Source organism: Streptomonospora salina (genome assembly GCF_014204715.1).
Lineage (GTDB): Bacteria > Actinomycetota > Actinomycetes > Streptosporangiales > Streptosporangiaceae > Streptomonospora > Streptomonospora salina.
The window spans coordinates 2,868,151-2,923,655 of record NZ_JACHLY010000001.1; the positions used below are offsets into that span (position 1 = coordinate 2,868,151).

Here is a 55,505-nt window from a genome sequence, read left to right on the forward strand (position 1 = left end):
CTGAGATAGCCGATGACGGCGGCCGCGCACAGCAGCAGGACCACGGGTGGCAGGTAGGCCGGCGTCTCTTCGGCGGCCAGGAGCATGGGGTGTCCCTTCGTGCGCTGCTCACGGGCCCGGTCGGGCCAGGCCAGCATAGGCGCAGACCCTGCCGGGGACGAAGGGCGGGTGCGGGAGGGCCGGCAGGGGTGGTGCCCGGCAACATCGGTTACTAGCGAGTAATATCCCGGGTATGGCAACCATGGACACAGAGACCGCCGCGTCCGTGAAATCCGGTTTCACGGCGGCGGTGCCCTTCGCCCGGACCCTGGGCGTGGAATTCCTCGACGTCGACTACGGCCGGGTCGTGATGCGGCTCCCCGACGACCAGGCCCACCACAACCACGTCGGCGGACCGCACGCCGGTGCGATGTTCACACTCGGCGAGTCGGCGTCGGGCGCGATCGTCACCGGAACATTCGGCGACCGGCTCGACCGTTGCGTCCCCTTGGCCGTGCACGCCGACATCCGCTACTACAAGCTCGCCATGGGCGACATGATCGCCGAGGCGAAGCTGGCCCGGCCGCGGCAGGAGATCGTCGCCGAACTCGACGAGGGCGGGCGCCCGGAGTTCGCGGTCGAGGTCGAGCTGCGCACCGAGGACGGTACGGCCACCGGCGCGATGACCGTCACCTGGACGCTCAAGCCCACCCGGAGCTGACCCCGCGCGCCCGCGCGGCCCGCCCGCCGCGGTTCGCGGTCCGGAGTCCGGGCCGCGTCCCCGCGGTGCGGCCGGCCGTAGTGACACCCCGCCCACGTGGGAGGAGGGGCGCGGCTGCGCGAGGCGACGGTCCGGGAGACGTTTCCGCGCGCTCGCCGGACGGAATGTCGCCCCTGACGGCTACGGTAACCGTGCCCGGAGCCGAGGCGGCTGCACCGGGAGCCGACCGGGTGCGACGGGGCCGGAGAAGGTCCGGCCGCCGGATACGTGAGGTGGGACAGCGTGAGATTGAGAGCCGACCGCGATTCGTTCGCCGACGCCGTGACGTGGACCGCTCGCGCCCTCCCGGCGCGCCCGTCCCTTCCGGTCCTGGCCGGCATGCGGCTTGAGGCCGAGCCCGGCTCCTCCGCGCTGCGCCTGTCCGGCTTCGACTACGAGGTGTCGGCGCGCGCCGAGGTCGAGGTGAGCGTCGAAGAGCCCGGCGCTCTGCTCATCTCCGGCCGACTGCTCGCCGAGATCGTGCGCAACCTCCCCGACGCCCCCGTAGACGTCCGGGCCGAGGGTTCCCGCGTCCTCATCACCTGTGGCAGCGCGCGTTTCACACTGCTCACCCTGCCCATCGAGGACTACCCGTCGCTGCCCCCGATGCCTGAGGGCAGCGGTTCGCTCAGCGCCGACTCCTTCGCCGGAGCGGTGCGCCAGGTCGCCCCGGCCGCCAGCCGCGACGACACGCTGCCCATGCTCACCGGCGTCGACATCGCCTTCTCCGGCGAAACGCTGACCCTTGCGGCCACCGACCGCTACCGCGTCGCTGTACGCAAGCTGTGGTGGAAACCGCAGGTCGCCGACCTCGAAACCTCCGCCCTGGTGCCCGCGCGCACTCTGCACGAGGTCGCCCGCTCGCTCACCGGCGGCACGAACCTCGACCTCGCGCTGTCTGCCGCCGCCGGCGACCGCACGCACGGCGAGGGGATGATCGGATTCGACAACAACGGGCGCCGTACCACCACGCGCCTGATCGACAGCGACTTCATCGCCTACGAGTCCCGGTTCCCCCGGGAGGCCGCGGGCCGCGCCACGGTCGCCACCGCCCCGCTGATCGAGGCGGTCAAGCGGGTTGCGCTGGTCGCCGACCGCAACACCCCGCTGCGCCTGTCGTTCAGCGAAGGGGAGGTCGTACTGGAGGCCGGGTCCGGCGAGGACGCCCAAGCCGCCGAGGCGCTGGCCGTCGAGTTCAGCGGCGATCCCGTCCGGGTGGCGTTCACCCCCGAGTACTTCCTCGACGGCCTCGGTGCCGTGCATTCCGAACACGTCCGCATCGACTTCACGGCACCGACCAAGCCGGTCGTCCTCACCGACGTGCCCGCCGACGAGGGGCAGGCGCCGGAATTCCGCTACCTGGTGATGCCGCTCCGGGTGGCGTAGCCGCAGCGGCCGCCGTCCCCCGTACACGGGCGCGGTCGTCAGTCGGGGCAGCCCTCCATGTTCTCGATGTCGTGGTTGAGATCCAGCGGGACGAACTCGTAGTGCCGGGTGCGGTACTTCAGCAGCTTGTGGCTCATCGGCACGGCCCAGCCCTGCAGCATGGGGTGGCGCCGGGCCAGTAGCAGCGAGGCGCGCTTGGCCTCGTCGCCCTCCAGGGGGCGTACTTCGCCGCGCACGGCGCCGCCGCGCGGCTTGCCGTTGAATGTGCAGGGGCGCAGATCGGCGTTGGCGTTGCGTGCCAGCCGCTTGGCCTTTCCCGATTCCTCCCAGGCGCGGAAGAGGACGCGCCCGTCGGCGACCGCGACGCTGACCGCCGTCCCGTGGGGGGTGAGGCCGTCGTCGCGGTAGGTCAGCAGCAGGGCGGTCTTGTAGCGCAGGAACGGTTTCAGGAGCGTGGCTGCGGTCGTCATCGGCGGTGGCTCCTCGTCGGCGTTGGGGAGTGTGCGACATCACTCTTTCCCTTGAGAGTGGCCTACGTCACTCCCGGCGTCGAGGATTCCCGCGCCCGGCTGTGGAGAACGCTTCCGCCCTCCGTCGAACGCGCACGGGGCTCCGTCCTGCGTCCGGTGCGGCCGGCGGTGCGAAGAAACGGACATGCGTTCGCGAGCGCCGCGCACGACCGCACGTGAACGGCGCACTACGGGTGGGCGCCCGCCCGTCGACGGGCGGGCGGCGGAAAGAAAACGCGGCCGCGAGGTTTATCCACAGGCGTTTTTGGCCGCTCGGCGAATCTGGACGGATTCCCCCGAGTTACCCACAGAGTTATCCACAAGGATGCGGCAATGCGGGGAGCATGTGGATGAGTGCGGCCGCGTCCGGTTACTCCTTTTCGGACAGTGCCGAAGTGCCGCTGTTGTCGACCGCAGTACCCATCCCGATCTCGGCACGGCGCCCCCGCGCGTATCCGGCCCGATACCCGGCCCGGTGGTGGGTGCGCTCCGGCTTCGTCGGTTTGAGCTCGGGAAACCGGCTCTGGAAGTCCTCGCGAACCCGGTCGATGTCGGTGCGCAGCACGACCTCGGCCCCGCGCGAGGACGCCGCCTCGTCCTGGCCGGACTCCGAATCCGACGATTCGGCCCCGTCCTCGCGTTCGTCGCGCAGCCGGGCGCGGAACTCCTTGATCCGCTCGGCCACCGCATACCCGTAGGCGCGCACGAACGACCGGTAGAACCGGCTGCGCTCGGTGGCCAGCGTCGACCGGTCGTAGTTGCGCAGTTCGCGCAGGTTGGTGACGTGCTCACGCGCGGTGAACTTGGCCGAGGCCTCCATCTGCATGCTGATCGAGGGCAGCAGTACCCGCAGCGCGTCCAGCGCGCTGGCCGTGCCGACGATGATCAGCGTCCGCTCGGCGTTGGTGGAGTTGTTGCCGCGTACCGCCGACTGGCACCCGTAGGCCCCTGCGATCCCCGCCAACGCCTTGACGCGCGCCTTGCCGTGACCGCCGACCCCCGAGACCGGGAAGTCCAGGCGCGTCACCGACTCCGGCTCCTCGCCCCGCTCGGCACGCGCCTCCGCCTCGGCGATGGCGTGCCGGGTCATCAGCTCGGCGGCCTTGGCGGTGAACGCCTGGCTCTCGGCATCGGTGACCGAGGGATCCTCCGCCATGCGGAGGAGCCCGCGGACACGCTCGATCATCTTCTGACGAGCTTCAGTCATAGAGCGCTTGGTCGTTCCCCGTTGGTGTGTACTGCCATGGACCGGTGCAACAAGGAAATCAGCCCGACTTGTTCCCCGCCACCATGCCGATCACGCCGAGGATGACCCAGATCACCGCTGCCGCGGCCAGACCCGAGAAGATCGCGCCGATGAAGGTCCCGCTCAGCAGGGACGTGACGGCGGCACCGAGCCCGGCCAGCACGGCGGGCCCGCCCGCGAAGCGCCACGGGTACTGGCCCGCCCAGCGGCGCGCCCGGCGGTCGCCCTTGCTTCCGAGAAGCGAAACGCCGCCGCCGACCAGGGCGAAGAAGAAAATCGCGGTGCCGAGCGGTCCTGCGACGGTGATGGCGGGCAGCGACGTGAGGAACGACAGGCCTCCGGCCACCACGCCGGCTCCCGTCGCGATCCCGGTGGGCCACATCATCGTCGCCGCGTGCACGGGCATGAGCGAGTTTCCGCGCTCCAGCGTCATGTCAGCTCCTTCGATTCCGGCTGGTCGAAGCCTGGTCGCCAGCCTGTCCTGTCCAGGATGCCCGTCAGGTAGCAGCGGTGCATCAGGGCGTACCCCTGACCTACCCCTGATGGAGCGCTCCGGCACCTGATCGTCCCGACACAGCGGAACGGACCGCCGAACCGAGGCTCGGCGTCACGGGGACAACGAGCGGCGCGCGGCGGACGTGCCCGCCGGCGGCGCGGCGCCGCGAGCGTGGGTCATGTCTCCGGCGCCACCGGCCCCCGCCGGGCGGCTACGGGAAGGGCGCCCGCCGCGGCCAGCCACGACGGCCCGACCGTATGCACCCCGCGGCCACCGGCCGCATCGCCGCGTCCGGTGACGAACAGGACCCCGGTGCGGACCCCGTCCGCCGGTTCCGCCTCGACCGGCGGGTCGGGCGCCCCCTCCGGGCGCGTACACACGACCTCGACGCCGGGCACCGGCTCGGGCACCTGCGCCCCGGCCGACACGAACAACCGGATCCGCGGGAACCACCGGTGCAGGCCGGCGCCGACGATTCCGTCGGGCAGGGCTCCGGCGGCGACGCCCGATGCGGCCAGTCCGGCCAGGTCGTCGCGCAACCGCTCCACCGACGCGCCGTCCTCGTCGGCCCCGGCCGGCAGCACGGTGGACGCGTCCACGTCCACGGCGAGCCGTTCGCCCAGGGCCTCGCGCAGCAGCGGCCAGGTCGTGCCGAACGCCGGCAGCAGCCGAAGGCCGGGAACGTCGCCGACGCCGACCCAGCGGACCTCGTCGCTCTCCCAGTTGGCGGCCTCCAGCCGCTCTCCCGACACGGCCCGGGCCAGCACCGTGTCGTAGCGCCACACCGTGTGCTCCTGGCGGTGCAGCCCGACCAGCTCCATGCCGCCCGGGTCGCCCGCGACCTCCTCCCCGAACTCCCGCAGCGCAGCCTGCACGGGGGTCTCGTCGCTGTTGCGCGCCCCGCCGGGAACGCCCCAGGTGCCGCCCTGGTGGCTCCACACCGCGCGGTGCTGCATCAGCACATGGCTGCCCCCCGCCTCGCGCCCCTCCGGCGCGAGCAGCAGCAGGCCGGCGCTGCCGAAGCGGCCCCAGCGGCGCGACCCGTCGGGAAGCGTCACCCAGCCGTCGCCGTCGCTCATCCCACCTCCTCTTCCTGCCCCGGACTCGGGGCGGTCCGTACTCCACCTTGCCCACTGCGGCCGACTACGGCCAGTGCGCGGAGACACCGCTCGCGGCCGAGCCGTTAGGATTCTCGCGCGATGAGCAGGACGGCGACGGCCACGGTCTCGATTGCACGGTTGCCCCTCTACTCCCTCGATTTGGCGAGGCGGTACTGGGCGCCGCTGTTGTGCGTCTATGTCATCGGCACGTTCCTGCACGACATGATGATGCGCGGGGTCGTGCGCCTGTCGGCGATCGACCAGAATCTCGCCCTGATCGGGATGACCCTGGTCGTACTGGCGCAGCTCACCGTGACCATCGTGATGTTCCACCTGCTGCGCCCGGGCCTGCCCGCCGTCGACCGCGAAATGGCCGCCCCCTCCGCACGGTCCGGAGGGGCCGCCGAGCGCGAGCGCCGCTGGGTCGACGCCGTCGCGATGGCGATCCTGCCGTTCCTGATCTTCTACAACGCCTGGGGGCGCTTCGCCGAGGAGTTCCGCCAGTACAACGTGCAACTGATCAACCAGCGCGGCCTCGACGGGTTCGTGGAGACCACCGAGATCAACGCGCTCGGGATCCCGCTGGGCATCGCGCTGGCGTCGTTCCTGCTTCGGATGCTGTGCGAACGGCTCTACCGGCGCACCGACAGCAAGCCCCTCGGGGTGTTCACGGCGCTGTTCGAGGCCAACTGGATGTTCTTCGGCCTCTTCTCGATCGTGCAGGTCTTCGGCAACATCCGGGCCTGGTTCACCGACCGCCAGGCCTTCTACGTCGTCGAGAACGGCATCCGGGAGTCCATGCGCAGCCTCGGCAGCACCCTGTCGCTGCCGGTCGAGCAGGCCTATACCGCGGCGCTGGCGGCGGTCGGCCAGGTGCTGGAGCACCTGCGCGACGGCCTGTTCGAGCCGCTGCTGTGGCTGACCATCGCCGCGGTGGTCTTCGGCGCCGAGATGGGCCGCTACCAGTCGCTGTTCCGCAAGGGCAGCCGCGCCGCCAAGATCGAGGGGGCACTGACGTCGGACGGCAACCCCTTCATGCGGGAGATCGGCCGGATCTTCCAGCGCGACGCGCAGGACCGGTGGATGCCCTTCGTCAACGCCCTGCGGTTCGTCCTGCGCGCCGGCCCGGTGTTCTACCTGGGCTTCTGCCTCTACTACGTCCTGCTCGACGCCGCGTTCGGGTGGCTGGAGCGCGGGGTGTTCGTCGCCGTGGGGCCGCACGACTTCCTCAGCTGGTGGTGGCCGTGGCTCACGCCCATCGGCTTCGCCGTCGACGCGCTGCACGAACTGCTGCGGGTGTGCTTGCTGGCGGCGGCGTTCGAGATCACCCTGCGCAGCGTGGGCGCGATCAGCGCCGGGCGCCGGACGCGGCCCGTCCAGGGCGCACACGCCTGATACGGGCGCACATGCGAGAGGACGGCGGGGTCCGGGCCGGGTCGGCTGTCACCGCTGCTCCTGGAGGAAGCGGAGCGCGTCGGGAGCGGGGTCCTGCTCCGGTCCGGCGGTGGGCACGGTGATCTCGAAGGCCAGCGAGTCCACCGCGTCTTCGGGCACGACGAAGCTGACGACGACACCGGTCTCCTCCCCGGCGGGCAGCGGTTCGCCGTCGTCACCGGAGCAGCCGTAGACGACCGAGAGCGCGTCCTCCAAGCTGGGCCGCATGGAGTACCGGGAGGTCGGCCGCCACCAGCGCCCCTCCTCGTCCACGGCGCGGACGTCGCACTGGCCGAGGCGCTCCCGCGCGCCGCCCTCGCCCGGCGTCAGCGTGAACACGGCGTCGACGAGGCGGGTGCCCTCGGGCGGCGGATCCGCGCCCTCAAGCTCGCCGACGAGGGTTCCGCGCAGCTCCCAGCGGCTGCCGACGAGTTCGGCGGGCTCCTCCGTCTCCACCGCCCGGCGCGGTTCCGGCGGCACCACGCCGCGGTCCAGCATCTCCTGGCGCTCCAGCCACCAGGGCGTGCCCAACGCGATCGGCAGCACCACTGCGAGCACGGCGATGGAGGGCAGGTGGGCGCGCTTCCACAGCGGCAGGGCGCGCCGGGGGCGCCCCCCGCCCTGCTGCGGAGCCGGCGGCGGCGCCTGAGGAGGACCCTGGGGCGGGTGCGGCCCCGGCCCCGGAGGACCGGGCGGCGGGGGAGCGAACGCCGGCCCCGCTGGGGGCGGCGGAGGCCCGGTCGGCCCTCCGCCCGGCGGAGGCGGGCCGGGCGGTCCGGGACCGCCCGGACGCGGCCCGGGGCCGTAGGGACCGGCAGACCCGCCGCCGGAAGGCGGAGGAGGCGGCGGGTGCGGGGGGCCGCCCTGCGGACCGGGGCCTGGCCCGGGAGGCGGCGCCGGGTGACCGCTCCCCGGAGGCGGTTGCTGTCCCGCGCGACGCCGCCGAGGCCCCGGCGGCGGGGGCGGGGGCTGCTGACCGGTGGGCCGGTCGCCGCGGCGCGGGTCGTCAGGGTGCATGGTCGGTGCTTCCTACGACGTCTGGGCGGGGGCGGGAACGGCGATCCGCTCTTGGGGATCGGCGAGGCGCTCGTCGAGCCGGGCGCCGTCCAGCCCCAGGTGGATGTCGGCGCGGGCACTGAGCCGGTCGTCGACCGATTCGCGGGCGCTCACGTGGAGAGCGGGGTCGTCGACCCGCTTCTCGGGAACCTCGAAGACCAGCATTCCGGTCAGGGGAATCCCCGGCGCCGGTGTGCTGCCACCGCCGTTGAGCCCGTTGCTCACCCACGTGCTGGCGGAGTAGACGTAGCCGTCCCCCATGACGAGCTCGGCGTCGACGCTGTTCAGAGGCGCCGTCGCCGCGGTGATCTCGACGGTGGCCACCACCCACACGCCGTGGGCCTCGATCGGTCCGGAAGAGCCGAGGCCGCCCTCCTCGGCGACCGTCTCGGCGAACTCCACCTTCTCGGCCGTGGCGGTGAACCGCCGGGCGTCGACGGGCTCGCCCAGCTCGCCGGAATGGGCGACGGGCTCGGTCGCCAGCGTGTCGTCGGGCACCAGGGCCTGCGCCACGACGATCAGGGCGACGAAGGTCAGACTGGAGAACGTCGAAAGCGCGCTGCGGAGGAACGGGGACACGGCCGCCTCACCCCTTCCGGAGCGGGAACGACGTCTCGGCGGCGACCTCGTCGGTGGGGCGCCAGCTTTCGGAGCGGTCGGTGAAGCCCGGGGAGAACTCGGTCTTGTTGAAGGTCAGTGTCACCGTGTCCTCCTTCTCGGCGAGCGGCGCCACGTCTTCGGTCCCCTCCAGCAGCGACTCCGCGTCGAGGGGATCGCTCGGGCCGGGGTCGCCGCCCAGGCCGGCGAGGGGGCTGTCGGAGTCCTCCTGCCGGTCCTGGCCGTCCGACTCGGCTTTCTGCAGCGACCAGGTCATCAGGACCTCCTCGCGCATGTCCGGCTGGATGTCGAAGACCAGGCCGTCGGGATGGCGGGTGTAGCTGACGCTCAGGGCGGAGGCGTCGATCTCGCCGGACGGGAAAGCGACGCCGATCGCCCGGCCGAACGCGCTGACGGGGACCGGTTCGGTGTGTTCGGAGACCAGGTCGGCGCGCACCTGCAACGCGGTCGTACCGGTGTCGTCGGTGACGAACTCCGCCTCGTGCGGAGTCATGGTGTACATCGCGGTGCGCACCGTGTCGCCCGGCTGCCGGCCGGGGTCGGTGTCGGCGCGTGCCAGACCGCCGCCGGCCCACAGAGCGAGCGTCGCGGCGCTCAGGACGGCGGTGCCCGTCAGCAGGACGGCCACACGCCAGAACGTGCTCCGAGGAAGGAGGCCCGTCGGTGCGTCGGCGGTGTCGAGAGCGTGGTGTGCCACGGGCAGGAAGTCTAGAGGGAGCGACCGCCTTCGTGCCGTTCGCGGCCTGATGAGGTCAGAATCCGAGGTGTCGGGATTGCGGAGGGCGGGAAGATGAGCGTTCCGCTCCGCGTGTTCCCGCCCGTGCCGGCGGACCGGCTTCCACCGCCCGTAAGCGAACTGAAAGCGCGGCGCAAGACGATCTGCCTAGGCTGGACCCACGTTCAGCCGGACCGGCACCCGCAGGAGGACGGCCTGCGGGCGTCGGCCGCATTCGATGCGAGCGAACGGCGGATGCGATCGGGAGCGTCGGCCGATCGGCAGAGGCCCTCTGCGGTAGCCGAAGCTCTGCTCCGCGTTCGTTCCTGTGAAGGAGTCGTTCCCGTGAGCCCGACCGTGTTCACCGACGCCCGCGATACCGACGCCGAGTTCGCGCGGATCGCCGCGAAGATGGAGCCCTTCTCGGAACCCGAGCCCGACTACGAGCCGTTCGAAGAGGACGGGGACCAGGTCGGCGACGAGGACGATCCGGTGATCGACTGGCCGTAGCGGGCCCATGCCCGCCGGCCCGTGCCCCCGAAACGTGCTGGAAACGAGGACCACCATGACCGGAACTGTTGCGCCTGCCGAATTCGTCGAGGCGGAGTTCGCGGCGATCGCCGCCCGGATCGGACCGGACGTGACGGCCAAGCTGGAGCCGTTTTCCGAGCCGGTCCCCGAGCAGGACCCCGAGCAGGACACCGAGCCGGCTCCAGACGCCGCCCCTGACGAGAAGGAGAAAGAGGCGCCGCAGAAGGAAACCGAATGACCGGGGAGTAGCGTCCCGGCTGCGGCCGCCGAGGGCGGTCTCCGCCCGCCGAGGTGCCGTGTGGTGGAGGGCCGCGCGGCGCTTTCGGCGGTTCTCGCGCCCGATGCCTCCTGAACGGCCTTGCTAGAGTGCTGTTCGTGAATTTCGGCGTGCTCGGCCCCATTTCCGCGTGGTCGCACGCGGGCGATCCGTTGCCCGTCGGCGGTCCGCGGCAGCGCTGTGTACTGGGCACGCTCCTGCTGGAACTGGGCAAAGAAGTCACGGTCGACCGGCTGATCGAGTACCTGTGGGACGACGACCCGCCCCGGACGGCCCGCTCGGTCATCCAAGTGCAGATCTCCCACCTGCGCAGGTCCTTCCCCGACGTCATCAAGACCACGGCCGGCGGCTACCTCGCTCGGGTCGATCCGGACGACGTCGACCTGCACCGGTTCCGATCCTTCGTCGCCCGCGCCAAGGCCGCCGGTGACCCCGCCGAAGAAGTCGTCCTCTGGGACGAGGCGCTGACCTGCTGGCGCGGGCAGCCGTTCTCGGGCACGGGATCGGAGTATCTCGGGAACACCGTGGTGCGCCCCCTGCTGGAGGAGCGCTGGAGCGCCTGGACCGCGTGGGCGCAATGCGCGTTCGCTCTGCACCGCTACACCGAGATCGTCTCCCGTGTGACTCCTCTGGTGCGCCAGGACCCCTTCCGGGAACAGCTCCAGTACTTCCTGATCGCCGCGCTGTACCGGAGCGGGCAGCGCGCTTCAGCACTCTCGGCGTTCCAGGAGTGCCGCGCGTACCTGGCCGAAGAGCTCGGCGTCGACCCCAGCCCCGAAGTCATGGAGCTGCACGGGCGCATCCTGCGCGAAACCGAGTCCGACGTCGGCCGGATCATCGGCGCCGCCGAGCCCTCGGAGACTCCGGAGCAGCCGGAATCGGAGGAGCAGGACCAGCGACCGCGCGACTTCGTCGCCCGCAACGACCTGCCGCGCGACATCCCCGATTTCACCGGGCGCGAGAACGACCTGGAACGCCTGCTCGACCTCGGTACGCGCGACGAGGGCCAAGCCGAGATCGCCGTGATCACCGGCCTGGGCGGAGCCGGCAAGACCACGCTCGCGGTCCACGGCGCGCACCGGCTCGCCGACCGGTTCCCCGACGGCCTGCTGTTCACCGACCTCTACGGCTACACCATCGAGCACGAGCCGGTCTCGCCCGCCTCGGCACTGGGCAGCCTCCTGCGCGCGATCGGGGTCCAGCCCGAGGCGATCCCGGAGACCGTCGAGGAACGCGCAGCACTGTGGCGCGCCAGCCTGACCGGGCGCCGCGTCCTGATCGTGCTGGACAACGTCGCCAACTTCGCGCAGATCAGCCCGTTGCTGGCGGCCGCGCCGGGATCGTTCACCATCGTCACCTCGCGCCAGGACCTGCCCGGCCTCAGCGGAGCGCAGTACATCTCCCTGGGCATGCTCGACGACGAGGCGTCTCTGCAGCTGTTCGCCGCGGTCCTGGGGCAGGAGCGCATCGAGCAGGAGCACGGGACCGCCCACGAAGTGGTGCGGATGTGCGGCGGGCTCCCGCTCGCCCTGCGCATCGTGGCGGGACGGATGCTCAGCCGGCCGCGTTGGACCTTCGAGCACGTCAAACAGCGGCTCAGCGAGCACCACCGGATGTTCCGCGAGCTGCGCATCGAAGGCCACAGCGTCGAAGCCGTCTTCGAACTCTCCTACCAGAGCCTGAACGGGGAACAGCGCCGCGCCTTCCTGACCCTCGGCGTCATGATCGGCGGCACGGTCGATCTGCACGGCGCCGCCGCCCTACTCGACTGCGACCCTCCCGAAGCCGACGACCTGCTCCAAGAACTGGTCAGCGTCTGCCTGCTGGAGGAACCCAGCGTCGATCTGTACCGGTTCCACGACCTGCTCGGGTCCTACGCCCGGGAGAAGGCGGCCACGGACCTCGCCGAAGGGGAGGCCGAGGCGGCGCGGCGCCGGCTCGGCGACCACTACCTGGCCATGGCCGACCGCGCGGCCGGGATGATGGGACCGCGCGGCCACGACGACGAATCGGGGCGGCGCGCCTCATCCCGCTACGAAGCCACGATCGCGGACCGGTCCCAGGCCACCGCGTGGTTCGAACGGCACCAGGACAACCTCGCCTCGGCGGTCGACTTCTACGCGGGCGTCGGCCTGGACGAGCAAGCGTGGCAGCTGGCGGACTCGTTGTGGCGGCATTACGCCAACCACGGCCAGACCGAGCTGATGATGTCCACCCAGGAGAAGGCGCTGGCCGCCAGCCGGGCCAACGGCAACGTGCGCGGCAGTGCGGCCACCCTCATCGGGCTGGGGATCGCACACTGCCTGGCGGGGCGGTTCTCCCATGCGCTGGAACTGCTGAACGAGGCCTGGGAGCTACTCGAAACGATCGACGACGAGCGCGGCAAAGCGCGGGTGAATTCGAGCCTGAGCCTCGTCTACGAGCGGATGGGGCGCTTCCACGACGCCCTCTCCAGCGCCTGGCGGGTCCTGGAGTACGCGCTGTCGATCGAGGACCGCAAGCTCGAAGCGCTCCAGCGTGTGAACCTCGCGATCATGTACCAGATACTCGGCGACGATGAGAAGACGATCGAGTTCTGCCAGATCGCCTTGAGTATCAAGAAGGGGCAAGGGGAGTACGAAACAGCGACGAACGTGCTGCGCACCCTGGGCGAGGTGCACGCCGCACGCCAGGAGCTGGACCAGGCGTTCGCCTACCTCGACGAAGCATTGGACCTCGCCCGCTTCATCGGCTCGCAGCGCGACGAGATCTACGTCCGCAACAGCATGGGGGTCGCCCTGCGCAGGCGCGGCGACGTCGACGCCGCGCTCGGCTCCCACCGCGCCGCGTTGGACCTGGGCGAGGAGATCGGCCAGCACAGCGCCGACGCGGAGATCCTGACGGACCTGGGTACCACTTTCACGCACGCCGGCAGGGTCGAGGAGGCCTACAAGGCGCAGGAGGAGGCGCTCTCGCTCGCACGGGACCGCGGCGAGCTCTATATCCAAGGAAGAGCGCTGATGGGCATCGGCCGACTGGCGTCGAGGCGCGAACAGGCCGTGGAATACCTCGCCGGCGCCGCGAAGATCTTCGTCGACCTGGGTGTTCCCGAGGCCCGCCAGGCCGAGGCCGAGCTGGAGAAGCTGGTCTGACCCCTCCGGTGCGAAGCGGTGTCCGTGCACTGGTGTTTCACGGGAAACCGCAGGTGAGGATTCGGGGTTGTGGAGCACACCCCGGCACCGGCACCGTATCCCGCCGGCCGGCGCTGCGGGCCCCCTCTGAGGGCGCCTTCCCCCGCACGCTGCCTGAACGGGAGGAAGGCGCCCCGGCGGTCCGGGGAACGGCCGCCGGACTAGGAACCGCCCGGAGGCGGTCGCTTGCCGACGGAGTCGACGGTGTTCCCCCGCCCGCCCGCCGCGGAGGAGCCGGGGTCGGTCGGCGCCTCGTCACGGTGCTGCGGGCACAGGTGGTCGCCGGTCGACCGCGCCCGCACACAGCGGGGCGCGGTGCATCGGTGCTCTCCGAGCCGTGAGCGGAAGGTGCGGATGTGGTTGGTGCAGTGGCGTTCGGCCGGTTCCGTCAGTTCGATGCAGTCGCCCACCGAGCACACCCGGGACCCGTTGAGCCACCGCGACAGGCGGACCCACCGCGGTATAGCGGACCGGGGATCGGGAACTGGGACAGGGTTCTCGTCTCCCATGCCTCCAAGGTGCGCACGCCGCCGTGCCCCGGCAACCCCGGCGGCCGCTCCCGGCCGATCTCTCTGGAGAGGTTTAGCCGGATCCGCTCCCCGGTATCCCGCCCCACCGCCCTCACGGGTCCCCGATTCCGCATGGCGGGCGCCCGTGCGTGTGCGAGCACTCCCGCACGTCCGCTAGACTGTCCATCGGCGCAAACGGGGTGTAGCGCAGCTTGGTAGCGCGCTTCGTTCGGGACGAAGAGGTCGTGGGTTCGAATCCCGCCACCCCGACAGAAAAACGGGTGTCCACCCAGGTGGGCACCCGTTTCGCGTGTGCGGAGGTTCAGGCCGCGCCAGCGCTGATGCACATTTCTGAACGACCTTCACGTCCGCGCCGGCCGCGATCGCCAGGGACGCCGCGGTGTTCCGCAGCTTGTGCGGCATCAGCCCCATGCCGTCGAGCCCCGCTTCAGCGCGCGCCTTGTTTGAACTCCCGCATGCGCCAGTTGCGCGGATGCGCAGCGGAGCGGAGCGCCGCGCTTGGGCACGAACGATCGGCGGTCGACGGCTCCGTGCGATGCCGCTGGTTCGGATGGTCCGATTCAGAAGGCGTGTTCACCCCTGTCCCGCCGGTGCAACCCCGGTGCGGGTGTGTGTCAGGGCTTTTTGCGCACGCTCGCTAGTGGACGGATGGCAAGGGCGATGATCGCCACGAGCGCCACAACGGCCCAGGGGTCGTGGCCGGGGAAGGCCGCTCCGTCGTCGCCTGTGTATCCCCACACGAGTCCGGCGAACGCCAGTCCGGAAACGACGCTCAGGCGGATGTACTTGCTGTCGCGGATGGCGACGAGGTAGCGCAGGTTGTCGTGAGGCTGCTGTGCTTTGGTGCGGTCGATGAGACCGCTGGCGATGTGCTCGTCGTACTCGGGGCCGAGTTCGCGGCTGGTCGCCAACGCGGCGGCGACTTCGGCATGCATGTCGGTGTCGCCCGGTGTCTGTTCGGTGTGCTGCATCATGGCTCCCGGCGCAATCGACGGACCCGTCGATTTTACGCCTTGTGCGCGATGAGGTGGATGTCCGTTCCGGTTCGCCAGTGAGGCGTTTTCGCCTTGAGGGGCCGGGACACAGGCCCGTACCGACTCCCACAACCTCCTGGGAGCAGAAGGAGGCCCTGGTAGCCGAGGAGAGCCGGTGGCGCATTCGACGCACATGCGTCGCGGCCGTCGCGCCGGAACAGGCGCGGGTGTCTCCGTGGGCGGTACTCGTCGTGCGTGCGCACGGGCTTGCGCCGGCGCTCCCTGGGGTGTGCCGCCACCGTGCGGTACCGTTGCCGATGTGCTTACAGCTTCCATGAGGCTGCGGTTCCGCGCCTGACGGCGCGGCACCGAGTCCTTCTTTCGTGTGTCCGCCGTCCCGGTTGCCATGCCGGGCGGTTCCGTAGTGCTGCCCGGCTCCACCGCGACACGTGGAGCACCTTGTGGAGGCACGTACCTCACGCGAGCGGCCGCAGAGCCGCTCGACGCACGAACTTCTCTGTGAACTCGACGCGGCCGGGCGTATCTCGGCCGGCGCGAGCGCCCACATCCGCGCTCGCGCGGTCCGGGTCGCCCTCGGCGGGCGCCCGGTCCTGTCCGATACCGACGCCACGGTCTCGTCCCGGTCGCGTGTGGCGGTCGCGGGTGAGAACGGGCGCGGGAAGACGACGCTGCTGCGCGTCCTGTCCGGCGACCTCGTACCCGACGGCGGCCGGGTGGAGCGCACCGGCACGGTGGGTGTCGTCCACCAGTCGCTCGCGTCCTGCGCCGGCGCGACCGTCGGCACCCTGGTCGAGGAGTCGGTGCGGCATTCGCGCTTGGCCCTGGACGCGCTCGACCTCGCCACGGCGGGCCTCGAAAACGGCGACGAGGGGGCGGATGCGCTGTACACGGCGGCGCTCGACGCCGCGGTGCGGCTCGACGCCTGGGATGCCCAGCGCCGCATCGACGTCGCCTTGGACGGGATCGGAGCGTGCAGCGACCGGGCCCGTGAACTCGCCACCATGTCCGTGGGCGAGCGCTACCGGGTGCGCCTGGCGTGCGTACTCAGCGGGAACCACGACATCCTGCTGCTGGACGAGCCCACCAACCACCTCGACGCCGGAGCCCAGGCGTTCTTGGCGGCGCAGTTGAAGGAGCATCCGGGCGGTCTGGCGATCGTCACCCACGATCGCGCGCTGCTGCGCGACGTCGCCGACGACTTCCTCGATCTCGACCCCGGCATGAACGGACGCCCGCGGGTGTTCTCCGGGGGATACGACGGCTGGCAGGAAGGGCGCCGACGCGAGCGGGAACGCTGGATCCAGGAGTACGACGCCCAGCAGACCGAGCACGCCAGGCTGGCGCAAGCGGTGCACGAAGCGCAGAGCCGGTTGTCGACCGGGTGGCGTCCGGACAAGGGCACCGGTAAACACCAGCGCCAGTCGCACGCCCCGGGGGTGGTGCAGAGTTTCAAGCGCAAGCGGGAAGCTCTGGAGGCCCACCGGATCACGGTTCCCCGCCCGCCGCTGGAGCTGCGGTGGCCGCACCTGCCGACCCCGCGCGGCGCTCCGATCCTCACATGCGACGGTGTCACCGTCGCGGGAAGGCTGCCCGCGCCGGTCTCCCTGGCGATCGAGGGTGGCGACCGCCTGCTGGTCACGGGGACGAACGGGGCTGGCAAGTCGACGCTGCTCGGGGTCCTGACCGGGCACGTGACAGCGACGACCGGGTCGGTGCGCAGGTCCGACGGGGCCCGGATCGCCTATTTGTCCCAGGAGGCCCCGGAGTGGGCGGAGGGTCTGCGTGCCCACGAGGTGTATCGGTCGCATACCGAGCGGCTCGTGTCGCGGGGAGAAGCGGCCGAGTCGGAGGTCGTGCCGCTGCGCGCGACGGGGCTGCTGGACGCTGAGGCGCTGCGCACCCCCGTCCGGCGGATGTCGCAGGGGCAGCGGCGCCGCCTGCACCTCGCCGTGTGCCTTGCCGAGCGGCCCCACCTGCTGATCCTCGACGAACCGACGAACCACCTGTCGTCCTTGCTGGTGGACGAGTTCACCGAGGCGCTGCGGGACACCCCCGCTGCGGTCGTCGTCGCCACCCACGACCGCCGGATGCTCGGTGATTTCGCGGATTGGCCGTCGCTGGATGCGGCCGCGGGGTCGGCAGCGGCCGGGGAGTAGCCGGTCGTCGCCCGAGGGCTCCCGGGCCCGTCGGAGGACGGGTTCGGGAGCTCGGTGCGGTCAGGTGATCTCGTGGCCGTAGGACTCGTGGAGCGGTCGCAGGTCGGGCTCGCCGTAGGTGGCGAGCAGCGACTTGAACCGCAGTTCCTTGTCCTCGCCGAACGTGCGCATCCGTCCGGCCGCGGTCTCCGGGGAGACGAGCCTCGGCGGGTGGGACTTGGAGTGGAACTTGTCGGCGAACATGACGAGTTCCTCTTCGTCCGATTCCGCCACGTAGTCGTCCGGAGGGATCGGCAGGTCCTGGGAGCGGATGTCCTCGCGGGTGATTCCCACGCCCGTGTGGCAGGAGCAGAAGCGGCCCAGCGCGTCCGGGTAGCCCTGCTCGGCGAGGAGGTCGCGGCCGAGGATGCCGTGGCGCACATAGCGCGGGTAGTCGAGCTGGCCCGACCGGTCGTAGAGGCGGTAGACCCCGATGTCGTGCAGCAGGCTCCCGGCCCGCACGAGCTCGGGGTCGAGCCCGCCGGGGGCCCGGGAGAGGAGTTCGGCGGCGATCGTGCTGATGATCCTGCAGTGCGTGTAGACGAGGTCGAACGCTTCGCGCGTGGGGGCGTGCTCCGCGTGCACGGCGCGGATCTCGTCGTCGCTGGGTACCCGCATGCCTCCCGACTCTAGCCAGCCGCGGCGACCGGCCGAGCCACGCCCCCGGCGACCGGCCGAGCCACGCCCCCGGCGACCGGCCGAGCCACGCCCCCGGCGACCGGCCGCACCGCGCGTTCGGCGGCGGTGCTGGCCGTCGGCCGGTCGCCGGCCCGTCGGCGGGACGGGGTCCGCCGGTCGCCCGGGCCGGCTCCGCGGGCGTCACACGGTCTTCGTGATGCCGCCGTCGATCCGGTAGTCCGCTCCGGTGATGGCCGACGCCCGCGGGGACGCCAGGAACAGGGTGAGGTCGGCGACCTCGTGCGGCTCGGTCACCCGGCCCAGCGAAGCCCCCATGGTTTCGGGCAGCACCCGGTCCATCACGTCGCCCACCGTCGTGTCGTCCTGCGCGGCGAAGACGTTGGCGAAGCCGTCGCCCTCCGCCGTCCACAAGGGGGTGCGCACCGGGCCCGGCGAGACCGTGTTGACACGGATGCCGCTGGACGCCAGGTCCTCGGCCAGCGATCGGCTGAGGTTGGTCAGCGCCGCCTTGGCCGCGCTGTAGTGCATGATCATCGCGAACGGCTGCCCGGCGTTGATCGAACTGATGTTGACGATCGCGGCGTCGGTGCGCCCGGTCATCGCGGGGACGGCCGCGTGCGTCGTGCGCACGACCGAGAACAGGTTGATGTCGAAGATGCGCTGCCAGGCGTCGTCGTCGGTGCCGGTGATGCCGTCGACGGGCTCGCTGGCCCCGACGTTGTTGACCAGCAGATCGATTCCCCCGTGCAGATCGACGGCGGCGGCGACGAGGCTCTCGGCCCCTTCCGCCTGTGCGAGGTCGGCGTTGACGACGGCCACCCCGTTCGACTCGCGCAGTTCGGCGAGGTCGGGTGTGGTGGTCCGGCTGCCGGCGACGACCTGCGCACCTTCCTCCGCGAGTCGGCGGGTGACGGCGAGCCCGATTCCCTTGCTCGCTCCGGTGACGACGGCGACTTTGTCCTTGAGGTTGAGATCCATGCTCGGATCCTCGCCGTCCGGCGCCGCCGACGCTGGCGGGAATCCGCCGTCGAGTCCCGGGGCGATCGGGGGCTCCGCGCGACACGGCACGGGCATCCTGGGGTTCACCCGGCGCTCCCGGGTATACGGGACAGCATGGGAGTCCTACGTAAACAGCTTCAACGCCTGCTGGCAGCCCCGTTCATCGTCGACTCGGTGGAGACGCTGCGCGACCCGCAGCCGCGTGCCGACGCGCTCGCGCCGTTTCTCGGCCGGATCCACGCCTACTGTCCGCAGATCCCCGACGATCCGGTGTCGGTGGTGCGGGCACAGGCTGTGGCCGGAGTCGGCGCGGGGGCGATGCTTCTGGTCGGCAAGGGCACCCGCGTGGCGAGTGTGGTGATGGCGGCGCAGGCGGTGCCGTCGCTGCTGGCCGCGGCGCAGGGCAGGCCCGGTGACGCCGCCGGGCGCGATTCGGCGGTCAAGGACATCGGGCTGCTCGGCGCCCTGATGCTGACGGCTACCGAGCCGGTGCGCCGGCAGCCGAAAGCCGTGCACGACGCTCGCGAGAAGGCGGCGAAGGCGGCGAAGGCGGCGAAGGCGGCGAAGGCGGCGAAGGCGGCGAAAACCGCGAAGCCCGTGAAAGCGGCGAAGGCTGTGAACGCGGGGCGGTAGTACGTCGTCGACACATGTCGGGAGGTGCTGCTGTGCACGGCGCCGACGGCGGGCGCGGTGCACGCCGGTCCGGCACAGCAGCATCGTTGCGGTTTCCGGGGGATTCGGGGCGGCCGCGGCGTCCCGGCGCCGGTTATGCGGAGGCGCCCGGTGCCGCCGGGTGGGTCAGGGGGTACCCGCTGACCCCGTGAGGTGCGGGCGCGGGTGCTCCTCCGGCTCGCCGCGGGCCGATCGGCGGGGGCGGCGGACCAGGTCGGGGAGCACGGTCGCGAGTCCGGCCACGAGCCAGTGCCGCGCTCAGCCACAGCGTGCCGCGCAGCCCGGTGCTCTCCACGGCGAGGCCGCCGACGGAGGATCCCAGGATCACGCCGAGGGTGATGAACGACGCGTGGACCGTGTTGATCAGGGATCCCGGGTTTCCCGTCCGCTGGACCCGGGTGATCATCGCCGGGTTCATCGTGACACCGACCAGTCCGATCCCCAGCATCGCGGCCACCGCCCACACCTGGACGTGGGCCAGCAGCGCGAAGGCGGCGAGGAAGGCCGCGTTGAGGGCCAGCCCGACCGCCAGCACTCCGGCGGGGCGCCGGTCGGCGAGCCTGCCGACGACGTGGTTGCCGAGCAGGGTGGCCGCGCCGTAGCCCGCCAGCAGCAGCGGGACCGAATCCGTGCTGAAGCCGGAGAGCGCGGTGAGGATCGGGTTGAAGTAGCTGAATGCGGCGAACGTGGCACCGATGACCAGTGTCGATGTGGACAGGGCGAGCCACAGCCGCCCGGCGGTGAACGCTCCGAGTTCCCGGCGCAGGCTCCCGCTGTCCCCGGCGCGGTCGAGGTGCGGCACGCCGACTGCGGTGGCGGCCGCGGCGGCCAGGGTCAGCAGGGCGATCGCCCAGAACGCCCGCGGCGGAGAGGAGGCCCGCCGAGGTGCCGTCCGAACTGCTCGACGGCATCGTGGCCACCGTGATGGACGGCGTACGCCCGCGCTGAGTTTCGCGTACGAGGCTCGGGCGGGTCCGGCGCGGCGTCCGAAACCTTCAAGACGGCGGACGGGAGCTCGTCTACCGTCGGACCCATGACAGCAGCTTTCAGCGCCGTCGGCGTCGTCACCGCCGACATGGCCGCCTCACTCGCGTTCTACCGCCGCATCGGAATGGACATCCCGGCCGAGGCCGACGCCCAGCCGCATGTGGAAGCGGAACTGCCGGGCGGGCTGCGGATCCTGTGGGACACCGTCGAGACCGTGCGGTCCTTCGCGCCCGACTGGCAACCGGGCGGCGGCGACGGCGGCGGCGTCGCACTCGCGTTCGCCTGCGACGGCCCGTCCGGCGTGGACCGCCTCTACGACGATCTCACCGCTGCCGGATACACCGGACGGTGCAAGCCCTGGGACGCCGCCTGGGGCCAGCGCTACGCCGTCGTGTGCGATCCCGACGGCCATTGGGTCGACCTGTTCGCGCCGTTGGAGTGACCCACGAGCACGCTCAGCGGGTCGCCGGCCAGCGCCTTGACCTCGCGGGCGAGGTGGGCCTGGTCGGCGTAGCCGGCTGCGGCGGCCACCTCCGCGAAGGGCGTGCCCGCCCGGGCCGCGGCCAGCGCCCGGTCGAACCGCAGGATCCGCCCCAGCGTCCGGGGACCGTAGCCGAAGGCGGCCAGACTCCTGCGGTGCAGCCGGCGCGGCCCCATCCCGGTCTCCTCGGCGACGCGGGCCGCGGAGGCGCCCGCCGACAGCAGCGCGGCCGCGTGCCGCATCACGGGGTCGGCCCCGGCTCCCGCGGCCGTCCGCCGGGCCGCAGCCCGCTCCAGGGGCACGCCCGCATCCGGTGCCGGCCCCGCCTGTTCGACGAGCCGGCGCGCTTCGCCCGCCGGCCACACGTCCTCCAGGTCGACGCGCCGGTCGCGCAGCTCGTGTGCCGGGACGCCCACCGCCGCGGGGCCGGCTCCCGGCGGCATCCGCAGTCCGACGAACACGCGGCCCGGTTTCCAGTCGGCGAAGTGCGCGACCGTGTCGGGCCCGGCCACCAGCACCCGGGCGCCGTCCCAGACGAAGTCCATACAGCCGTCCGGCACCACCCGGTGCACCTCCCCGTCGCCGGCCGTGCCGGTCCACACGACGCCGCCGGCCGCCGCTGCGCGTTCGCGGTACATGCCCTCATTCTGCCTGCGCAGGCGGGTCGGCGACACTACCGTGCGGGTACCGCGACGAGCGTCTGCGGCCTACTGCCGGGCGACCAGGTCCAGGAGCGACGCCTCCGGGCGGCAGCAGAAGCGCGCCGGAGCCGTGGGCGAGGTGCCCAGGCCGCCGGAGACGTGCAACCACGTGCCGGCGTAGCGGTTCAGGCCCCAGGCGCGGCGGCGGTCGATGCCGCAGTTGGTGACCAGCGTGCCGTAGAACGGCAGGCACAGCTGGCCGCCGTGGGTGTGGCCGGCCAGCAGCAGCTGGTAGCCGTCGGCGGCGAAGCGGTTGAGGTTGGCCGGCTCGGGCGAGTGCAGGACGCCCATGCGCAGGTCGGCGTCCGCATCGGCGGTGCCGGCGACCTCGTCGTAGCGGTCCAGGCCGATATGGGAGTCGTGCACGCCCGCGGCGGCCACGTCCTGACCGCCGCCGGCCTTGAGGGAGCCTTTGCGGTTGTTGAGGTCCAGCCAGCCGCGGGCGCTCATGGCCGAACCGAGTTCGTGCCAGGGGAGGTCGGGGACCTTGCGCGCGGAGTAGTCCGCGCGGCTGCTGCGCCACAAGTAGCGGGCCGGGTTCTTGAACCGGGGCGAGAACAGGTCGTTGGAGCCGAACACGAACGCGCCGGGGCGGTCCAGCAGCGGCCCCAGCGCCGAGATGAACGGCTCTACGGCGTCGGGGTGGGCGATGGCGTCGCCGGTGTTGACCACGAAGTCGGGCTCGTAGGCGTCCAGGCCCCGCAGCCAGTCCAGCAGCATCCGCCGCCCCGGCGTCAGGTGGGTGTCGGAGATGTGCAGCACCCGCAGCCTCGGGCTTCCCGGGTCCAGCAGCGGAAGCTCGTAGTGGCGCAGCCGGAACCAGTTGCGCTCGACCACCGATGCGTAGGCGATCCCGGCCAGCCCGACGGCGCCCGTGACCGCGGCCGCGCGTCCGGCCGTCCGCAGGCTCTTCGGCAATGTCGTCAACGTCACCGCACCTCCCGGATTCCGATGGTGTCAGACTCCGCCGACCGGATGCGCCCGCACGGCGCCGTTCCCGCGGCGGCGCGGGGACGATGCGCTCGCAGGCGCCCGGCGGCGGCCGTATGATCGCTGCCATGGCCGAACTCAAGGACCGTCTCCGAACCGACCTCACCGCCGCGATGAAGGCGCGCGACGACGTCCGCACCCGCACTCTGCGCAGCGTGCTGACCGCGATCTCCACCGAGGAGGCCTCCGGGCAGTCGGCACACGAGCTCGGCGACGAGGACGTCGTGCGGGTCCTCACCCGTGAGTCGAAGAAGCGCCGCGAAGCGGCCGAGGCGTTCGACGAGGGCGGCCGTAGCGACCAGGCCGCCGCCGAGCGGGCCGAGAGCGCGGTGCTCGCCGACTACCTCCCCGCCCAGCTCGGCGACGACGAGCTGCGCGACCTCGTGGCCGCGGTGATCACCGAGACCGGCGCCGCGGACCCCAAGGCCATGGGGCAGGTCATGAAGCGGGTGACGCCGCAAGTGGCGGGCCGCGCCGAGGGCGGCCGTGTGGCCGCCGAGGTCAAACGCCAGCTCACCGCGTAGCGCCCGCACATGCGAGGGGCGGCGGGCGACCCGTTCGCCCGCCGCCCCTCGCACCGTCGGTGTCCGGCGGTGTGCCGCTACTCGTCCCTGCCGCGGCCCTGGTTGCCCAGGCCGAGGCCGGTACCGCCCCAGCCGCCGAAGGCGTCGCCTCCGCCGCCGTTTCCGCCGCCGTCGGAGTCCCCGCCGTTGCTCAGGAACACGTTGACGGTGGCACCCTCGGGCAGCCCGGTGCCGGGCTCGGGGTTGACGGCCCCGACCGTGTCCGCGGGGTTGTCGGAGGGCACCCGGGTGGAGGACAGGTTGGCGTCGAACCCGGCCGCTTGCAGCGTCCCGACCGCTTCGTCGGACGACATCCCGAGCACGTCGGGGACGCCGTCGGCGGTGTTGGCGGCCGTTTCGGCGTCCTGTCCCTCGTCGTCTCCGCCGTCGTCCGGCGGCGGGCCGGACGTGCTGCCGTACTTCGACGGCGGCGACGGGAAACCGTCGGCGGGCAGCTCCTCGGTCGCCTTCTCCATCGTGTCCTGCCAGATGGGGCCGGGGATCGTGGCGCCGTAGACGTAGGAGTAGTGCCGGTCGCCGATGGTGACGTTGCGCAGCGGGTGGTTCTGCGGCCCGCGCGGGTCGCCGACGAAGACCGTCCCGACGAGGTTGGGCGTGTAGCCGGCGAACCAGGCGCTGGCCGAGTTGTCGGTGGTTCCGGTCTTGGCGGCCGCGGGGGGGTCGATCGGCACGGCCTGGGTGGTTCCGCCCTCGAACGTCTGCTGCAGCAGGTGGCTCACGCCGTCGGCGACGTCCTTGCTGATGACGCGCTCGCATTCGGGCTCGATGTCGATGGTCTCGCCCGCGTGCTCGTCTACGATCTGGGTGATGGCCTGCGGTTGGCAGAGCATGCCGCGCGAGGCGAAGACGGAGTAGGCCGTGGCCAGGTTCAGCGGGGAGACCTCCTCGCTGCCCAGGGTGAAGGAGTTGTTGGCCTGGGTGCGGGCGTTGTCGAAGCCGGTCCCGTCCGCGCGGTGCATGCCGAGGGTCTCGGCCATCTCGATGACGTTGCACAGCCCGACGTCGGCCTGCAGGCTCGCGAAGTAGGTGTTCACCGAGCCTTTGGTGCCGCTGACCATGTTGTTGGTGCTGCCGCCCTCGGTGTCGCCGGCGTTGCTCACGGTCCAGTCGGCCAGCCGCCCGCCGTTGCAGTTGCGCTGGCCGGTGATGGTCGTGGTGTTGCCCGTGCTGTACGAGGTGCCGAACGTCTTGCCGGCCTTCAGCGCCGCGGCCAGTGTGAAGGGTTTGAAGGTCGATCCGGATTGGAATCCGTTGCTGCCGCCGTCTTCGGCGTCGACCGTGAAGTTGATCGAGGTCTCGCCGAGGTTGGACTCGTCGGGTCCGTAATCGCGGCTCTGGGCCATACCCCGGATCCTGCCGGTGCCCGGCTCCACGAGGACTTCCGCGCCGACCTTGCGCGACTTGTTCTTCCGCGGCACCCAGTCGTCGACGGCGTCCTGGGCGGCCTGCTGCATGTCGGCGTCCAGCGAGGTGTGGATCTGCAGCCCGGCCGTGCGCAGCCACCGGGCGCGCTGGGTCTCGTTCTCGCCGTAGCGCTCGTCCGACTCGATCTGCTGGACCACGTAGTCGCAGAAGAACGGCTGGTCGCTGGGCATGCACCCGTTGCTGGGGTCGCTCACGTCGAGGCCGAGGCCGGACGCTTTGGCCTCCTTCGCCTCGGCCGGGGTGATCGCCCCGGTTTTGGCCATGCGGTCGAGCACGACGTCGCGCCGGTTCTTCGCGGCCTCGGAGTTCAGGCGGGGGTTGTACAGGTAGGGGTAGCGCACCGTCCCGGCGAGTGTGGCGGCCTGGGACAGCTCCAACTCGTCGGCGCTGACGCCGAAGAAGTGCTGCGCGGCGGATTCGGCGCCGTAGGCACCGTCGCCGAAGTAGGCGATGTTGAGGTAGCCCTCCAGGATCTCCTCTTTGGACATCCGCTGTTCGAGCGCTACGGCGTAGCGCAGCTCGCGGACCTTGCGACCCAGCGTGGTCTCGCGAGCCTGCTCCTGCTCCGCTTGGCTGTCGGCGCTCTCGACGAGGACGTTCTTCACGTACTGCTGTGTGATCGAGGAGCCGCCCTCGACGTCACCGCTGACGGTGCGGATGGCGGCGCGGAACGTTCCGGCGATGTCGATGCCGCCGTGCTCGTAGAAGGAGGAGTCCTCCATGGCGATGATGGCCTTGCTCATCACCGGGGCCATGTCGTCGATCTCGACGACTTCGCGGTTCTGGTCGTAGATCTCTGCGATGACCTGGCCGTCCCGGTCGTAGATGACCGAGCGTTCCGGCGGAGGAGGAGTCTCCAGCTCGCTCGGCATGTTCAGGAAGCCGGTCGCGACGTTGCGCGCGGTGATCCCCATACCGCCGACTGCGGGCAGCGCAAGCGCTGCCACGAGCACCCCTGCGACGATTCCGACGCCGACCAGTTGACCGATTCTCTGCAGCATTGTCCCCTGACGCACCCCCTAAGACTACGTGTGAACCGTGATGGGCGTCGCCGCAGATGTCCGGTGATTCAGACATCCGGCGCACCGGCGGCATCGAGGTCGATCTCCATTGTGAAGGCAACGCCGAGCACTCGGAACCGGTGGTCCGACTACCCGACGGAGGCCGGATCGGACCGTAGGGGACCGACGCAATGACCCATTCGGACTAGATCCGATATGGGTCTGATGGGGCCTGGTGCGGCACGGGCGGAATCCGTAGGTTCGACCGCAGCAATCGCGAGGATACGCAGGGCGTCGACGCCGATGCGCTCCGCGACCGGACCGCCCCTGCTTCGGCCCGCGACCGTCGTCGGCCCTGCTGCTTCTTCGCCCCCCGTCTCGTCCCGTGCCGGCGACCGCGCCCGCGGGCTCGCGGACGAGTACACATGGTTTGGGAGTGGGACACATGTGGATGTCGGGCTGGGCCGCACACGGCCTGTGCCGCGAGACCGACCCCGACGCGCTCTTCGTGCAGGGAGCCGCCCAGAACCGGGCCAAGCTCATCTGCCGGGGATGCCCGGTACGCACCGAGTGCCTGGCCGACGCGCTGGACAACCGGATCGAGTTCGGCGTCTGGGGAGGGATGACCGAACGCGAGCGCCGGGCCCTGCTGCGTCGCAGGCCCGACGTCACCTCGTGGGCGAAGCTGCTGGAAGAGGCCCGCCGCGAGTACCGCGAACACGACCGGGCCGCGCAGGAGGGCCCCGCGCCGGGCGACTCCCGCGTCGAGAGCCGGTAGGCGCACGGCGGGCGGCGGTCCCCGCGGAGGCGTATGCCCGGCATCGGTCCGCCGCCCCCGACATGCCCTCCGGTCGGCGGTGCGCCGGCCGTCGTGCGCCGCCGCACTCTGCCGGGTCCGCGAAAGCCGCCGTACGGCGCGATTACCGCTGCCGCACGGCGGTACGACTCCGCTGCCCGCACCTCAGCGCCGTCTAACCCCCGGAGCGCGATCGCTTCAGCCCCTTCCCAGCGCGCGGCCGATCTCGGCGAGACCCGCCACGTCGTGCACGTCCACGGGGCGGGCCGGCACCTCGACCGCGGGCACGCCGGGCTGCGCGGCGGCCAACCGGTCCATCAGCCGCTGCTCGCGGTCCTGAACCCGGGCGCGGTCGGCGTGCAGGCGCAGCGCCGCCGCCGCCAGGCCGTGGTCGCCGGCGCCGTCCAGCTCGGCCGCGGCAGCGGCGGCGTCCTGACCTGTCAGATCGGGGACCGCGGTGCGGTGCACCCGGTTGAGTACGATTCCCGCCACCGGCATTCGGTCCGTGCGCAGCCGTTCGATGAAGTACTCCGCTTCGCGGAGCGCGTCGTCCTCGGGAGCGGCCACGACGACGAACCCGGTGCCGTGTGCCTGCAGCAGCCGGTAGGTGCGCTCGGCGCGCTCCTGGAACCCCCCGAAGACCGCGTCGAACGCCGCGACGAAGCTCTGCACGTCCTTCAGCATCTGAGCGCCCACGACCTTGGCGATGACGCCGGTCACCATGCCCACCCCGGCGCCCAGGACCTTGAACGCGCCGGTCGCCGGCGGTGCGCCCAGGATGCGGATCAGCCGGCTGTCGAGGAAGCGGCCCAGCCGCTCGGGGGCGTCGAGGAAGTCCAGCGCGGAACGGCTCGGCGGGGTGTCGACGATGATCAGGTCCCAGCCGCCGGCCTCGCGCAGCTGGCCCAGCTTCTCCATCGCCATGTACTCCTGCGTGCCGGAGAAGCTGGACGACAGGGACTGGTAGAAGGGGTTGGCCAGGATCTGCTGCGCGCGCTCGGGGTCGGCGTGGGCCTCGACGATCTCGTCGAAGGTGCGCTTCATGTCCAGCATCATCGCGTGCAGGGACCCCGGAACCGGCGGGCCGCCGTTTTCGGCCGTATCCACCGGCCGCGGCGTGTTGTCCAGCTCGCGCAGCCCCATCGACTGGGCGAGGCGGCGGGCCGGGTCGACCGTGATGACGAGGGCGTCGCGGCCGAGCTCGGCGGCGCGGACCCCCATCGCCGCGGCTGTGGTCGTCTTGCCGACACCGCCGGATCCGCAGCAGACGACCGTTCGGGTGGCGCGGTCGGACAGCAGCGCGTCGGCGTCGAACGCGACTGCGGCGGAGCGCTCCCGGCCGCTCACAGCCCCTGCTCCCCGAGGTGTTCGGCCAGCACGCGCAGCTCGTCGGGCCCCACGCCCCGGTCCAGCAGCGGCAGTTCCAGGCGCGGCCGGTCGACGCCGTCGAGCCGCGCGCGGATACCCGCCTCGGCCCGGGCGCGCTGCGCGTGGCCGCCCATCTCCGCGGCCAGTCCGCGAGCCGTGTGCTCGGCGTCGGCCAGCCCCGCCGCCTTGAGCCCGCGCACCAGCGCGCCGGTGTCCACCGCCCCTTCGGCCGCGTCCTCCAGCACGGGCTCGTCGAAGAACCCCGGGTGCACCATGTTCACCAGCACCGATCCCACGTTGAGTCCGGCCGCGCGGATCTCCCCGATGCCGTCCACGGTCTCCTGGACGGGCATCTCCTCCAGCACCGTCACGAAGTGCACCGCCGTCTGCGCCGAGCGCAGCGTAGCCATGACCGTGTCGGCGTGGTTGCGGACGGGACCCGCGCGTGCGAGCCCCGCGACTTCGGCGTTGACGTTGAGGAACTGCGCGATCCGTCCCGTGGGCGGCGCGTCCATCACGACCGCGTCGTAGACGGGGCGCCCGCCCCCGGCGTCGCGGCCGCCGCGCCGACGCTCGCCCGCACGGCGCCGTACCGCTTCGGTGGCCTTGCCGGTGAGCAGCACGTCGCGCATGCCCGGCGCGATGGTGGTCGCGAAGTCCACGGCACCGAAGCGGGTGAGTACCTGGCCTGCGCGGCGCATGCCGTAGAACAACTCCAGGTACTCCAGCAGCGCCGATTCGGCGTCGGCCGCCAGCGCGCAGACGCGTCCGCCGCCGGGCGCGTCGGCGATCGGGCGTTCCTCGTAGGGCAGGGGGCGGATGCCGAAGAGCCGGGCGATGCCCTGGCGCCCTTCGACCTCGACCAGTAGCACGGTGCCTCCGCCGGCGGCCAGCGCCAGGGCGAGGGAGGCGGCCACGGTGGTCTTTCCGGTGCCTCCCTTGCCGGTGACGACATGGAGCCGGGTGGTGTCCCCGTCGCGATCGCGTGCACTCACTCCTGGAAGTTTATGCCGCCGGTCGGGGCGGGTGGCGGCGCGGTGGACCGGACGGCGCCGGCGGCGCGCCGCAGGGTTCCGGGGTACCGCTCCGCTCCGCGGTAAGTAGGGTGGCGGCTATGACGAAGTGGGAGTACGCGACAGTGCCGCTGTTGTCGCACGCGACGAAGCAGATTCTGGACAACTGGGGAGAGGACGGCTGGGACCTGGTCTCGGTCATTCCCGGCCCGTCGGTCGACGGGGACCCGCGCAACCAGCAGATGGTTGCCTACATGAAACGAGAGAAGGAGTAATGGCCGCTCCTGAGGAGCGGTTGGCCGACCTCGGGCTGACACTGCCCGAGGTCGTGCCGCCGGTGGCCGCCTACCAGCCGGCGGTGCGCACGGGCGACTACGTCTACGTGTCGGGTCAGGTGCCCCTGGTCGGCGGCACGCCGGCCGGCACCGGCAAGGTCGGGGCCGAAGTCACCGGGGAGCGGGCCAAGGAGCTGGCCGCGGTGTGCGCGCTCAACGCCGTCGCCGCGGTCAAGGCCGAGGTCGGCGAGCTCTCCCGGGTGCGCCGCATCGTCAAGGTCGTGGGTTTCGTGGCCAGTGACCCGTCCTTCACCGGGCAGCCTCAGGTGATCAACGGCGCCAGCGAGCTGCTCGGCGAGGTCTTCGGCGAGGCCGGCACGCACGCCCGCAGCGCCGTCGGGGTCGCGGTGCTGCCCCTGGACGTGCCCGTCGAGGTGGAGATGATCGTCGAAGCGGGCTGACCGGCTCAAGCGCGTAGCGGCGGTGCGCTCGTCCACCGCGGCGACGGGGAAGACGAGGCGATGACACGGGAGCGCGCGGACTCGGGCACGACCGGCGACGCCGAAGTGCGTCCGGCCGCCACGGTGATGCTGCTGCACGAGGGCACCGGCGACGGCGCTCTGCAGGTCTACCTGCTGCGGCGGACCGCCTCCATGCGGTTCGCCCCCGGCATGCACGTCTTCCCCGGCGGCGGGGTGGACGAGCGCGACACCGACAGCGGCATCCGGTGGGCGGGTCCGCCGCCCTCGGATTGGGCCCGGCGCCTGGAGACCGCGGAGCCGCTGGCGCGGGCGCTGGTATGCGCCGCCGTGCGCGAGACTTTCGAGGAGTCGGGCGTGCTGCTGGCGGGCCCGCCCCGGGGCGGGGTCGTCGCCGACACCCGCGGCCCGGACTGGGAAGCCGACCGCGAGGCGCTGGTCGGACGCAGCCTGTCCTTCACCGAGTTCCTCCGCGGCCGGGACCTGGTGCTGCGCAGCGATCTGCTGCGCGCCTGGTCGCGCTGGGTCACCCCGCCCGGCGAGACGCGGCGCTTCGACACCCGCTTCTTCGCCGCGGCCCTGCCCGAGGGGCAGCGGACGCGCGACGTCGGAGGCGAGGCCGACCGCGTCGCCTGGATGACTCCCGCCGACGCCCTGGCCGCCTGGCGGCGCGGCGACCTCGAAATGCTCCCCCCGACCGTGACGAGCTGCGCCGAGCTGGCCGACTGCGACTCCGTCGCGGCCGCCATGGCGGCCCGGCGCACCGTCTTCCCCATCCGGCCCGAGATAGGCGAGATCGACGGTGAGCCGCACATCGTGATGCCCGACGGGGTGCCGTGTCCCCGGCGCCGGCCCCGCTGAGCCCCCGCCGTGCTGCCGCCTGCCGGTGCGAGAGACTGAGGTGCGATGAGGATCGACGGTTCCGGAACACTGCGCGCCAACTGCGTCCTGTGTCCCAATCCCGGCCCCATGACGCTCGACGGCACCGACACCTGGGTTCTGCGCGAGCCGGGGAACCGGGGTGTCGTCGTGGTCGACCCCGGCTCCCACGACGAGCGGCACCTGGAGCGCGTCGCGCGCACCGTGCAGGAGCAGGGCGCGCAGGTGGCCGTCACGCTGCTCACCCACCACCACCCCGACCACAGTGCGGGCGCGCGCTATTTCAGCGAACTGACGGGCGCTCCGGTGCGCGCGGTGGAGCCCGAGATGCGCATCGGCGGCGACGGGTTGGCCGACGGCGAGACCGTCGAGGTCGACGGTCTGGAGCTGCGGGTGGTCGCCACACCCGGCCACACCGCCGATTCCGTGTCACTGCACCTGCCCGCCGACGGCGTCGTGCTCACGGGCGACACCGTGCTGGGCACGGGCACCACGATGGTCGCCGACGACGGCCTGTCCGACTACATGGACTCGCTGTACCGGCTGCGCGAGCTGGTGTCGCGGACCGGCGTGCGGGCGCTGCTGCCCGGGCACGGGCCGATCTGCACCGAGCCGGAGGACAAGCTCACCGCGTACATCGACCACCGCGAATCCCGGCTCGCCCAGGTGGCCGCCGCCGTGGAGGCGGGCGACACCACCGCGGACGAGATCGTGGCGCGGGTCTACGCCGGTATCGAGGATGCGGTGGTCCCCGCGGCGCGGTCCTCGGTGCGCGCCCAGCTGCACTATCTGGCCAAGCGCGGCGACATCGCCGCCGGGATGGGCGAGGCCTGACAGCCGACGGGCCCGGCACGAGGCCGGGCCCGGTGGTCGCGGCGCCGCGCAGGTCGCTGCTCCGGCGCTGTCGGCTGCGTCCCCGACACGCGTGGTCAGCGTGCGCGCCGGCGCATCCGCTCCACGTCCAGCAGCACCACGGCCTTGGCCTCGATGCGAAGCCAGCCGCGCAGCGCGAACTCCGCCAGCGCCTTGTTCACGGTCTCGCGCGAGGCGCCGACCAGCTGGGCCAGCTCCTCCTGCGTGAGGTCGTGATGCACGTGCAGGCCGTCCTCGCCCTCCTTGCCGAAGCGGTCGGCGAGGTCGAGCAGCTGCCCGGCCACGCGCCCCGGCACATCGGTGAAGACGAGGTCGCTCATCACGTCGTTGGTGCGGCGCAGCCGGTTCGCCAGCGCCTTCAGCAGCTGCAGGCTGACCTGCGGCTGCTGGGCGATGAAGGGGCGCAGGTCGTCGTGGCCCAGTCCGGCCATCACCGCGTCGGTGACGGCGATGGCGCTGGCGGTGCGCGGCCGCGGATCGAACAGCGACAACTCGCCGAACATCTCGCTGGGTCCCAGGACGCTCAGCAGGTTCTCGCGGCCGTCGACGGCGGCGCGGGTCAGCTTGACCTTGCCGCTGAGGATCACGTAGAGCCGGTCGCCCTCGTCGCCCTCGGAGAAGAGCGTCTGGCCGCGGCCGAGCCGGACCTCGCTCACCGAGGCGCGCAGCGCGGCGGCACCCTCCTCGTCGAGTGCCTCGAAAAGAGGGGCCTTGCGCAGCACCTCGTTGGTCTCGTCCACCACTTCCTCCTTGCAAGCCTGACCGTCAACAGTGTGACGTATATCGCACCCCGGTGGAAAACCAGTCTGCCGTCTCGGCTTGTCGTCCGGGGGGAAATGCCAACAGCCACGGCCGACGTCAGTGCTTCCGATCCTAGTTGCAATCCCGTCCCCGCGGTCTCCGGCCCGCCGGACTCCCGACATTGCCGACATCGCTCGACCACACGGGCCGGATCCCGCCACGACCGCCCGGAACCGGGCGCCGCCGCGGGTACGTAGTCTTTGGGGCGTGCTCGGAGATCCTGCCACCCCTGCTCAGACCACCCCGGCCGACGCGGCGCCGGTCGACGGCGCGACACGGACACCCACGGGTGAGTCGCGTCTCGCTCTGGTGAGACGCGCCCGACGGATTAACCGGGAATTGGCCCGCTTGTATCCCGATGCGCACTGTGAGCTTGATTTCACTACGCCGCTGGAGCTGCTGGTGGCGACCATCCTCTCGGCACAATGCACCGACAAGCGCGTCAACCAGGTGACCCCGAAGCTCTTCGCGCGCTACGGGGCGGCGGCCGATTACGCTTCCGCCGACCGCGAGGAACTGGAGGGCCTGATCCGCTCCACCGGCTTCTACCGCTCCAAGGCGGGCAGCATCATCGGCCTGGGGCAGAAACTGTGCGACGAGCACGGCGGCGAGGTCCCCCGCGACCTCGACGCGCTCGTCCGGCTGCCCGGGGTCGGGCGCAAGACCGCCAACGTGGTGCTGGGAAACGCCTTCGACGTTCCGGGACTGACCGTGGACACCCATTTCGGCCGCCTGGTGCGCCGCTTCGGCTGGACCGCCGAGACCGACGCGGTCAAGGTCGAGAACGCCGTGGCCGAGCTGTTCCCGCCCAAGGACTGGACGCTGTTGTCGCACCGGCTGATCTGGCACGGTCGCCGCATCTGCCACTCGCGGCGCCCCGCCTGCGGCGCCTGCGAACTGGCCCACTGGTGCCCCTCCTTCGGGGAAGGCCCCACCGACGAGGGGACCGCGGGCGCGCTGGTACGGAATGGCCCGTTCTCGTAGGCGGTTCCTACCGTGAGGGACCGCCGCACGGGAGGGGACGGGCAGAGCATGACCGCGCAGGAACACGGCGAACGGCACCGGGCCGGATTCGGCCCCTCCGGCCCCTCCGGAGCCGACGCGAGCGGCGGCGGGCGTCCGTCCGAGGCGCCCGGCACCGTCACCACCCCCGAGTGGCTGGCCTCCCTCGCCCGCGCCGGCGCGCGCATGCCCGTGCCTTCGGTGATGCGCCCGCCCGAATCCGGCGGCCGCAGATCCGCTGTGCTGATCCTCTTCGGCGAGGGCGAGCACGGCCCCGACGTGCTGCTGATCCAGCGCAACAACGGCCTGCGCCGCCACTCCGGCCAGCCCGCGTTCCCCGGCGGGTCGTTCGAACCCGGTGACGAAGGCCCCGAGGACTGCGCCGTGCGCGAGGCCGTGGAGGAGACCGGCGTCGACCCGGTCGGGATCGAACTGCTCGGCCGGCTTCCCGAACTGTTCATCCGCCCCAGCGCCTTCCGGGTGACCCCGGTGATGGCCTGGTGGCGCGAGCCCTCCGAAGTCCGTGCCGCCGACGCGGGCGAGGTCGCCGGTGTCGTGCGGGTCCCCGTCAGCGAGCTCGCCGACCCCGCCAACCGGATCCGGGCGCGCCACCCCAACGGCTCCTCCGGCCCTGCGTTCCGGGTACACGGCATGCTCGTCTGGGGATTCACCGCGGCGATTCTGGACCGGCTGCTCGTTCTGGGAGGCTGGGAGCGGCCGTGGCTGGACGGGCAGGAGGCCGAGCCCGTTGCGCTGCCGGGGGGCGGAACGGGCGAGGACGTGCGGCGCGCGGCCGGTCCGGGGCGCGAAGGCCGCGGGAGCTGAGACGAACACGGGGTGGTGATGGACGGCATCGTCCTCGACGCGGTCCTGGTGCTGCTGGTGCTGGTGTTCGCGGCATCGGGCTACCGGCAGGGATTCATCGTCGGGAGCCTGAGCTTCGCCGGGTTCATCGGCGGTGGCGTAGTGGCGGCCCTCAGCGCGCCGCCGCTCATCCAGGAACTGGTGACCGACGCCGGGCGCCAGGCGCTGCTGGCCGTGGCGGTGGTGTTCCTGTGCGCGGCGCTGGGCCAGTTCTTCGCCTCGTATCTGGGCGCCATCATCCGCAACCGCGTCACCTGGAACTCCGCCCGCGTCGTGGACGCCATGGGCGGCGCGCTGGTGAGCGCGCTGTCGGTGCTGCTCGTGGCGTGGCTGGTCGGCAGCGCCGTGGCCAACTCGGCGATCCCGGTCCTCAACTCCCAGGCGCAGCAGTCGCGGGTGCTGCAGGCGGTCGACCGCTTCATGCCCGAGGCCGCCCAGACCTGGTTCTCCACCTTCCGCGGGATCGTCGACCAGAGCGCGTTCCCGCAGGTCTTCAGCGGCCTGGGTACCGGCGAACCGGCCGAGGTCCAGCCGCCCGACCCCGACGTCCTCGACACACCGCAGTTGCGCGAGGCGAGCCAGAGCGTCGTGAAGGTGCTGGGCACCGCCCCCGACTGCCAGCGGCGCGTGGAGGGCACCGGGTTCGTCTACGAGGACGGGCACATCATGACCAACGCGCACGTGGTCGCCGGCGTCACCCAGGACCTGCGCGTGGTCACCCGCTCCGGTCAGCAGCTGTCCGCCACGGTCGTGCTCTACGACCCGCAGCAGGACATCGCCGTTCTCGACGTGGAGGACCTCGAACTGGAGCCGCTGGACTTCCAGGCCGAGGCGCAGCAGGGCGACGACGCGGTGGTGGCCGGGTTCCCGCGCAACAACGGCTTCACCGCGGTGCCCGCACGCATCCGTGCCGAGCAGACGGCCCAAGGACCCGACTTCTACCACTCGCAGCAGGTCAGCCGGGAGATCTACCAGATCCGCGCCGAGGTGCGACCGGGCAATTCCGGCGGTCCGCTGCTCGCGGCCGACGGCAGCGTCTACGGCGTCGTCTTCGCCGCGGCCACCAACGAGGACGAGACGGGCTATGTCCTCACCGCCGACGAGGTCGCGTCCAACGCGGAGCAGGGCGCGGCGGCGAGCGGCGAGGTCTCCACCCGGGAATGCGACTGACCCGCGGCCGGCGCGGGGCGAAAGAGAGGCGGCGACCGTGGAACTCACCGTGCTCGGGAGCGCGGCCCCCTACGCACGACCGGGAAACCCCTGCTCGGGTTACCTCGTCACCGGCGGCTCGGGGGCGGTCTGGCTGGACGCCGGCCCCGGCACCCTCGCTCAGCTCCAGCGCCACACGCGCCTCCCGGAGCTGGACGGCATCTGGATCTCGCATCTGCACGCCGACCACTGCGCCGATCTGCTGACCGCCTTCTACGCCCTGGTCTACGCCGACCAGCCGCCGCAGGCTCCGATACCGCTCTACGGGCCGCCCGGAACCGCGGACCGCCTGGAGGGCTTCCTGTCCAACGCCGGCCGCAGTCCGCTTGAGCGGGCGTTCGACGTGCGCGAACTCCACGACGGGCACCGTGCGCGGCTGGGCGGTATGCAGCTGGAGTCGCGGTCGGTCGAGCACGGGATGCCCGGCTACGCGGTCAGGATCCACGACGGCGCGCGGAGTCTGGCCTATTCGGGGGACAGCGCACCGTGCGCAGCGCTCGACGCGGTGGCCCGCGACGCCGACCTGCTGCTGTGCGAGGCCGACGGCGACCCGCCGGAAGACGGGCAGCGGGTGCACCACAGTCCCGAGGACGCCGGGAGGACGGCGGCGCGGGCGGGCGCACACCGCCTGGTCGTGACCCACGTGGGCCCGTTCCTGCGGACGGAGGAGGCGCTTCGCAGGGCGGCTGCGGAGTACCCCGGGCCGGTCGGGCACGCGGACCCCGGGAAGGTCGTCAGCGTCGACTGAGCCGCGGCTCGTGGCGCGCCCGGCGCCGTGGCGCGGCGTCCCCGGCCGGGGACGGAGGCGCACCCGTCCGGGCGCCCCGCACGGGTGGGGACCGGTGCGGAGCGCCCGGACGGGAAGGCCTCAGCCGACGGGGTCGGGGCCCGTGTCGGGATCGGACTTGCCGAAGGGCCAGCTCATTCGGACGACGGTGCCGTCTTCGTGCGGTTCGATGCTGACCTCGTCGGCGAGACCGGCGATCACGGCGAGCCCCACATCGGGCGAGAGCCCCGAGACGCCGTTGGGCGAGGTATCGGCATCCAGGTCGATACCGGTGTGCGGATCGTCGAACGTCGCCGCCGACTCCGTGGCCGGGGCGCGGTCGAACACCACCACCTCGAAGCGCTGAGCGGCGCTGCCGTTGTGCGACGCGCGCTCTTCGGGAGCGCCCGCGGGCGTGTCAGTGCCGCGGGCCCCGCTGTCGACCAGGTCGAGTTGGATCGGGCGGCTGGGGCAGTGGACGCGATGCGCCTCGACGGCACGGGAGCACGCCTCGCCGACCGCCAACCGGATCTCGTCGAGGGCGGACTCGGCGATGCCCGCCCGCCGAGCCACGGCCGTGGCCATGAGGCGGGCCGTGCGCACATGGGCGGGCAGCGCGCTGATCGTGAGCTGGACGAGTGCCATGGGATCGCTCGTAACGCAGCTACTTCGACTTGCGCTTGTCGATGGCTTCCTGGACGGAGTCGTAGATACCGAAGACCTTGGTCAGCCCGGTGATCCGGAAGATCTTCAGGATGCGCTCCTGGGTGCAGACGAGGTCGAGCGTGCCGTCATGGGCGCGCACGCGCTTCAGGCCGCCCACGAGCACGCCGAGCCCCGTCGAGTCGAGGAACTCCACCTTCTCCATGTTCACCACGAGGTGGAAGTTGCCCTTGTTGACGAGGTCGATCAAGAGCTCACGCAGCCGGGGCGCGGTATAGACGTCGATCTCACCCTCGACGACGACGATCTCGGTGTCGTCCTGTGTGTGGTGATCAAGCTTCAAGTCCACTAGTCCTCCAGCGCCGAACTGCGAAAAGCCGCGAGTGATCTCTGCCGGGCGTTACCCCACAGTGCGGCATTCAACCACGCTTGCCCTTCGCATCTGCCTGTTATGCACAAGAAACCGCGACAGCGCGGGTGCCTTCCCGCGGATGCCACACTGAAACGGGGTTGATCAGTGCCATCGCAAGTGCCGCCTGCCGAGGAGGGTCGGGGTGACCGGATCCGCTCCCCGCGCTCGCGGGGACGCTGCCCGAGGGGAGCCCGCGCCTCACCGGTTGTGGCGCGACCATACCCGGAATGCGCAGGTGACACATGTGGAACACCTGCCGCGTGGCCACGGGGTAAGTGAACACTGGCCCGACTGGACACCGCCTTCGGTACGCAAGCGACTCGCTGAGCAGGGGATCACAGCGCCGTGGTCCCACCAGGCGGCCGCCGCGGATCTCGCACGCTCCGGTAGCAATGTGATCATAGCCACCGGAACGGCATCGGGGAAATCGCTCGGCTTCCTGCTGCCCTGCGCCGAAGCCGTCGAACAGGGCGGGACGGTGCTCTACATCTCACCGGCCAAGGCCCTGGCCGCCGACCAGCGGCGCGCACTCGCCGACATCGGCGTTCCGGACCTGCGCGCGGCCACCTACGACGGCGACACCCCCCGCGACGAACGCGCCTGGATCCGCACGCACGCCAACTACGTCCTGACCAACCCCGACATGCTGCACCACGCGATCCTGGGCAACCACGCGGCCTGGGCGCCCTTCCTGCGGCGGCTGCGCTACGTGGTGATCGACGAGGCGCACCGCTACCGGGGCGTGTTCGGCTCGCACGTGGCCCAGATCGTGCGGCGGCTGCGCCGGATCTGCGCCCGCTACAGTCGCCCCCGCGAGGCCGGCCGCACCCCCGTTTTCATCCTCGCCTCGGCCACCAGCGGCACGCCCGAGGAGAGCGCCGGCCGGCTGATCGGCGCGCCGGTGCGGGCGGTCACCGAGGACGCCTCACCCCGGCCCGCGCTGCGCTTCGCGATGATCGAACCCGAACTCACCGGGGAGAAGGGCGAAAACGGGGCCCCGGTACGGCGCACCGCACCGGCCGAGGCCGCACACGTGCTGGCCGGGCTCACCGAGAAGGGCGTGCGCACCCTGGCCTTCGTCCGGTCGCGGCAGGCGTCGGAGATCGTGGCGCTGGCCGCGCAGCGCATCCTGCGTGAGCGTGCGGCGCGTTCCGCGTCCCGCCGGCGCCGGCGGGACGGCGGCGGCGCGGAACCGGAGCCCCCGGACGACGGGCCGGACCCCGGCGGGCCGTCCGAGCGCATCGCCGCCTACCGCGCCGGCTACCTCGCCGACGACCGGCGAGGGCTGGAGGACGCGCTGCGCACCGGCGACCTCCTCGGCCTGGCCACCACCAACGCGCTGGAGCTGGGCGTCGACATCACCGGCCTGGACGCCGTCCTCGTGACCGGCTGGCCCGGAACCCTCGCGTCGCTGTGGCAGCAGGCCGGGCGCGCGGGACGTTCCGGCCAGGACGCGCTGGCCGTGTTCATCGCCCGCGACGACCCGCTGGACACCTATCTGGTCCACCACCCCGAAGCCGTCTTCGGGCGGCCGGTCGAGGCGACCGTCCTCGACCCCGACAACCCCTACGTCCTGGGGCCGCACCTGTGCGCGGCCGCCTCGGAGATCCCCCTCACCCGCGACGACCTGGACCTGTTCGGCCCCGGCGCCGCCGACGTCCTCGACGGCCTGGTCGAACGCGGCCTCCTGCGGCGCCGCCCGCGCGGCTGGTTCTGGACCGGCCACGACCGCGCCTCCGCATTGGCCGACCTGCGCGGCTCGGGCGGCCCGCCGGTACAGATCGTCGACTCCGCCAGCGGGCAGCTGCTCGGTACCGTCGACGAGGCGGCCGCGCACGGCACCGTGCACGACGGCGCCGTCTACCTGCACCAGGGATCCACCTACGTCGTCGACGAACTCGACCTGGAGGAGTCGGTGGCCCTCGTCCACGCCGAAGCGCCCGAATACAGCACGTGGGCGCGCGACACCACCGAGGTCGGGGTCCTGCGCACCCTGCGCGGACAGGACTGGGGAGCCGAGGCGGCGGTGCGGTTCGGGGAGGTGGAGGTCACCCGGAAAGTGGTCTCCTACCTCAAGCGTGACGTGCGCACCGGATCGGTGCTGGGCGAGAAGTCCCTGGACCTGCCCGAGCGCCGGCTGAACTCGCGCGCGGTGTGGTGGACGCTGGAGCCGGAGGCGGCCGACCGGCTGCGCGAAGCCGGTGTGGAGGTACGCGGCGCGGCCCATGCCGCCGAGCACGCGGCCATCGGGCTGCTGCCGCTGTTCGCCACGTGCGACCGCTGGGACGTCGGCGGCGTCTCGACCGCCCTGCACGCCGACACCGGGTGCCTGACGATCTTCGTCTACGACGGCCACGAAGGCGGTGCCGGGTTCGCCGAGCGCGGATACGCCGCCGCCCGCGCATGGCTGACGGCCACCCGCAGAGCCATCGCCGGCTGCGAGTGCTCCGACGGGTGCCCCTCCTGCATCCAGTCGCCCAAATGCGGCAACGGGAACGACCCCCTGAGTAAACCGGGAGCCCTGCGCCTGATCGACGCGATCCTGGACGAAGCACCGTAGGCGGCGACGGAGCGGGGCCGGGGCGGCTTGCCGGACCGGATACGGCGCCAGGTACCGTGGCGGGTTGCGGCCGACCGGAGTGGACGATTCCAGGGGGAGTGACATCGCCCACCGCGGTGTTTCGAGAACGGCGCATACGGCGGTGTTCGGCGCCGTCTGCGCCGGCAGCGGCCAGCCGCGCGGTTCCCGTCGGATGTGCTCGCCCTGATAGGGACATGTCGAGGGCATCGCGGCCCGGAAAGCCGGGGCCGGTAGACCGCGTCGCTACGCGGCGCGCCGCCTCGCTTCGCCGCTGCGCCTCCTCGGCGGCGGCCGATCGGGAGAACGCCGTCGCATCCCGCTCGGGGCGGTGTGGTGTGAGTTCTGCACGACTCGGCGAAGGAGCCGAACCCACAGGGCGCTTGGATCCCCGTTCGCTGCCGGCGCCCTGATCCGAAGACAGCCGATCCTGGAGAAGTCATGCTCGATCCGATCCCCCAGCACCCGTACCCGTCGGGTCTGGCCGTCCACGACGCCGCGGAGACGTCGGAGGAGGCGCGCACCCGCGGCACCGCCCGCGTGGTGACCCACCATCCGCACTCCGACGGCACCTTCACCTACGTGGTGGAGCCCATGGACGGGGAGACGCGTACGGAGTGGGCGTCCTACTTCACGATCCCGGCCGGGCTGTGGGCGATGCCCGAGGAGAGCGGGGCGGACGGCCGCGGCGGCGCCGATTCCGGCCCCGCGGCGCAGTACTCCGGCGCGCAGGCCGCGCCCGGTGCGTACGCACCGGGCACTCCCGGGCAGCCCGGGCAGCCCGGAGAGGCGCCGGAGGCGCAGCCGGGGAGCGGCGTCCCGTCGGAGTGGTGACCGCCGCCACGCGGAAAGCCCGAGGAGTTGTCACGGTGCCGATCGGTCCGGGAGGGGACGGGGCGGCGACCGTGCACGCCCGGCTCTCCGGGAATCGCGCCGATCTTGTAGCTACGGTGCGTGAAAGCGATTTCCTGTGACGGTAGCTACAAGATCGGCGCTGAGAGCGGCCGCGCAAGCGGCACACCGTCCGGCATATGGCGGCCGGCGCGGCCGTCCACAGGGCGGGGATCGGGCTTTCGGGCGCCCGACCGGTCGAGCGATCGTGGATACAGACCGTGAATCCGCCTGATCACGGCGTGTTCCCGCGATCCCCGGAGGTAACCGTGCCCGTCGCTCGCTCTCCCCGTCCCCGCCCCCGCGCGTGCCCTAGGCGCACCGCCGTCCCCCGTTCCCGCCGCCGGTCCGCGCGGGCGTCGTCGCGCGCGCGGACCGCAGCGGCCCTGCCCGGGGCCGCCGCGCTGCTGAGCGGCGTCGTCCGTGCACGTCCGCGTGCCGCGGGGCGCGGCGACCGCGGCATGTCCACGGCCGAGTACGCCCTCGGAACCGTGACCGCCTGTGCGTTCGCCGCGGTGCTGTTCGCGATCCTCACCAGCGACGAAGTCCGCGACGTCGTTACCCGGATCGTCACCGATGCGCTGCAGATCGACGGTTGACCGCGGAGGTGTGACCGCCGAGACCGCTGCCGCCCTGCCCAGCCTGGCGCTCGTGCTCGGCGTCGCCCTTGCCGCGATCCAGGCCGCCGCCGCGCACGTGGCCTGCGTCGACGCTGCACGCGTGGGCGCGCGTGCGCTGGCTCGCGGCGATCCCGAGCACGCCGTCCGGGCCGCCGCGACCGACACCGCGCCCGGTTCCGCCGACGTCGCGCTGTCCGAGGGCGGCGGCATGGCACACGTGACCGTCACGGCCCCGGTGGCGCTCGGGCCGCTGATCGACCTGCCCGTTGAAGCCCGTGGCAGCGCCGCCACTCCGCTGGAGGAGGCGCCCGCCGCGACTCCGGCCCCGTACCCCGCCCCGCACCCCGACCCGCGCGGCGGTACCGCCGACCCGGCGGGTCCGACGGGCGCACCGGGCGGCCCCCGCCTGGCGGAGTCCGGCTGAGATGCGCGGGCCGCGGCCGCAGCGCCTGCCGGAACCGTATTGCCGACCCCCGGACCGGCCGCGGCCCGTACCGCGCGGCGGCCGCCGCGACACCGGATCCGCCACGGTATGGATGCTCACCTTGTGTTTCGTGCTGCTGTCCGTCGCCGCGACGGTCATGGTCGTCGCCGGCGTCCGCGCCGACCGCCACCGGGCGGCGGCAGCGGCCGACCTCGCCGCCCTCGCCGGGGCCCGGCACCTCGCTCGGGGTGAAGAACCGGCGTGCGCCGCGGCCCGTGCGACGGCCGAGGCCAACGGCGCGGAACTCACCCGGTGCCGCGGTGCCTCCGACCTGTCCCTGCACGTGAGCACGCGGGTCCGTGCCCGGCTGTGGCCCGCAACCGTGGCGGCGCACGCCCGTGCCGGGCCGCAGCGCACGCAGTGGGTGGCGCCGCCGTAGGCGAACCCGCCCCTCGGCCGGGCCTGCGGCGACCGTGTCTGCAGGGACACGCTCGGCGCCGAAAGCGTCACTGCGGACGCCCGGCGACGCGCCGGCGTCCGGCGGGAACACACCCGACATGGCGAACGCGCGGTGGTCGGCCGTCGCGGGTGGCGACGGCCCTGTTCACGGCAGGGTCAGGCCCGAGACGAGTCCGGCGGCGAGCGGGACCACCCCGATGAGGACGAACGCCGGCAGGAAGCACACGCCCAGCGGAGCGGCGCTGAGGACGCCGAGGCGCTGGGTCCTGCCCAGCGCACGGACCCGGGCGGTGTCGCGAAGCTCAGCGGCGTGGCGTTCCAGAAGGGCGGCGACCGGAGCTCCGCTTTCGCTCGCGCGCGCCAGGACTCGTCCCACCGCCGCGAACTCTTCGGTCTCGGCCGCCGACCGCCAGGCGGCGCGCGGATCGGCGCCCAGGCGCAACTGTTCGGCGACGCCGCCCAGCGACCGCCCCAGCACACCGCCTACGGCCGCGGCGACCGCGGCCAGGACGTCCTCAAGGACACCGCCCGCGCGCAGGCCCGCCACCAGCAGGTCGATCGCGACCGGCAGGCCGGCCAGGGCGCGGGCGCGCTCCGCGCGGGATCGGGCGGTGCCGTCCCCGTGTGCCGGTCGCCGGCGCAGCGCCGCCGCGATCGGCAGCCCCAGTAGTGCAGCCGCGAGCGGTCCCGCCAGGAACAGCAGCGTGGCCGCCGGCGCGAGCGGCACGCCCCACATGATCAGGACGTGCCGCAGCCCGGCGCGGGCCGCCTGCCGGCGCGGGGGGCGGGCCGGGCGCAGCCGGTCCAGCCGGCGCACCGCTCGGGCCCGCGCGGATTCGCCGCCCAGCAGGAGGACGGCGGCGGTTCCCAGCGCCACTACGGCGATGTCGACTACGGCGACGTCGACGGCGTCCACGCGTGTCACTCCATCCCTGATTCGGACAGAACGCGGCGCACCATCCAGTGGGTCCAGAACAGGCCTGCCGCGTCGAGCGCGAGACCGGCCGCCAGGCACAGCAGCCCGGCGGGTGTCGTGAACAGGAAGGTCAGCGGCGATCCGCCCAGCGCGGTCGCCATCCCCAATCCCAGCGCGGGCAGCACGCTGAGCAGCACGGCCGTGGCGCGCGGCCCGGCGAGCTGGGCGCCGAGTTCGCGCCGCAGCGCCTCTTCGCGGGCGAGGGACTCCGACAGCCGGTCGACGACGCCGGCCAATCCGGCGCCGGTGTCGGCCGCGACGCGCCAGCAGGCGGCCAGATGGCCGAGCCCGCCTGCGCCGCGCGTACCGGCGAGGGCGCGCAGCGCAACGGTGACGTCGTGCCCGCTGCGGGCCGCCTCGCTCAGCGGAGCCAGTTCGCGGCCCGAATCGGGGTCGAGTTCGTCGACCGCCGTCACCACGGCTTCCCCGGGGCTGCGCCCGGCCCGCAGCTCGGCGGCCAGCACGGCGCACAACTCAGCGACCGCGCGCCGGCGCCGCCGGCTCTCCCGCCCGGCCATCCGGGCGATCCGGGTGCGCAGCCGACGGACGGGCGGGATCGCGCGGAGGTCGAACAAGCGGCCGGCGCCGCGCCGTCCGCCGCCGGTTTCCAGCCCGCGCAGCCGCAGGGCCGCGGCTCCCGGGGCGACGGCGGCGGCGACGGCGCCCGCGGCCCCTGCAGCCAGCAGCCAGAGTGCGTGTCCGGCGAGCCACTGGGCGGTGGGAAGCACGAAGGCGGGAAGATGCGGCAGGAACAGGGACGCGTCGGCGTTCTGCGGCCATGTCGGCATGCGGTCTCCGATCGCAGCGGCGGCGGATACGGGCGGGCTGGTGCTGAGCCGGGGCGCGCGGCCGGTTCCGGAGGGGCCGGGGCGGCCGCGGCTCACTCCGGCCGTGTTCGCGGCGCGGGGCCGGGGGCGCCGTCGGGAGGGTTCCGCCACGCGTCGCCGATCCGCGCGACCAGGTCCGCCAGCGCAGGATGCTCGGTGAGCGCGCCGTCGGCGCCGAAGGCCACCGCGGGCGGCGCGTGTACCGTCCCGTCCGCATTCCGGCGGAGTGCGCACACTTCGGCGACCCGCCGCGTGCCGTCGCCGTCCCGGACCAGGTGCACCACCAGCGCGCGGGTCGCGGCCAGCTGGCTGTGCACCCCCTCGCGGCCGAGTCCCGCAGCGCAGCCGAGCGCCTCGATGCGGGCGGGGACGTCGACCGCGGCGTTGGCGTGGACGGTCCCGGTTCCTCCGTCGTGGCCGGTGTTCAGCGCGTTCAGTAGGGTTACGGCCTCGTTGCCGCGGACCTCGCCGACCACGAGCCGGTCGGGCCGCATGCGGAGTGCTTGGCGGACCAGGTCGTGCAGTCCGACCTCGCCGGTGCCCTCGATGTTGGGCGGGCGCGCCTGCAACCGCACCACGTGCGGGTGCTCGGGGCGCAGCTCGGCGGAATCCTCCACCAGCACGATGCGCTCACCGGGTGCGGCCAGTGACAGCAGCGCCGACAGCAGGGTCGTCTTGCCCGTTCCGGTTCCGCCCGAGATCAGAAACGCCGTGCGCGAGGCGACGAGGGCGTACAGCAGCCGCGCGCCCGTCTCCGGGACGGTCCCGGAAGCGACCAGTTCCGCGAGCGTGAAGACCGAACGGCGCGGCAGGCGCAGCGACAGGCACACGCCCTCGGGGGCGACGGGCGGCAGGACGGCGTGCAGCCGCGCTCCACCGGGCAACCGTGCATCGACCCAGGGGGCGGCCTGGTCGAGGCGCCGTCCGGCCTGGGCCGCCAGGCGCTGGGCGAGGCGGCGCAGCGACGTGTCGTCGGCGAACCGGATCCCTTGCGCCCGGCGCAGGCCCGCCCCGTCGTCGACCCACACGTCCCCGGGCCCGTTGACCAGGATGTCGGTGATCCGGGGGTCGGTGAGCAGGGGATCGAGCGGACCGGCGCCGGCGATGTCGGCCCGCAGCAGCCGGACCAGCTCCAGCACCTCGGCGTCGCCCAGAGCGGTTCCCTCGGCCCGCACGGCCGCAGCGACGCGGGCCGGAGCGGGGTCGCCGCCCTCGCGCGCGAGCCGCGTGCGCACGGCCGCCAGCAGCCGCGGGTCCGCGCCCGCGGCGGAGCCGTCGGCCGACGGTCCCGGTGCGGTGTAGGGGGTGTCCTCGGCCTCCGTGCCGTTCACCGCGTCCGTCCTCCGTTCCCGTGGGGCGGATCGCCGGGATCCGGGCGGGAAACCGAGGAGGGCACGGGCGTCGGCGGCGACGGGCCGCCGGTATCGGCCGCCGACGGCCCGGATGCCGACCGGAGATCGGAGAGCAGCCGGTCGACGGTACCGGCCAGCGGAGAAGAGCGCGGATCGTCGGGGGCCGCGGGCGCACCCGCGCGCAGGCCGCGCAGGAGTCCGCGGTCCGCGCGCACCCGGCAGGCCGTCGGCAGGTCGAGTGTCCGGGCGACGTCGGCCGCCGACACGTCTCCGCCGCTTTCGCGCACGACCAGCCGTACGTCACGGGCGCTGCGCCCCAGCCGCGGCGCCGTCCGCGCCGCGGCGAACACCGCGGGTACTTCCGCCGGAACCACGAGGAGCACGGTCGAGGCGCGCCGCAGCGCTTCGTCGGCCCCGGGATCGGGTCCGCGGGGCAGATCGGCGACCACGATGTCGGATCCGCGCGCGGCGCAGGTCAGCACGGAGTGCATGGCGGCCGGCGGAACCTCCGCCGCGGGGCCCTGCCCCCAGGTGACCAGCGCGATACCGCCCGCTTCCGGCAGCCGCGACCGCAGCGCCGACCAGTTCAGCCGTCCGTGGCGCGCGACGAGGTCGCCCCAGCGGTCGCCGGGCGCGTCCTCCCGGCCGAGCAGGGTGTCGAGACCGCTGCCCAGCGGGTCGGCGTCGACGAGCGCGCTGCGCAGGTTCGCGCGCCGGGCGGCGCCGGCCAGGGCGATCGCCAGGAGGCTGGCCCCCGCGCCGCCGCGGCCGCCGATCACGGCGACGACGGGCGCATGCTCGGCACGGGCGTGCGCCGACTCGGTGAGCAGCGCGGACAGCCGTGGTTCGTCGGCGGGCAGGGACAGAACGGCTGCGGCGCCCGTGCGCAGCGCGTCCTCCCACACTTCGGCGCCGTGCCGGTGTGCGCTCAGACCGGCGACGAGGACGTGGCGCCGGGGCGGGGGGTCGAGTCGGGCGAGGGCGGGGAGCAGGTCGACGCCGACGACGACCGCCGGCGCGCGGTTCCACTCGGTGACGGCGTGGGCGGCGTGGTGGGCGACCGTGGCCTCGACCCCGGCGGCCGCCGCAAGGCGGAGGAGATCGTCGAGCAGGCGGGGGTCTTCGGTGGCGAACAGGGGGCGGGCAGGGGCGGATGCGTCCATGGGTCCTCCCGGTGCGGAAGCGCTCACTCCACGTTCGCCGGGCGGATCCCCCGGAGGAAAGCCGGATCCCCAACCTGTGGACGGGCCGGGCGCGCAGTAGGCCCGGCCGGGAGCGCGCCGGGAGACCGCCGGCAGCGCGCCGCCGCCGACGCTGCCGCTGGTGGCCCGGCGCGCCGCTGTGCTCGTCGCCGGCGCGGGGCAGGGGCCCGTCGCCGCCGGAGCGCTGCCGGCGTCGTAGGGCCGGTATCGCCGCTGCCGAACGCGGGGGAGTACGCGGAGCCGGTGGCGGGGGCGGCCGCCGTGGTGCGGGACGTGAACGCCCGCCTGATGCACGGGCCGGTCCGCCGAGGGGTGGAATTGACGACGGCCCCCGCCGGGGGGATAGCGGGGGCCGTCCGAAGGTCCGGCTCCGGGGGGAGAGCCGCACCGTTTTCCGGATAAGTCTTCGCCGTCGGGCACCGGGCCCGGCGGGCCGCCGCGGTCGCCGAGCGGCGTGCGACGTCTGAATCGTCACATAGGAGGGGAAACCACGCTAGGGATGAACAAAGGGGGTATTTCGACGGTTGCGTGCCGCGCAGAGGAGAGCTGAGGGGTGCGGCACGTTCCCCAGGTAATACAGCACGGGACGCTACCACGCCGAATTGGCCGACCGCTGAGATCTTTTGACCTCCCGGGGGCTTTTCAGCGGACGCGAGGAGGCGTACAAAGGAAACACAAGGTGGATGGGTGATCCACCGGACACGGAGCCGGGTACCCACGCGTCACCAAGCCGCGGGAGGCTCGTCCAGGCCAGGGAGTCGTCCCTGGTCGGACTATGAATCAGCACGCATGATAGCCCGGTCTTCCGTGTTTCGCGGCGATGCCCCGACTCGGGCCCCAAGGCCGGCCGGGGCACCGTCCTCTGCCTTTCTGATTCGGTCCCGAATCGGGCAAATCGCCAGTCCGTCGCTCGGTGAATCCACAGTGGCGGGCGCCGCGCAGCGGCCGGGATCCCGGCGAAAAGTAACCCGATCGAGATCGGTCGCCGCGGCGGCGCCGGTGTCCGGAACGGCGGCCGCGTCGGGGTCACCCCCGCTGCAGCGCCTCGCACGTCGCCAGCGAGTCCCGCGCCCCGGCCGCAACGGCCCGGCAGCAGTAAGCGACCCACTCGCCCACGCCGTCGGGGGTGCCGCTCGTGTAACCGCGCAGTGCGGGCCTGTACTCGTCGTGCAGCTCCAGATAGCCCGACTCGGTCGGCACCAGCGACTTCGGGTCGAGCCCGCGTGTGATCAGCGTCAGCCGCTCGGCAGCGCGCGCGACCGTCCCGTCCCCCCAGCCGAAGGGGCGCAGCGCGGCCAACTCGCCGTGCACGACGGCGCCGACCACCAGTGCCGGAACGGCGGCGCGCGCCGACAGGACGGTGCCCAGCCCTTCGATGCGCGCCGCGACCTCGGCCGCGCGCGGGGCGGGCCCCAGGCCGAGCGGATCCGGAACCGGATCGGCGTCGGTGCGCGGGCGCCCCAAGTCGGCCCCGTCGACCCCGTCGGCCGCCGCGAGCGCGTGCAGGCGCGCCAGCACCTGGCGGGGAGCCTTGGACCAGGTGTCGGCGAGCGGCCCGAGTTCGCCGGAGACGCGCAGCGCCCCCTTTACGCGCGGGTCGTCGCTGTGGCCGGCGCGGACCTCCTCCAGTCCGGCGTCGGCGCCGTCGAGCACCGCCGAGGCGCGGGCGCCGCGCAGCGCCGACTCCATGGACACGTCGCTGCTGCGCCGCCGCAGGATGCGGTGGCCGAGCAGGCGGTCGACGAGGGTGCGGGTCTCGCCGACGGCCGATCGGACGCCCGGGAGATCGGCGATCCGCTGCAGGGGTTCATCGGGAACGGAATTCACGACGCCAACCCTACTTACCGGTAATGAGATGTCCGTCCATCGGCCGTTGAAGACCGCCCGTCCCCAGGAAAGACCGTCCGTCCACAGCCCGCTGAGCGGTCCCTTGTATGTTGACGTCGCCACTTGATGAAGTGGGCTCCACCACACGAGCCTTCTGTGGGACCGGACCAAGTGAGGAGACCTAACAGTGGCTGAGACTCCCCAGGGGCAGGGTCAGGAAACACTGTCCAACCTTCTTCAGGAGACCCGGAGCTTCCCGCCCCCCGCGGATCTCGCCGCAGACGCCAACGTGCAGGCCGACGCCTTCGACGCCGCCTCCGCGGACCGGCTGCGGTTCTGGGAGGACCAGGCCCGCAGGTTGCAGTGGGATCAGCCGTGGAGCAACGTCCTGGAGTGGAACCCCCCGTTCGCCCAATGGTTCACCGGCGGAAAGCTCAACGCCGCGGTGAACTGCGTGGACCGGCACGTCGACGCGGGCCGCGGCGACCGGGTCGCCTTCTACTGGGAGGGTGAGCCCGGAGATACCCGCACCATCACCTACTCCGACCTCAAGGGCATGGTCTGCCAGGCGGCCAACGCCCTGCTGGAGCTGGGTGTCGCCAAGGGCGACCGGGTCGCCATCTACATGCCGATGATCCCCGAGACCATGATCGCCATGCTGGCCTGCGCCCGCATCGGCGCCGTCCACATGGTCGTGTTCGGCGGCTTCTCCGTGGACGCATTGGGAACCCGGATCGACGACAGCGAGGCCAAGCTCGTCGTCACCGCCGACGGCGGCTACCGCCGCGGCAGCCCCAGTTCGCTCAAGCCGGCCGTCGACGGCGCCGTGCAGGACCGCCCCGCTGTGGAGAACGTCCTCGTGGTGCGCCGCACCGGCCAGGAAGTCGACTGGGACGAAGGCCGCGATGTCTGGTGGCACGACATCGTCGACCGCCAGTCCACCGAGCACGAGGCCGAGGCCCACGACTCCGAGCACCCGCTGTACATCATGTACACCAGCGGCACCACGGCCAAGCCCAAGGGCATCCTGCACACCACCGGCGGCTACCTCACCCAGGTCGCCTACACCCACTGGGCGGTCTTCGACCTCAAGCCCGAGACCGACGTGTTCTGGACGGCCGCCGACATCGGGTGGGTCACCGGCCACTCCTACATCGTCTACGGTCCCCTCGCCAACGGGGCGACGTCGGTCATGTACGAAGGCACGCCCGACACCCCGCACAAGGCCCGCTTCTGGGAGATCGTGCAGAAGTACCGGGTCTCCCTCGCCTACATGGCCCCCACGGCCATCCGCACGTTCATGAAATGGGGCGAGGAGTACCCGGCCCAGTACGACCTCTCCAGCCTGCGGGTGCTCGGCTCGGTCGGCGAGCCCATCAACCCCGAGGCCTACATGTGGTACCGCACCCACATCGGCGGCGGCCGCACCCCGGTGGTCGACACCTGGTGGCAGACCGAGACCGGCGCCATCATGGTCACCCCCATGCCCGGCATCACCGCGGGCAAGCCCGGTGCGGCCATGCAGCCCATCCCGGGCGTGGACGTCGACGTCGTCGACGAGTCCGGCGCCGCGGTCCCCAACGGCCAAGGCGGCTTCATCGTCGTACGCGAGCCCTGGCCGGCGATGCTGCGCGGAATCTGGGGCGACCCCGAGCGCTACGAGAAGACCTACTGGTCGCGCTTCGACGGCCTCTATTTCCCCGGCGACGGGGCCAAGCGCGACGAGGACGGCGACCTGTGGCTGCTCGGCCGCGTCGACGACGTCATGCTCGTCTCCGGTCACAACATCTCCACCACCGAAGTCGAGTCCGCGCTGGTCGCCAACGACAAGGTCGCCGAGGCCGCCGTCACCGGAGCCAGCGACCCGGTCACCGGCCAGGCGATCGTCGCCTTCGTCATCCTGCGCAGCGAGGCCGGCGACGGCGGCGCCCACCTCGTCAAGGAGCTGCGCGACCACGTGGGGGCGCACCTGGGGCCCATCGCCAAGCCCCGCCAGATCATGGTGGTACCCGAGCTCCCCAAGACCCGCTCGGGCAAGATCATGCGCCGGCTGCTCAAGGACGTGGCGGAGAACCGCGAGCTCGGCGACGTCTCCACGCTCACCGACGCCCAGTCGGTCCAGACGCTCAAAGAGGCGTTCCAGGAGAGCGGCAAGGGCGACGAGTGAGCCGCTGATTCGCGCGTGAGCGGCTGAAGCGGGAGTATCCGCCGCCTCGGCGGGCAGTGTCCCGGGCACGGCGTCCACTGCCGTGAGCGCCCTAGGCACGATCGGGGACCGGTCGCCGGTCCGGCCATGCGGCCGAACCGGTATCGGTCCCCGACCCGTCGGCACCCGGGCGGGCCCGGAACCCACGAACCGGGCGCGCGGCGCGGGGACCGCCGGTGACACCGGATGTGCGAGGATGCCTAAGACGTCTGCCGAGCGAAGGGAGCGGTCTCCATGCCCGAAACCCGGTCGGGTGGCCCGGAGCCTGAGGAGTTCGACGCCGCCGAACACTCCCTGGGAGAACTCGTCTCCGAGGCGAGTGGGAACATGTCCCGGCTCGTCCGCCTGGAACTCCAGCTGGCGAAAATGGAGCTGGCCAGCGACGTCCAGAAGATCGGCATGGGCGCCGGGATGTGGATCGTCGCGGCCGTTCTGGCCCACATGGTCCTCATCCTGGTGGCGGTCACGGCCGGACTGGGGATCATGGCGGCCGGACTGGCGCCCTGGCTCTCGTTCCTCATCGTCACCGTCGCCTTCCTCCTGATCGCCGGGTTCTTCCTGTTCCTCGGCCTGCGCCAGTTCCGCAAGCGCCAGGGCTTTCCGCGCACCGGCGCGACCGTCGCCGGCACCCTGGCCGCGCTCCGCGGCAGCCGTCCTTCCTCCGGCAGCTGACCGGAGGGGCCCGGTGCGCAGTGCCTGACGAGTCGGCTGTCCTGCTCGACGGCCCCTGGACCCACCGGACCGTGAGCGCGGCCGGAACCCGTTTCCACATCGCGGAGGCCGGCGAAGGGCCGCTGGCGCTGCTCCTGCACGGCTTCCCGCAGTTCTGGTGGTCCTGGAACGGCCAGCTGACCGCGCTCGCCGAGGCCGGCTACCGAGCCGTCGCCGTCGATCTGCGCGGATACGGCGCCAGCGACAAGCCGCCGCGGGGCTACGACCTGATCACCCTCGCTTCCGACGCCGCGGGCCTGATCCGCGCGCTCGGTGAGGCCGAAGCCGTCGTCGTCGGCCATTCCACCGGCGGCCTGCTCGGCTGGACCATGGCCGTCTACTTCCCCAAAACCGTGCGCCGCCTGGCCGTGGTCTCCATGCCCCACCCGCGGCGGCTGCGGTCGGCCGTGCTCGGCCGCGGACAAGGCTGGGCGAGCCGCCACCTGCTCGGCTTCCAGCTGCCCGTCGTGCCCGAGCGCCGACTCGTCGCCGACGACGCACAGCAGGTGGCCACCATGCTGCGCACCTGGTCGCGGCCCGGATGGCCCGACTCCGAAACCGAGCGCAACTGCCGCGACGCCTTCCAGATCCCCGGTGTCGCACACAGCGCCCTGGAGTACCACCGCTGGCTGTTCCGCTCCCAGACGCGTCCGGACGGCCGCCGCTACATGCGCCGGATGCGCCGTCCGGTCTCCGTGCCGACCCTCCAGGTCCACGGTTCCCTCGACCCCGTCGTGCTGCCGGAGACCGCCCGCGGATCCGGACGCTATGTCGAAGCGCCTTACCGCTGGCGCATGATCGAGGGCGCCGGGCACTTCCCGCACCAGGAGCGTCCCGAGCTGTTCGACTCCGCCCTGACCGGCTGGCTGGCCGACCCCGAACCCGACAGGTGAACCGGATCCCCGGCGGCCCCCGCCCCGGCACCGCTCGACCGCTCGGCCTCAGCCGCGCAGTCGCGTGTTGATCCGCGCGGCCTGGCGCATGAGGTGGTCGCGCTCGGGGAGGCTGGGCGCCGAGCGCGCGGCGTCGCCGTAGAGCCGTGCCGCCGTGCCCGGGTCGCCGTCGCGCTCGTGCAGGTAAGCCGCCGCGGCGGTGCGGCGGGGTAAGGAAGGGTCGAGTTCGGCCAGGGCGGCCAGCCCCGCCCGCGCCCCGTCGGCCTCGCCGAGAGCGATCGCACGGTTGAGTCGGGCCACCGGGTTGTCGGTGATCCCCAGCAGCTCGTCGTACCACTCGACGATCTGTACCCAGTCGGTCTCCTCCGCCGTGCGGGCGTCGGCGTGCAGCGCGGCGACGGCGGCTTGTGCCTGGTATTCGCCCAGTCGGTCGCGGGCGAGCGCGGCCTGGAGCACGTCGACGCCCTCGGCGATCAGCCCGGTGTCCCATAGGCCGCGGTCCTGTTCGGCGAGCGGCACGAGGCTGCCGTCGGCGCGGGTCCGTGCCGGGCGCCGTGCGTGGTGCAGCAGCATGAGCGCGAGCAGCCCGGACACTTCCTCATGATCGAACCCGGCCGCCAACGTGCGGGTGAGCCGGATCGCCTCGGCGACGAGGTCGACGTCGCCGGAGTAGCCCTCGTTGAAGATCAGGTAGAGCACGCGCAGCACAGTGGCGACGTCACCGGGCCGGTCGAACCGGACGGATGCGACGGTGCGCCTGGCTCTGCTGATGCGCTGGGCCATGGTCGCCTCGGGCACGAGGTAGGCCTGCGCGATCCGGCGCGTGGTCAGGCCGCCGACCGCGCGCAGTGTCAGCGCGACGGCCGAGGCCGGGGTCAGGGACGGGTGCGCGCACAGGAAGTACAGCTGGAGCGTGTCGTCCACCGCTCGGCCCGGGCCGGGTTCCGGTTCGGCCTCGACGCGTTCCTCGCGGCCGCGCCGGGTCGTGTCGGCACGGGCGGAGTCGAGGAATCTGCGCCAGGCCACGGTGACCAGCCAGCCCCGGGGGTCCCGCGGCGGACGGTCGGGCCATGCTCGCACCGCTTCGACCAGGGCTTCCTGGACGGCGTCCTCGGCCGCCGCGAAGTCGGCTCCGCGGCGGACGAGGACGCCGATCACCGCGGGGGTGAGGGACCGCAGCAGGGTCTCATCCACGGTGCGTCACTCCGTGACGGTCTCGGGTTCGGACATGAACGGGCGGAGCTCAAGCCACTCGTGGATCGGCTCGCCGCCGGCGCCCGGGGCCGCGGACAGCTCGCCGGCCAGCTCCAGCGCCCGCTCGTAGGTTTCGACGTCGATCACCATCCAGCCGGCGATCAGGTCCTTGGCCTCGGCGAACGGGCCGTCGGTGACCGGCGGCCGCCCCTCGCCGTCGTAGCGGACGAAGGTGCCCTCCGGCGACAGCGCTTGGCCGTCGACGAACTCGCCGGTTTCTTCGATCCGGGCGGTGAAGTCCTGCATGTACTGAATGTGGGCCGAGACCTCCTCCGGAGCCCACTGGTCCATCGGCACGTCGTTGACCGCCGCCGGCGCGCCCCGGTAGTGCTTGAGCAGCAGGTACTTGGTCATCGTGTCCTCCTCGCTTCGGTACGGCCCGTCGCGGCCGCGTTCATCCGGGGGACGGAGCCGGGCTCGGCGTATCGACATCCCACCGGGATCTTTCCCGGGATCTTCCCCGGACGACAGGGGACCCGCGGAGCCGCTACGCCCGCCGCCTTCCGCCTCCTGCGCGGGTGCACAATTGGGGGCGGCGGTGAACGGGCACAGGGCAGTCGGCAGCCAGACAAGGAGCGGCGAGGATGAGCGACTCCACACAGACCCAGCGCGACCGGGATCCGGAGGGCAGGGCGCAGAACCAGCGCCCCCGCGACCGCTTCGGCCGGCCTCTGGCCCACGGCTCCGAAGGCGTGGCGCGCGTCCCCGACGACGCGGAGTTCACCCCTGAGGAGGGCCTGCACGAAGCCCAGAAGCTGCTCGACGCCGGCTACGCCTTCCACGCACACGAGGTGCTGGAAGCGGTGTGGAAGTCCGCCGCCGAGTCCGACCGCCAACTGTGGCGGGGACTGGCCCAGATCGCCGTCGGCCTGACCCACGGCCAGCGCGGCAACCGCGTAGGTGCGGCACGGCTGCTGCGCCGCGGTGCCGAAGCCGTCGCGGACTACGGCTCCGCGGCCCCCGACGGCGTCGACGCCGTGGGTGCGGCGGACTTCGCGCAGTCCGTCGCCGACCGTCTGGACGCCCTTGAGGGCGCGGAAGACGAGGACCGCGCCGGCGCCGATTCCGACGCCCCTGCCGTCGACATCGACACCGGCGGGTTGCGGTTGCGCCGCGGCGACGCGCGGTAGGCGGGATCCGCGGAGCGCCCGCCTTCCCGGCGGGGCCGCTCCCGGAAGGCGGGGGTTCCGGGACCGGGCGGTGGATCGCGTCCGGCTCGACGTCCCCGGTCAGGGCGTGGGTCCCGGTGCGTCTTCCCGGGCGCCGGCCCCGCTGTTCAGCGGCGTGTGCAGCAGTCGCGGCAGGACCGCACGGTTGAGCACCGCCCGCCTGCCGCTCGACGGTTCCGAGACCGGTCGGGAAGTGGCGCCGGTGCTCGGTTCCGATACCGGTCCGGCGATGAGGCGGCCGCCCTCGCCGCCGGGGTGCCGGCGGTCCCGGTGCGGTACGGGCGGGTCCCCGGAGAGCCGTCCACGGACCGATTCACCGGCCTCGGCGTCCGATGCCAGGGCACGAGGGGCGCGGGACACGATGAGCGCTGCGGACGACGTCCGGAGCGACGGGTCCTCCCGCACGCCGCAGCACGCGATCGACACTCCGACCGTGTTCCGGCAGTGGCGCGCGGACGTTCTGCGGCCCGCGGCGCGGGCCGTCCGAGTCCGCTGCGGTAGCGCGCGGCACCAGCGCCGATCCGCCTCCGGAAGCAGCCGCGCACGCCCGGAACGCCCTGTTCCTGCGTGCTCTGCGACACATCGGCGCCGAACCGGTGGCGCCGCACACCCGCGGTGCGGTTCGCTGCATACATAGGGGAACCGCCGCGCCAAGCGCTGCGGCTTCCCTCCGGTGCCGGCGCTGCCCGCCGCAGCCGGACCGCCACCCGGACCCCGGCATACGCCCGCACCCCGCATGCCCGGCCCGTCCGTCGCACCTGCGGGCCAGGACGGCCGCCGCACGCCGCGCGCCGGAGCCGGCGGAACGGTGCCCTTTATGTGGCGTTTATTCTTTTTGTCTTTTATGTATTCATTTTTACTAAATGCGAACCCGGAGGCGGGATATCCGCATTCGCAGGTCACCGTGCGATCACATATCGTTCCCGCGTAGCCGATCACCGTGACCCGCACTCACATTTCGTCCTACCGGTGCGTAGAATCCCCGGACACCGTTCCCGCTGGTCCCAGCGGAACGGCGTACGAAACCGTGTTGGTGGCACCCGCAGGACCCTGCCGGGCGTGCCGTCGAGCCTGGTGACAGGCATGGGAGGCGGCCGCACTACCCCGCGGGGGCCAAAACGTGCCCGTCTCTAGGAGGACGGATTGTCTGGGCTCACCCAAGCCGCCAGTGGCGGCCCGGCCCTGGCTCTGGACGGAATGAATTTCACGCTTGTCGTCGTGGTGCTGGTGGTCGCGCTTC

General features: G+C 72.6%; 56 protein-coding genes and 1 tRNA gene (2 of these 57 only partly in view). 30 read left to right on the plus strand and 27 right to left on the minus strand.

Going from position 1 to position 55,505, the window contains the following annotated elements; translation table 11 throughout:
* A protein-coding gene (locus HNR25_RS13100; protein ID WP_246463647.1) for a cation:proton antiporter domain-containing protein crosses the window boundary here: on the minus strand, positions 1–137 show its 5' portion. 1,906 nt of this gene lie to the left of the window's left edge; the window shows 137 of its 2,043 coding nt (coding positions 1–137); its start codon is at positions 135–137; its stop codon lies beyond the left edge, outside the window.
* Between the two features lie 95 nt (positions 138–232).
* Between HNR25_RS13100 and HNR25_RS13105 the strand changes: the two genes are divergently transcribed.
* Both HNR25_RS13105 and dnaN read left to right on the plus strand, forming a co-directional pair.
* Complete coding sequence (locus tag HNR25_RS13105; protein WP_184635450.1) at positions 233–700, plus strand: DUF4442 domain-containing protein; 468 nt, start codon at positions 233–235, stop codon at positions 698–700.
* 282 nt (positions 701–982) lie between these two features.
* A complete protein-coding gene (dnaN, locus tag HNR25_RS13110) occupies positions 983–2,125 on the plus strand; it encodes a DNA polymerase III subunit beta (RefSeq protein ID WP_184635452.1) in 1,143 nt (380 codons plus the stop codon).
* Positions 2,126–2,163: 38 nt separating this feature from the next.
* Here dnaN and HNR25_RS13115 read toward each other — a convergent pair whose 3' ends face one another.
* From HNR25_RS13115 to HNR25_RS13130, 4 genes are all read right to left on the minus strand, one after another.
* Positions 2,164–2,595, minus strand: a complete 432-nt coding sequence (locus HNR25_RS13115) for a PPOX class F420-dependent oxidoreductase (protein WP_184635455.1) — start codon at positions 2,593–2,595, stop codon at positions 2,164–2,166.
* Positions 2,596–3,004: 409 nt separating this feature from the next.
* Positions 3,005–3,841 carry a DUF2786 domain-containing protein gene (locus tag HNR25_RS13120; RefSeq protein WP_246463649.1) on the minus strand — a complete coding sequence of 279 codons (837 nt, stop codon included), beginning with the start codon at positions 3,839–3,841 and terminating at the stop codon, positions 3,005–3,007.
* 58 nt (positions 3,842–3,899) lie between these two features.
* Positions 3,900–4,313, minus strand: a complete 414-nt coding sequence (locus HNR25_RS13125) for a hypothetical protein (RefSeq protein WP_184635457.1) — start codon at positions 4,311–4,313, stop codon at positions 3,900–3,902.
* Positions 4,314–4,552: 239 nt separating this feature from the next.
* Positions 4,553–5,455 carry an NUDIX hydrolase gene (locus HNR25_RS13130; RefSeq protein WP_184635459.1) on the minus strand — a complete coding sequence of 301 codons (903 nt, stop codon included), beginning with the start codon at positions 5,453–5,455 and terminating at the stop codon, positions 4,553–4,555.
* A gap of 120 nt (positions 5,456–5,575) precedes the next feature.
* On the opposite strand from HNR25_RS13130, the gene HNR25_RS13135 reads away from it, so the two are divergent.
* Positions 5,576–6,871, plus strand: a complete 1,296-nt coding sequence (locus HNR25_RS13135; RefSeq protein ID WP_184635461.1) for a hypothetical protein — start codon at positions 5,576–5,578, stop codon at positions 6,869–6,871.
* Between the two features lie 48 nt (positions 6,872–6,919).
* On the opposite strand, the gene HNR25_RS13140 is transcribed toward HNR25_RS13135, so the two are convergent.
* The 3 genes from HNR25_RS13140 to HNR25_RS13150 all read right to left on the minus strand — a co-directional run bounded on the left by HNR25_RS13140 (position 6,920) and on the right by HNR25_RS13150 (position 9,281).
* The gene (locus HNR25_RS13140; protein WP_184635463.1) at positions 6,920–7,468 is read right to left on the minus strand and encodes a hypothetical protein; all 549 of its coding nucleotides are present in this window, start codon (positions 7,466–7,468) and stop codon (positions 6,920–6,922) included.
* Positions 7,469–7,939: 471 nt separating this feature from the next.
* Positions 7,940–8,545 (minus strand): DUF4352 domain-containing protein, encoded by a 606-nt coding sequence (locus HNR25_RS13145; protein ID WP_184635465.1) that lies wholly within the window; start codon positions 8,543–8,545, stop codon positions 7,940–7,942.
* Positions 8,546–8,552: 7 nt separating this feature from the next.
* Entirely contained in the window at positions 8,553–9,281 is a 729-nt protein-coding gene (locus tag HNR25_RS13150) for a hypothetical protein (protein WP_184635466.1), read from the minus strand.
* Between the two features lie 363 nt (positions 9,282–9,644).
* On the opposite strand from HNR25_RS13150, the gene HNR25_RS13155 reads away from it, so the two are divergent.
* From HNR25_RS13155 to HNR25_RS13170, 4 genes are all read left to right on the plus strand, one after another.
* Positions 9,645–9,809, plus strand: a complete 165-nt coding sequence (locus tag HNR25_RS13155; protein WP_184635468.1) for a hypothetical protein — start codon at positions 9,645–9,647, stop codon at positions 9,807–9,809.
* Between the two features lie 55 nt (positions 9,810–9,864).
* Positions 9,865–10,068, plus strand: coding sequence for a hypothetical protein (locus tag HNR25_RS13160; protein ID WP_184635470.1), 204 nt, complete (start codon positions 9,865–9,867; stop codon positions 10,066–10,068).
* Between the two features lie 137 nt (positions 10,069–10,205).
* Complete coding sequence (locus HNR25_RS13165) at positions 10,206–13,238, plus strand: AfsR/SARP family transcriptional regulator (protein WP_312862517.1); 3,033 nt, start codon at positions 10,206–10,208, stop codon at positions 13,236–13,238.
* Between the two features lie 744 nt (positions 13,239–13,982).
* Positions 13,983–14,056: transfer RNA gene (locus HNR25_RS13170), tRNA-Pro, on the plus strand.
* 365 nt (positions 14,057–14,421) lie between these two features.
* Here the strand turns inward: HNR25_RS13170 and HNR25_RS13175 are convergent.
* On the minus strand, positions 14,422–14,781 hold the full coding sequence (locus tag HNR25_RS13175) for a hypothetical protein (protein ID WP_184635472.1): 360 nt from the start codon (positions 14,779–14,781) through the stop codon (positions 14,422–14,424).
* Positions 14,782–15,323: 542 nt separating this feature from the next.
* Between HNR25_RS13175 and HNR25_RS13180 the strand changes: the two genes are divergently transcribed.
* Positions 15,324–16,958, plus strand: a complete 1,635-nt coding sequence (locus tag HNR25_RS13180; protein WP_376767544.1) for an ABC-F family ATP-binding cassette domain-containing protein — start codon at positions 15,324–15,326, stop codon at positions 16,956–16,958.
* A 60-nt stretch (positions 16,959–17,018) separates the two neighbouring features.
* On the opposite strand, the gene HNR25_RS13185 is transcribed toward HNR25_RS13180, so the two are convergent.
* Together HNR25_RS13185 and HNR25_RS13190 are read right to left on the minus strand one after the other, a co-directional pair.
* On the minus strand, positions 17,019–17,615 hold the full coding sequence (locus HNR25_RS13185; RefSeq protein WP_184635476.1) for an HD domain-containing protein: 597 nt from the start codon (positions 17,613–17,615) through the stop codon (positions 17,019–17,021).
* A 201-nt stretch (positions 17,616–17,816) separates the two neighbouring features.
* Positions 17,817–18,614: an SDR family NAD(P)-dependent oxidoreductase gene (locus tag HNR25_RS13190; RefSeq protein ID WP_184635479.1), complete on the minus strand. Its 798-nt coding sequence runs from the start codon at positions 18,612–18,614 to the stop codon at positions 17,817–17,819.
* Between the two features lie 135 nt (positions 18,615–18,749).
* Here HNR25_RS13190 and HNR25_RS13195 point away from each other — a divergent pair, with 135 nt between their 5' ends.
* Positions 18,750–19,268 (plus strand): DoxX family membrane protein, encoded by a 519-nt coding sequence (locus HNR25_RS13195; protein ID WP_184635481.1) that lies wholly within the window; start codon positions 18,750–18,752, stop codon positions 19,266–19,268.
* Between the two features lie 133 nt (positions 19,269–19,401).
* On the opposite strand, the gene HNR25_RS13200 is transcribed toward HNR25_RS13195, so the two are convergent.
* Positions 19,402–20,109, minus strand: a complete 708-nt coding sequence (locus HNR25_RS13200) for an MFS transporter (protein ID WP_312862518.1) — start codon at positions 20,107–20,109, stop codon at positions 19,402–19,404.
* Positions 20,110–20,340: 231 nt separating this feature from the next.
* Between HNR25_RS13200 and HNR25_RS13205 the strand changes: the two genes are divergently transcribed.
* The gene (locus tag HNR25_RS13205) at positions 20,341–20,736 is read left to right on the plus strand and encodes a VOC family protein (RefSeq protein WP_184635483.1); all 396 of its coding nucleotides are present in this window, start codon (positions 20,341–20,343) and stop codon (positions 20,734–20,736) included.
* Here the strand turns inward: HNR25_RS13205 and HNR25_RS13210 are convergent.
* Together HNR25_RS13210 and HNR25_RS13215 are read right to left on the minus strand one after the other, a co-directional pair.
* Positions 20,676–21,413, minus strand: coding sequence for a helix-turn-helix domain-containing protein (locus tag HNR25_RS13210; RefSeq protein ID WP_184635485.1), 738 nt, complete (start codon positions 21,411–21,413; stop codon positions 20,676–20,678). The two genes, HNR25_RS13205 and HNR25_RS13210, sit on opposite strands and share 61 nt — an antisense overlap.
* 69 nt (positions 21,414–21,482) lie before the next feature.
* Entirely contained in the window at positions 21,483–22,403 is a 921-nt protein-coding gene (locus tag HNR25_RS13215) for a metallophosphoesterase (protein WP_184635487.1), read from the minus strand.
* Positions 22,404–22,534: 131 nt separating this feature from the next.
* On the opposite strand from HNR25_RS13215, the gene HNR25_RS13220 reads away from it, so the two are divergent.
* The gene (locus HNR25_RS13220; protein ID WP_184635489.1) at positions 22,535–22,990 is read left to right on the plus strand and encodes a GatB/YqeY domain-containing protein; all 456 of its coding nucleotides are present in this window, start codon (positions 22,535–22,537) and stop codon (positions 22,988–22,990) included.
* 77 nt (positions 22,991–23,067) lie between these two features.
* On the opposite strand, the gene HNR25_RS13225 is transcribed toward HNR25_RS13220, so the two are convergent.
* Complete coding sequence (locus HNR25_RS13225; protein WP_184635491.1) at positions 23,068–25,476, minus strand: penicillin-binding protein; 2,409 nt, start codon at positions 25,474–25,476, stop codon at positions 23,068–23,070.
* Between the two features lie 445 nt (positions 25,477–25,921).
* Here HNR25_RS13225 and HNR25_RS13230 point away from each other — a divergent pair, with 445 nt between their 5' ends.
* Positions 25,922–26,254, plus strand: coding sequence for a WhiB family transcriptional regulator (locus HNR25_RS13230; protein ID WP_184639265.1), 333 nt, complete (start codon positions 25,922–25,924; stop codon positions 26,252–26,254).
* A 216-nt stretch (positions 26,255–26,470) separates the two neighbouring features.
* Here HNR25_RS13230 and bagB read toward each other — a convergent pair whose 3' ends face one another.
* The gene (bagB, locus tag HNR25_RS13235) at positions 26,471–27,619 is read right to left on the minus strand and encodes an ArsA family ATPase (protein ID WP_312862519.1); all 1,149 of its coding nucleotides are present in this window, start codon (positions 27,617–27,619) and stop codon (positions 26,471–26,473) included.
* Positions 27,616–28,635, minus strand: a complete 1,020-nt coding sequence (gene bagA / locus HNR25_RS25370) for an ATPase BagA (RefSeq protein WP_312862520.1) — start codon at positions 28,633–28,635, stop codon at positions 27,616–27,618. The genes bagB and bagA overlap by 4 nt, the downstream gene beginning before the upstream one ends.
* Positions 28,636–28,754: 119 nt before the next feature.
* On the opposite strand from bagA, the gene HNR25_RS13240 reads away from it, so the two are divergent.
* Genes HNR25_RS13240 through HNR25_RS13255 form a run of 4 tightly spaced genes read left to right on the plus strand, consistent with a single transcriptional unit; the run spans position 28,755 to position 31,120 of the window.
* Positions 28,755–28,928 carry a DUF4177 domain-containing protein gene (locus HNR25_RS13240; protein ID WP_131096593.1) on the plus strand — a complete coding sequence of 58 codons (174 nt, stop codon included), beginning with the start codon at positions 28,755–28,757 and terminating at the stop codon, positions 28,926–28,928.
* Positions 28,928–29,389 carry a RidA family protein gene (locus HNR25_RS13245; protein ID WP_184635493.1) on the plus strand — a complete coding sequence of 154 codons (462 nt, stop codon included), beginning with the start codon at positions 28,928–28,930 and terminating at the stop codon, positions 29,387–29,389. The genes HNR25_RS13240 and HNR25_RS13245 overlap by 1 nt, the downstream gene beginning before the upstream one ends.
* Positions 29,390–29,449: 60 nt before the next feature.
* Complete coding sequence (locus HNR25_RS13250; protein WP_184635495.1) at positions 29,450–30,268, plus strand: NUDIX hydrolase; 819 nt, start codon at positions 29,450–29,452, stop codon at positions 30,266–30,268.
* 45 nt (positions 30,269–30,313) lie between these two features.
* The gene (locus HNR25_RS13255; protein ID WP_184635497.1) at positions 30,314–31,120 is read left to right on the plus strand and encodes an MBL fold metallo-hydrolase; all 807 of its coding nucleotides are present in this window, start codon (positions 30,314–30,316) and stop codon (positions 31,118–31,120) included.
* Between the two features lie 95 nt (positions 31,121–31,215).
* Here the strand turns inward: HNR25_RS13255 and HNR25_RS13260 are convergent, their stop codons facing one another.
* Entirely contained in the window at positions 31,216–31,899 is a 684-nt protein-coding gene (locus HNR25_RS13260) for a Crp/Fnr family transcriptional regulator (RefSeq protein ID WP_184635499.1), read from the minus strand.
* A 367-nt stretch (positions 31,900–32,266) separates the two neighbouring features.
* Here HNR25_RS13260 and nth point away from each other — a divergent pair, with 367 nt between their 5' ends.
* From nth to HNR25_RS13280, 4 genes are all read left to right on the plus strand, one after another.
* Positions 32,267–32,944 carry an endonuclease III gene (gene nth / locus HNR25_RS13265; RefSeq protein ID WP_221458652.1) on the plus strand — a complete coding sequence of 226 codons (678 nt, stop codon included), beginning with the start codon at positions 32,267–32,269 and terminating at the stop codon, positions 32,942–32,944.
* 204 nt (positions 32,945–33,148) lie between these two features.
* Positions 33,149–33,787 carry an NUDIX hydrolase gene (locus HNR25_RS13270; RefSeq protein WP_246464310.1) on the plus strand — a complete coding sequence of 213 codons (639 nt, stop codon included), beginning with the start codon at positions 33,149–33,151 and terminating at the stop codon, positions 33,785–33,787.
* A gap of 18 nt (positions 33,788–33,805) precedes the next feature.
* Positions 33,806–34,996: a MarP family serine protease gene (locus HNR25_RS13275; RefSeq protein ID WP_184635505.1), complete on the plus strand. Its 1,191-nt coding sequence runs from the start codon at positions 33,806–33,808 to the stop codon at positions 34,994–34,996.
* Positions 34,997–35,033: 37 nt separating this feature from the next.
* Positions 35,034–35,783, plus strand: coding sequence for an MBL fold metallo-hydrolase (locus tag HNR25_RS13280; RefSeq protein WP_312862524.1), 750 nt, complete (start codon positions 35,034–35,036; stop codon positions 35,781–35,783).
* Between the two features lie 120 nt (positions 35,784–35,903).
* Here the strand turns inward: HNR25_RS13280 and HNR25_RS13285 are convergent, their stop codons facing one another.
* Together HNR25_RS13285 and HNR25_RS13290 are read right to left on the minus strand one after the other, a co-directional pair.
* On the minus strand, positions 35,904–36,446 hold the full coding sequence (locus HNR25_RS13285) for an ATP-binding protein (protein WP_184635509.1): 543 nt from the start codon (positions 36,444–36,446) through the stop codon (positions 35,904–35,906).
* A gap of 19 nt (positions 36,447–36,465) precedes the next feature.
* Positions 36,466–36,813, minus strand: a complete 348-nt coding sequence (locus HNR25_RS13290; RefSeq protein ID WP_040272705.1) for an STAS domain-containing protein — start codon at positions 36,811–36,813, stop codon at positions 36,466–36,468.
* Between the two features lie 268 nt (positions 36,814–37,081).
* Between HNR25_RS13290 and HNR25_RS13295 the strand changes: the two genes are divergently transcribed.
* From HNR25_RS13295 to HNR25_RS13315, 5 genes are all read left to right on the plus strand, one after another.
* On the plus strand, positions 37,082–39,436 hold the full coding sequence (locus HNR25_RS13295; protein WP_221457562.1) for a DEAD/DEAH box helicase: 2,355 nt from the start codon (positions 37,082–37,084) through the stop codon (positions 39,434–39,436).
* Positions 39,437–39,895: 459 nt separating this feature from the next.
* Positions 39,896–40,288, plus strand: coding sequence for a hypothetical protein (locus tag HNR25_RS13300; protein ID WP_184635513.1), 393 nt, complete (start codon positions 39,896–39,898; stop codon positions 40,286–40,288).
* Between the two features lie 518 nt (positions 40,289–40,806).
* Positions 40,807–40,944 (plus strand): DUF4244 domain-containing protein, encoded by a 138-nt coding sequence (locus HNR25_RS13305; RefSeq protein ID WP_312862525.1) that lies wholly within the window; start codon positions 40,807–40,809, stop codon positions 40,942–40,944.
* Between the two features lie 10 nt (positions 40,945–40,954).
* Positions 40,955–41,389: a TadE family type IV pilus minor pilin gene (locus HNR25_RS13310; protein WP_312862526.1), complete on the plus strand. Its 435-nt coding sequence runs from the start codon at positions 40,955–40,957 to the stop codon at positions 41,387–41,389.
* 25 nt (positions 41,390–41,414) lie between these two features.
* Entirely contained in the window at positions 41,415–41,828 is a 414-nt protein-coding gene (locus HNR25_RS13315) for an Rv3654c family TadE-like protein (protein ID WP_281387730.1), read from the plus strand.
* 165 nt (positions 41,829–41,993) lie between these two features.
* Here HNR25_RS13315 and HNR25_RS13320 read toward each other — a convergent pair whose 3' ends face one another.
* The 5 genes from HNR25_RS13320 to HNR25_RS13340 all read right to left on the minus strand — a co-directional run bounded on the left by HNR25_RS13320 (position 41,994) and on the right by HNR25_RS13340 (position 48,032).
* Entirely contained in the window at positions 41,994–42,764 is a 771-nt protein-coding gene (locus HNR25_RS13320) for a type II secretion system F family protein (protein ID WP_184635517.1), read from the minus strand.
* A gap of 5 nt (positions 42,765–42,769) precedes the next feature.
* On the minus strand, positions 42,770–43,612 hold the full coding sequence (locus tag HNR25_RS13325) for a type II secretion system F family protein (RefSeq protein WP_184635520.1): 843 nt from the start codon (positions 43,610–43,612) through the stop codon (positions 42,770–42,772).
* A gap of 92 nt (positions 43,613–43,704) precedes the next feature.
* Entirely contained in the window at positions 43,705–44,898 is a 1,194-nt protein-coding gene (locus HNR25_RS13330) for a TadA family conjugal transfer-associated ATPase (protein WP_221458656.1), read from the minus strand.
* Between the two features lie 80 nt (positions 44,899–44,978).
* Positions 44,979–46,166, minus strand: coding sequence for a septum site-determining protein Ssd (ssd, locus tag HNR25_RS13335; RefSeq protein ID WP_184635524.1), 1,188 nt, complete (start codon positions 46,164–46,166; stop codon positions 44,979–44,981).
* 1,065 nt (positions 46,167–47,231) lie between these two features.
* Positions 47,232–48,032, minus strand: a complete 801-nt coding sequence (locus tag HNR25_RS13340; RefSeq protein ID WP_184635526.1) for a Fic family protein — start codon at positions 48,030–48,032, stop codon at positions 47,232–47,234.
* A 187-nt stretch (positions 48,033–48,219) separates the two neighbouring features.
* Between HNR25_RS13340 and acs the strand changes: the two genes are divergently transcribed.
* The 3 genes from acs to HNR25_RS13355 all read left to right on the plus strand — a co-directional run bounded on the left by acs (position 48,220) and on the right by HNR25_RS13355 (position 51,842).
* Positions 48,220–50,199, plus strand: a complete 1,980-nt coding sequence (gene acs / locus HNR25_RS13345; RefSeq protein ID WP_184635528.1) for an acetate--CoA ligase — start codon at positions 48,220–48,222, stop codon at positions 50,197–50,199.
* Between the two features lie 273 nt (positions 50,200–50,472).
* Positions 50,473–50,910 (plus strand): phage holin family protein, encoded by a 438-nt coding sequence (locus HNR25_RS13350; RefSeq protein ID WP_184635530.1) that lies wholly within the window; start codon positions 50,473–50,475, stop codon positions 50,908–50,910.
* A gap of 20 nt (positions 50,911–50,930) precedes the next feature.
* Positions 50,931–51,842, plus strand: a complete 912-nt coding sequence (locus HNR25_RS13355) for an alpha/beta fold hydrolase (RefSeq protein ID WP_184635532.1) — start codon at positions 50,931–50,933, stop codon at positions 51,840–51,842.
* A gap of 48 nt (positions 51,843–51,890) precedes the next feature.
* Here HNR25_RS13355 and HNR25_RS13360 read toward each other — a convergent pair whose 3' ends face one another.
* Together HNR25_RS13360 and HNR25_RS13365 are read right to left on the minus strand one after the other, a co-directional pair.
* Positions 51,891–53,036 carry an RNA polymerase sigma factor gene (locus HNR25_RS13360; protein ID WP_184635534.1) on the minus strand — a complete coding sequence of 382 codons (1,146 nt, stop codon included), beginning with the start codon at positions 53,034–53,036 and terminating at the stop codon, positions 51,891–51,893.
* A 6-nt stretch (positions 53,037–53,042) separates the two neighbouring features.
* The gene (locus HNR25_RS13365) at positions 53,043–53,450 is read right to left on the minus strand and encodes a YciI family protein (protein WP_184635536.1); all 408 of its coding nucleotides are present in this window, start codon (positions 53,448–53,450) and stop codon (positions 53,043–53,045) included.
* 230 nt (positions 53,451–53,680) lie between these two features.
* On the opposite strand from HNR25_RS13365, the gene HNR25_RS13370 reads away from it, so the two are divergent.
* Positions 53,681–54,226 (plus strand): DUF309 domain-containing protein, encoded by a 546-nt coding sequence (locus HNR25_RS13370; protein ID WP_184635538.1) that lies wholly within the window; start codon positions 53,681–53,683, stop codon positions 54,224–54,226.
* A 1,182-nt stretch (positions 54,227–55,408) separates the two neighbouring features.
* Positions 55,409–55,505, plus strand: partial view of a sodium-translocating pyrophosphatase gene (locus HNR25_RS13375; protein WP_184635541.1) — the beginning only. Its footprint extends 2,309 nt past the window's final position; only the first 97 of its 2,406 coding nucleotides appear in the window; the start codon lies at positions 55,409–55,411; its stop codon lies beyond the right edge, outside the window.

Excerpts from the sequence above, each read along its gene's own strand:
- HNR25_RS13105 (WP_184635450.1), top strand. The coding sequence starts at position 233 with ATGGCAACCATGGACACAGAGACCGCCGCGTCCGTGAAATCCGGTTTC.
- HNR25_RS13115 (WP_184635455.1), bottom strand. The coding sequence starts at position 2,595 with ATGACGACCGCAGCCACGCTCCTGAAACCGTTCCTGCGCTACAAGACC.
- HNR25_RS13120 (WP_246463649.1), bottom strand. The coding sequence starts at position 3,841 with ATGACTGAAGCTCGTCAGAAGATGATCGAGCGTGTCCGCGGGCTCCTC.
- HNR25_RS13125 (WP_184635457.1), bottom strand. The coding sequence starts at position 4,313 with ATGACGCTGGAGCGCGGAAACTCGCTCATGCCCGTGCACGCGGCGACG.
- HNR25_RS13130 (WP_184635459.1), bottom strand. The coding sequence starts at position 5,455 with ATGAGCGACGGCGACGGCTGGGTGACGCTTCCCGACGGGTCGCGCCGC.
- HNR25_RS13135 (WP_184635461.1), top strand. The coding sequence starts at position 5,576 with ATGAGCAGGACGGCGACGGCCACGGTCTCGATTGCACGGTTGCCCCTC.
- HNR25_RS13160 (WP_184635470.1), top strand. The coding sequence starts at position 9,865 with ATGACCGGAACTGTTGCGCCTGCCGAATTCGTCGAGGCGGAGTTCGCG.
- HNR25_RS13175 (WP_184635472.1), bottom strand. The coding sequence starts at position 14,781 with ATGATGCAGCACACCGAACAGACACCGGGCGACACCGACATGCATGCC.
- HNR25_RS13185 (WP_184635476.1), bottom strand. The coding sequence starts at position 17,615 with ATGCGGGTACCCAGCGACGACGAGATCCGCGCCGTGCACGCGGAGCAC.
- HNR25_RS13190 (WP_184635479.1), bottom strand. The coding sequence starts at position 18,614 with ATGGATCTCAACCTCAAGGACAAAGTCGCCGTCGTCACCGGAGCGAGC.
- HNR25_RS13195 (WP_184635481.1), top strand. The coding sequence starts at position 18,750 with ATGGGAGTCCTACGTAAACAGCTTCAACGCCTGCTGGCAGCCCCGTTC.
- HNR25_RS13205 (WP_184635483.1), top strand. The coding sequence starts at position 20,341 with ATGACAGCAGCTTTCAGCGCCGTCGGCGTCGTCACCGCCGACATGGCC.
- HNR25_RS13210 (WP_184635485.1), bottom strand. The coding sequence starts at position 21,413 with ATGTACCGCGAACGCGCAGCGGCGGCCGGCGGCGTCGTGTGGACCGGC.
- HNR25_RS13220 (WP_184635489.1), top strand. The coding sequence starts at position 22,535 with ATGGCCGAACTCAAGGACCGTCTCCGAACCGACCTCACCGCCGCGATG.
- HNR25_RS13225 (WP_184635491.1), bottom strand. The coding sequence starts at position 25,476 with ATGCTGCAGAGAATCGGTCAACTGGTCGGCGTCGGAATCGTCGCAGGG.
- HNR25_RS13230 (WP_184639265.1), top strand. The coding sequence starts at position 25,922 with ATGTGGATGTCGGGCTGGGCCGCACACGGCCTGTGCCGCGAGACCGAC.
- HNR25_RS13240 (WP_131096593.1), top strand. The coding sequence starts at position 28,755 with ATGACGAAGTGGGAGTACGCGACAGTGCCGCTGTTGTCGCACGCGACG.
- HNR25_RS13245 (WP_184635493.1), top strand. The coding sequence starts at position 28,928 with ATGGCCGCTCCTGAGGAGCGGTTGGCCGACCTCGGGCTGACACTGCCC.
- HNR25_RS13250 (WP_184635495.1), top strand. The coding sequence starts at position 29,450 with ATGACACGGGAGCGCGCGGACTCGGGCACGACCGGCGACGCCGAAGTG.
- HNR25_RS13255 (WP_184635497.1), top strand. The coding sequence starts at position 30,314 with ATGAGGATCGACGGTTCCGGAACACTGCGCGCCAACTGCGTCCTGTGT.
- HNR25_RS13270 (WP_246464310.1), top strand. The coding sequence starts at position 33,149 with ATGCCCGTGCCTTCGGTGATGCGCCCGCCCGAATCCGGCGGCCGCAGA.
- HNR25_RS13275 (WP_184635505.1), top strand. The coding sequence starts at position 33,806 with ATGGACGGCATCGTCCTCGACGCGGTCCTGGTGCTGCTGGTGCTGGTG.
- HNR25_RS13285 (WP_184635509.1), bottom strand. The coding sequence starts at position 36,446 with ATGGCACTCGTCCAGCTCACGATCAGCGCGCTGCCCGCCCATGTGCGC.
- HNR25_RS13300 (WP_184635513.1), top strand. The coding sequence starts at position 39,896 with ATGCTCGATCCGATCCCCCAGCACCCGTACCCGTCGGGTCTGGCCGTC.
- HNR25_RS13305 (WP_312862525.1), top strand. The coding sequence starts at position 40,807 with ATGTCCACGGCCGAGTACGCCCTCGGAACCGTGACCGCCTGTGCGTTC.
- HNR25_RS13325 (WP_184635520.1), bottom strand. The coding sequence starts at position 43,612 with ATGCCGACATGGCCGCAGAACGCCGACGCGTCCCTGTTCCTGCCGCAT.
- ssd (WP_184635524.1), bottom strand. The coding sequence starts at position 46,166 with ATGGACGCATCCGCCCCTGCCCGCCCCCTGTTCGCCACCGAAGACCCC.
- HNR25_RS13350 (WP_184635530.1), top strand. The coding sequence starts at position 50,473 with ATGCCCGAAACCCGGTCGGGTGGCCCGGAGCCTGAGGAGTTCGACGCC.
- HNR25_RS13365 (WP_184635536.1), bottom strand. The coding sequence starts at position 53,450 with ATGACCAAGTACCTGCTGCTCAAGCACTACCGGGGCGCGCCGGCGGCG.
- HNR25_RS13370 (WP_184635538.1), top strand. The coding sequence starts at position 53,681 with ATGAGCGACTCCACACAGACCCAGCGCGACCGGGATCCGGAGGGCAGG.